This window comes from Kiloniellales bacterium (genome assembly GCA_030064845.1).
In the GTDB taxonomy this organism is placed as follows: Bacteria; Pseudomonadota; Alphaproteobacteria; order Kiloniellales; family JAKSDN01; genus JASJEC01.
Genome location: JASJEC010000002.1, coordinates 1 through 56,231, shown reverse-complemented (window position 1 = coordinate 56,231; position 56,231 = coordinate 1). Strand labels below are relative to the sequence as shown.

The following is a 56,231-nucleotide window of genomic DNA, read 5'->3' as shown; positions in this document are numbered from 1 at the left end:
CACGGGACTCCGACGTGGTCAAGCGGCTCAAGGCGGCAGGCGCCGTGATCTTCGGCAAGACCAACGTGCCCTTGATGCTCTCGGACTGGGAGACCTTCAACGAGATCCACGGCACCACCAACAACCCCTGGGACCTGGCGCGCGGTCCCGGGGGATCCTCCGGCGGCGCCGCGGCGGCGCTGGCGGCGGGCTTGACCGGCCTGGAGGTCGGCAGCGACATCGGCGCCTCGATCCGCAATCCGGCGCACTACTGCGGCCTGTTCGGCCACAAGGCCACCTACGGCATCATCTCGTCGCGCGGCCAAGCGCTGCCGGGGATCGTCTCGGAAACCGACATCGCGGTCTGCGGACCTTTGGCCCGCAGCGCCGCCGACCTCGCCTTGGCGCTCGACGTGCTCGCCGGGGCCGAAGGCCCCCGGGCCCGGGCCTGGCGCCTCGAGCTGCCGCCCCCGGGCAAGACCCGACTCGCCGAATTCAAGGTCGCCGTCATGCTGAGTGATCCCGTGGCCGAGGTCGATCAGCCGGTCCAGGACCTGATCGCCAAGCTAGCCGACTTCCTCGCCGCCGCCGGCGCCCGGGTCGACCACCGGGCGCGGCCCGACTTCGACAGCGACCGGGCGCACCGGGTCTACGTCGAACTGCTGCGGGCGGCCACCAGCCGCCGGCAGAGCGACGTCGAGTTCGAGGGCAACCGGGCAAGGGTCGAGGCGCTCGCGCCGGACGACCAGAGCTATGCCGCGCGCATGCTGCGCGGCTACACGATCAGCCACCGGGATTGGCTGAAAGTGAACGAGGAACGACACCACCTCATGCTGGCCTGGGAGGCCTTCTTCGAGGACTACGACCTGCTGCTCTGCCCGGCCGCAGCCTCGGCCGCCTTCCCCCACGACCAGACCGGCGAGCGCCACGAGCGGATGATCAGCATCAACGGCAAGGCGGTGCCGGTTACCGATCAGCTGTTCTGGGCCGGCTATTCCTGCGGCTACTACCTGCCGGCCAGCGTCGCCCCGATCGGCTTTACCGACGAGAGCTTGCCGGTCGGCGTGCAGATCGTCGGTCCGCGCTACGCCGACCGCAGCTGCATCGCCTTCGCGGAGCTGCTGGAGCGCGAGTACCAGGCCTTCGTCCCGCCGCCCGCCTTTGCGGAGCGCCAGAGCGGATCATGATCCGACGGCAAACCTGCCCCGGATCTTCAGGCGCCGTCGCCGGGTAGGAGGGCCGGCCGCACCGGCTTGCTCTGCCACTTCTCCCAGTACTCCGCCTGCTTGGAGAGAATGCTCGGACGGTTGTCCACAGCCCATTGGTAGGCCTGTTCAGTATTCTCGACCCAGCGGCACTCGTCGAACCACTCGGTGAATTGCTCGGTGTTCAACTCAGCCGCGGTCACCGGCTTCAGCGAGAACCGGGCCTTCCAAACGCCCATCCTGGGCGTGACCAGCGCGTAGTAATGCTTGCCCGGCTCGAGCGTGGCGCGCATGAAGTCGGCCGACTCGCCGACGACCATGAAGTGGTACTCGCCGGGCTCCATTTCCAACGCGAACTTGGTCTTGGCCGAAACGATGGCGATGAAGGCCGTCTTGCCGTCGGTGACATCGAAGACGGTGGACTGCACCGCGAACCCCAAGCCGGAAGGCCGCATGAAGGTGACCATGGCCTTGTCCGCCGAAGGCGCGTAGCTGGCTCTTTCGGGCGGTACGTCCTGCATGTAGGCGCTGCTGCCGGCGCAACCGCCGAGCAGCAGCAGCGCCACAAAGGCCAGGAGCGGTCGCGAGACCTTGAAACCGATGCTCATTGCCCTGTCCCTCCCCTGATCGTTCTTCCGCTGGTCCCATTCTAGCCGATTCTTGGCTCACGATCGTCACCAACAGCCGACATCCTGAGCGCCGGGGTCGGAGTCAGGCGTCGCGTTCCTCGCCGCGGGACTGTTCCATGGCGCGGTGGTAGGAGAGCATGACCTCGTGCTCGTGGGCGACGCCGACCAGGCGCCGCTCCTCGGGGTCCTCGACCACCGGCAGGTGTACTTCGCCCGAGGCGCCGAAGACCTCGACGGCCGTCGAGAGATCGTCGCCGGCCTGCAGCACGGCGGGGTGCTTCCGGGCCACGTTCTTCGCGGTCCACTCCGCGTCGTGGCAGGTGTCGAAGGCGGCCTCGTGCAGGTCGGAGAAGATGATCGTCCCGGTGAGCCGGCCCTCCTGGTCGATCACGAAGAGTTCGCCCCAGGGCGCGTCGAGCAGTCGCTGACGCACCTCGGCGATCGGCGTGTCCGGGTGGACCGTCCCGAAGGTGCGGTCCATCAGCGAAGCCACCGTGGTCTGGCGCAACAGGCCGATGTCCTGGCCGCCCTTGACCGAGACGCCGCGGCGGTGCAGCTGCCAGGTGAAGAAGGAAAAGCCATGGACCTGCTGGGTAATGACGCTGGCGATCACGGTGGCGATCATGACCGCGACGGTCAGCGCGTAGTCGTTGGTCAGCTCGAAGATCATCAGAATGGTCGAGATCGGGGCGCCGAGCACCGCGCCTGCCATGGCGCCCATGCCGATCATGGTGTAGGCGCCGTGGCCGGATGAGAGATCGGGGAAGCTCAGAGTCGCGATCACGCCGAAGGCCCCGCCGACCATCGCGCCGATGAAGATCGAGGGCGAGAATACGCCACCGCCGAAGCCGCCGCCGAGGCAGATGGCGGTCGCCGCCGTCTTGGCCACGATCAGGCCCAGCAGCAGGGTGAGGTCGTAGTTCTCGCGCAGCGCTTCGTCGGTCGCCTGATAGCCGACGCCCAGCACCTCCGGATAGAAGATCGCGATCGCCCCGAGCGCGAGACCGGCCAGGGCCGGCCGCGACCAGGCCGGCACCGGGAGCCCCTGGGCGACCCGCTCGGCGAACATGGTCGAGCGCATCAGCACGATGGCGGCGACCGCGCTGACGATGCCAAGCAGGGCGAAGGCGGGAAACTCCAGCACCGACGCGATAACGTTCTCCTCCGGCAGGATGAAGGCGGGAAAGTCGCCGTAGTAGGCGCGGCTGACCAGGGTGCCGGTGACGCCGCTGATCACGATCGGCGCGAAGGCCGAGAGGGCGTAGTGGCCGACCACCACCTCGAGGGCGAAGAAGACGCCGGCGATCGGTGCGTTGAACGAGGCGGCGACCGCGGCGGCGACGCCGCAGCCTAGCAGGGTGCGCGACAGGCGCCGACCCAGGTGCAGGCGGCGGGCCAGCCAGGAACCGAGACAGGCCCCAAGGTGCACCATCGGCCCCTCGCGGCCGGTCGAGGCCCCGACCCCGAGCGATGTGGCGCTGACCAGGGCGGCCTTGAATCCGGTTCGGAGACTCATGCGGCCGCCGAACAGGGCGTTCGATTCGATCACGTCGGCGACGCCCTGGGGCCGCCGATCCGGCATGATCCAACGCACCATCAGGCCGACCAGAAGGCCGCCGAGCGCCGGCGTCAGCAGCACCACCCACCAGTCGAGACCAGCCGCGATGGTGGTCAACTCCTGGCCCGGCTCACCGTAAAAGGCCCATTGAACGAGGCTAATCGCCTCGCGGAACAGGATCGCGGCCCCGCCGGCGGCACTCCCAATGACGACAGCCAGACCGGAAAGCACGAGCTGGTCGTTGCGGCCGAACCGCTTCGTGCGGTCGAGTAACCGCCGGAGTACTGTGCTGTCGCCCTTCATGCCGCGACTGAATACGCCCATGGACGCCGGTCTAGATACGCCGACCGGTCAAGCAGTGGAAGTCTTTCCTCTCGCCCGCCCCTTTATCCAGCGTTTCATTGGACACCGGCGCTGGTGAAGACTTCGCAAACCCGCCGCCGTGGATCAGCGAGGCCGCGGTGGATTGATCACCTTGCCGACGACCTCGGGCACCGACAGGCTTCGATGGCTCTCCCAGACCGCCGCCACCCGCTCACCGATCTCCGGCGGCATGGGCGCGACCCGGCGCCGATCGAGATCGACGTGCAGGCTGAGCCATTCCACCGTGGCGGCCAGAAAGCCCTCGTCGGCGTGGAACATGTGGTGCAGGAAGTGCAGGCGCTTCTCGTCGTAGCCCAGGAGCTGGGTGGTGAAGCGCAGCGAATCGCCCTCCATCACTTCGCGCTGGTAGGTAACATGGCCCTCGACCGCGAAGGTGGAGTGTCCGCTCCCCTCCCGATAGTCACGGTCGAGGCCGAGGAAATCGAAGAAGGCGTCGGTCGCGTGGTCGAAGGCCAGGATGTAGTAGGCCACGTTCATGTGGCCGTTGTAGTCGATCCACTCGGGCAACACCGTGCCACGGTGAAGTTCGAGCGGCGCGGCGATCGTCATGGCACCTCCGGATCGTCGGTCACGCGTGCCCGACCTCTGGACAGGGCGCCGACGCCCAGGTCGAGACGACCGTTGCGCGGCCGCGCTGCCGCATCCGTCCCAAGGGGCAGCATCACGCTCGCGTGAAGGTGGGCGGTTCGACACCGGAAGTCTAGCCATGCGGTCGATGCCGTGATACGAAATTTTTGTTTCAGGGGTTGGGGGATGTATCGCTTAGAATGATCCGCGGCACGCGCGCAGCGGCATTCGCCATCGGGGGCACCCCATACCGCAGACAGATTGGGGTGACAGCTGTGATTCCTTTCGCCCGGCAGATCGCTGCCGCTCTCCTCGCCTTGCTTCTCACCGTTGGCTGCGCGAGCGACCCTGAAGGCGTCGGACAGTCCCGCGGCACAGGCGAAGTCGCCGCCACCAGCCTGGCCGACGCCGTGCAGCTCGCCCAGGCCGACGACGACTTGGACGACGAAGACTTCGAGGACGAGGGCTTCGAAGACCTCTTCCCCGGCGAGGACCCCCTGGCGCTGGAGGAAGACTACGATCCCTTCGAAACGGTCAACCGCTTCGTCTTCGCCTTCAACGAGGCGCTGGACTTCTTCATCATTCGCCCGCTCGCCGAGCTCTACGGCTTCCTGCTGCCCGAGGTGGTCCGGGATTCGGTGCGCAACGTGGTGCGCAACCTCCTGGAGCCGGTCAACTTCCTCAACCATCTCTGGCAGGGTAAGGACGATGACGCGGCCGACATCGCCGCGCGCTTCCTGATCAACTCGACCATCGGCCTCGGCGGCCTGATCGACGTGGCCGGCTACTGGGGCATTCCCTACAGAACGGAGGATTTCGGCCAGACCCTCGGGTTCTACGGCGCCGAGCCGGGACCCTACATCGTGCTGCCCCTGCTCGGCCCCTCGTCACTGCGGGACACGATCGGCCGGGGCGTCGACGCGGTGATCGATCCCTGGGGCTACGTCGTGCCCTTCGCCGGGATCGACCCCCTGCACTTCTCCGCCGCGCGGCTCACCGCCTACGGGATCGACCTGCGGCAGCGCAATCTCGAGACGATAGATGAATTGCGGCGCGACTCCGTAGACTTCTATGCCCGCGTGCGGTCGCTCTATCTCCAGAGGCGCCGCGCCGAGATCGCGGACGAGGACAAGGAACAGGCGGCCCGGGAGGAGCTCCGGCGTGACCAAACGGCGACAAAGGTACACATCGATTTCGAAGAGCGCGGCCTGGACGAACGCTAGCCCGGTGCGCCTGGTTCCCGCCTTCGCCGTATTGGTCCTGGTCGGTCTTTGGACGGCGACCGCCGCCGCCAGCCGGGAAGACGCCGGCGCCTTTCTGAGCGACCTGAACACGGAGGCCGTCGCCCTGCTCAACAACGACGCGCTCAGCGGCGAGCAGAAGGTCGAGACCTTCGTAGTCATGATCGAGCGCAGCTTCGATGTGATCAAGATCGGCAAGTTCGTGCTGGGCCGCAACTGGAAGCGGGCCAGCCCGGAGCAGCGCGACGCCTTCATCGACGTCTTCACCAAGGTGAACATCCAGCGCTTCCTGCCGTTCTTCACCAGGTACGCCGATCATAGGTTCGAGGTCACCAAGGTCCGCCGGGACGACAGCAACCCACGGCTCTTCTTCGTCACCTCCGAGGTCGGGCGGGGCGACTCGCCGCCTGCCGTGATCGAGTGGCGGACCGTCCAGGACGACACGCGCTTCCGGATCCTCGACGTCAAGGCCGAGGGCGTCTCCATGGCGCTCACGCTGCGCAACGAGTACAGTTCGGTCGTCAAGTCCCAGGGCGTCGACGGGCTGATCGAGCAGCTGCGGTCCAAGGTGGTCGACAACAGCACGCTGCTGCCCGATTAGCAGGCCGCCGCGGACGGCTCTCGCACGGCATCGAGCGCCACCCTATTCGTGCTTCATGGTGGCGACGGGGATGTCCTCGAAGGCGGTGCCGCCCGGCGGGCTCCAGAGCACCTGCAGGGTCGCCGAGCCACGCTTCTCGAAGTACCAGATCTCGATCGCGTACCAGCCCGTTTGTCTCACTTCGATCGGAATCGGCGGTGACGTCCGGGCCGGGCCGGTCTTGGGATCGTCGAAGATGCGCGCGCCGCCGAGATGAACCCGGACCCCGTCGTTGTTGGTGACTTGAAAGCGGTAGGTCCCGGAGGCCTCGAGGCGCAGGTAGCCGGTGATGTGCGCGCCGACCAGGTCCGTGGAGCCGCTGGTCAGCACCGCCCCCTTGCCCATGTCATAGTTCAGCGTCTCGAGGGCCGGTCCCTGCTTGCCGTCCTTGTAGCGCATCCACCCCTCGAGATCGCGGACGGTATCGAAACTTGCCGCGTAATAGCGCACGGCCAAGCCGTCCTGGAGGCTCGCGCCAGCCGGCTGGGGCTCGGCCGGGAGCGGGGTCGGCGCCAGCTCCGGAGTGTCGGTGGCGCAGGCCGCCAGAAGGAGCGATGACCAGACCAGCGCGATCCTCAGCATCATTTCGATTGTCACTCCGCGGAAGGCTCCCAATGAGCGCGCAGGGTTAGCATGTTCGGCCGTCGAACGCGATTCAGGCCTGCGTGATTGACGCAGAAAAGGCCTCTGCGGTTGCCTTGGACGATCAATAGGGGAACAACAGCGGCACGATCACGAGAACGACGGCCATCACCAAGACGGCCATGAGCACGCCCACCTTCGCGAAGTCGGAAAAGCTGTAGCCGCCGGAAGCCGTGACCAGGGTGTTGGCCGAGCTCGAAACCGGCGTCATGAATCCGGCCGACGCCGCGATGGCGATCGTCATGGCGAAGGCGTAAGGCGAGACACCCAGGTCCTTCGCCAGCCCGATCGCGATGGGAGCCAGGAGCAAGGCCGTCGCCGTGCTGGAGATGAAGGTGGTGAGAAGCACGCTAAGGACGAACAAGGCCGCCAACAGGGCGGTTACGTTGAGGTCCCCAAAACCGACTGTCAGTGCCGCGACAATGACCTCGGTGCCGCCGGTTTTCTGCAGCGCGGTCGCCAGCGGCAGCATGCCGGCGACAAGGACCAGGCTGGACCAGCGAACGACGCCATAGGCCGCTTCCATGGTCAGGCAGCCTGCGGCGATGAGGGCCAGCGCCGCAATGAGCACGCAGACGGCGTTGGGGGCCAGGTCCAGCACCATGGCGGCGACCATGGCGGCGACAATTCCGATCGCCCAAGAGAACTTCTCCCGCTCCGGAGAGAAATCGGCCATCTCGAGCGGAAGCGTCAGAACGATCATGTCGTTCTTATGCTCTCGCAACAGCGCGATATCCTTCCAGGCGCCGCTGACCAGCAGTCGGTCGCCTGCCTTCAGCGAAGTATCGGACAGGCCGGCCTTGATCGCCTCGCTGCGCCGTCGAATAGCGAGCACGCTGACGTGATAGCGCGTGCGGAAGTCGATCTCGCCGAGGGTTTTCTGCACGAGGTCGGAGTCCGGTAGCAGCAGGACCTCCGCCATGCCGAGCTCTTCGTACATCGTCTTTCGTGGCGCCGCCTCCAGATCGAGCGCCTCCAGGTCCATGACTTCAATGAAGCGGGCTGCCGCCTCTTCGCTCCCGATCGCGTAGAAGACGTCCCCCGCCGAAAAGACGGTTCCAGCGAGGGCCGGCCGCACGAGGGTGCGCCGGCCGCGCCGACGCTCAACACCGATCGAGGCGATGCCGAATCTGCTGCGCAGCTGAAGAAAGGCGATCGACTTGCCGACCAGCTCCGAGTTGGCGGGAACGCGCAGGCGGTGGAACTGGTTCTCGAGGCCATAGCGCTCGACGAGCTGGTCCAGGGTCAGCGGCTTTTCGCGCACGGCCCCGTCCCCCTCGCGTGCCGTCAAGAATCGGCGGCCGACCAGCAGCATGAACCCGATGGCTGTGACGAGGACAGCGGCGCCGACCGGCGTGAAGTCGAAGAAGTTGAAGGTATCCAACCCTTGGTTTCGCAGCTCGGCGTTGATCACCAGGTTCGCCGGAGCGCCGATGAGCGTGAGCATGCCACCGATCAGGCCCGCAAAGGCCAAGGGCATGAGCAGGCGCCTCGGCGCGAAGTCGGTCTTGTTGGCGATGCTGAGAACGATCGGCAGGAACAGGGCAGCGGCGCCCGTCGAGCCGATGAAAGCGGCCGCCGCGGCGACCACGAGCATCAAGAACACGAGCAAGCGCGTCTCGCTGCCGCGCCCCATACGCATCAGCCAGGCGCCGACGACGGGCGCCACTCCCGTGGTGACCAGAGCTTCGCCGACGACGAAGAGCCCGGCCATCATGATGATCACCGGGTCGCCAAAGCCGGCAAGGCCCTCCCGCAGCGTCAGCACCTCGCCCAGGACCAAGGACAACACCACGAGGAGCGCAACGACGTCGCTGCGCATTCGGCCGCTGGCGAAGAGGAGCACGGCGACCACGAGGACGCAGAACACGAAGACCGTTTCGCTTGCCACCCCTACGTTCCCCTCCGCCGTGGCGATCCGGCCACGCTCTGCACCGGGCCAAGAACCTTGACGCCGGTCGTAAGAGTAATCCGAACGAATGAGACTGGGGCGATAGTTTTGCAACCCCCGGCTATGGACCAGCGAGAATCGGTGCGATCTGCGGCAGCCGTGCTGCTCAACCGCGATTGCGACCGGAGACGACGATCGCCGGCATCGGGATCTGCAATGTGCCGTCCACCTTGAACCGAGCCAGGCCGGCCGTGATCTCCTCTTCGATCGTCTGGAGAACGGGCTCGTCCTGTCGGTCGAGGACCATCGTCGTCCTTACGGCCAACTTCCTGAAGAAATCCATGAAGGTCGCGGCGGGCGCGGGCAGGACGGCGGTCCGGGCGCCAGGTGCCGAGCGCCGTTGAACCCGCGCTGCGCTAGACTGTCGGCTTGATGTTGGCGTTGAGCCGGAAAAGGTTGCTCGGGTCGTAGGTATTCTTCAACTGCAGCAGCCGGGGGTAAGCCGGCCCGAAGTTCGCGACCGTCCGGCTCTCCGACTCTTCGCGCAGGTTGTTGTAGTAACCCTTGGTGAGAGGCTCGAAGGCCGACCACCAGTCGCCGAGCGTAGCGATCCTGGCCTCGTCCTCCGCGGCATCGCTCCAGCTCGCCGTGATCCCGATCATGGTCTCGGCGCGCCGATGCGGCCAAGCCGTCGCATCCTCGGCGACCCGGGACACGGCGCCGCCGCAGGTGTTGAAGTACAGGTCGTAACCGGGCAGCGGACGGAAGCTCTCGACCAGCGCGTCGACGAGGTCCTGTGTAAAGGTCGCCACCATGCCGGTCCTGACGTCGTAGCGATTTCCGTGCGCGGAGGCTGCGTCGATCGCTGTCTGGGTGGCGATGTAGTCGACCATGCCGACACTGTCCTCGGCCGGCTTTCCGAACTGGCGGAGCGGCGCCAGTTCCTTCTCGCCGGCCCCTGGATCGCCGACGTAGAGAACGTCCATGCCGACGATACCCTTCTCGTCATCCCCACCGGGACCCATGAAGGGCGCCGCGTAGAGCTCGTCCGACAGCCCGGCCGAATACTCGGCCCAGAACTCCAGCACGTCGCGTGCCTGAGAGATCGGCCAGATGACGCCGCCGGCGAGCAACGACGGACCAACGGGATGCAGCATGAACTCGAAAGCGGTGACTGCGCCGAAGTTACCGCCTCCGCCGCGGATACCCCAGAAAAGGTCGGGGTTCTCCTCCGCGCTCACCCGGCGTACCTTTCCATCCGCCGTCACAATGTCGGCGGCAAGCAGATTGTCGATGGTCATGCCGAACTTGCGGTTCAGCCGGCCGAATCCGCCGTTCAACGTCAGGCCGCCGACGCCGATGTGGGACACCACGCCGGTCGTCGTGGCCAGCCCCTGCGCTTGGCTCGCCACGTCCAGGTCATGGACCAGGGCGCCGCCGCCCACGCGCGCGCGGCGCCTCTGAGGGTCGACTTCGACGCCGCTGATCGCCGACAGGTCTATGATCAGACCGCCTTCACAGGTTGATCTGCCGAAGTAGCTGTGGCCCCCGCCCCGAACCGCCGACAGCAAGCTGCGCTCGCGCGCGAAATCGACGGCCTTGCTGACGTCTTCGGTGTCCGCGCAACGGGCGATCAGCGCCGGGGTGCGGTCGTGCCTGCCGTTCCAGACTTTTCGTGCGTCCTCGTAGCCCGGCGCCCCCTTGACCAGCAGTTCACCCTTTAAGGCCTCGGCGAATTCCTCGACCGCCGCCTTCTCGAGCACGGTCTCCTCGCCGGAAAGGCTAGCCGCTGGAACGTCGGCGGTAGGACGGGTCCCGGCCGAGATCGCGCTGAAGGGAAAGCCTACCAGGCCGGTCGCAACGGCGGACCCGCAGAAAGATCGTCTTCTCATGGAGCTCCTTCCAGCGCCTTCACTATGATCGACAGACGACTCTAGGGTTCTCCCGCTTCAACAAGGTGCTGGTAATAGTAGGCGACGGCGTCGATTTCCTCGGCAGACAAGCCGGCGGCGACCGGCTGCATGATCTCGGCCTGCGCCGATTGCCGTGATTGATCGGCATAGGCCTTGAACTGCTGTTGAACATAGATGCTGTTCTGGCCTGCCAGGCGGGGCCCCAGGTCGGCATCGCCTTCGCCCGAAGCGCCGTGGCAGCCCATGCAGGCGGGAACCTCTTTTTCGAGCACGCCCTCCTGCGCGATGGACTGCCCCCTCCGAAACCGGAGGTCCTCTTTCGCCAGCTTTGCGAGCGCGTCGGGGGTCTTCAAAGGCGGGGCCGGATAGGCGGCGAAGGTGCGCGCCATGAAGTCGATGGTTTCCTCATCCAGCATGGCTGCGATCACCTGCATTTCTTCGTGCGGCCGGCTCCCGGTCTTGTAGTCGATCAGCGACTGCTTGAGATATTCCTGCTCCATGCCCCGCAAGGCCGGCGTGCCGAAGTGGACGTCGGGGCCGAAATCGATGTCGCCGCCCGCATGCTCGCCGTGGCACGCCAGACACTTGGCCACTCTCGCCTGCGGGTCTTGCTGAGACGAGAAATCCTGAGGGTCGATCTCTATGTCTCCCACCTTGACGGTCTCGGCCTGCCCGTTCGGCGGGAAGAGGAACAAGGCGACGAGACACGTCGTCCAAATGAGAACCCCGAGACCCCCTCGTTCGAGCTTCATGATCTTTCCCTTCCGCGTCCGGGATCATCCTCCAGACCCCGCGCCTACCGGCCTTAGGATGCAATGACCGGAATGCCCTCTGCAAGGCAGGGCGGCTCTTGGCCGACGCCGCGCCGCGCAGCCTCCATTAGCGGCTGGGAGAGTGTCCTCGTCGACGGCGCGGCCCGATAATGCCGCCCCGCAGCCCGTCAGGAAGCGACGGTCAGGCCGAGGCCGCCGGTGCGCTCGATGAAGAGGCTGACCTCGGCAACGCCCCGGCCGGCCTTGAGATTGGTGAAGAGAAAGGGCCGCTCGCCACGCATCTTGCGCGCGTCGCGCTCCATCACCTCAAGGCTGGCGCCGACCAGGGGCGCCAGATCGATCTTGTTGATCACCAGGAGATCCGAGCGGGTGATGCCCGGGCCGCCCTTGCGCGGGATCTTGTCGCCAGCCGAGACGTCGATCACGTAGATCGTCAGGTCGGCCAGCTCCGGGCTGAAGGTGGCCGCGAGGTTGTCACCACCGCTCTCGATCAGGACCAGATCGAGGCCCGGGAAGCGCTCGGTCAGGTCGCTGACCGCGGCCAGGTTGATCGAGGCGTCCTCGCGGATCGCCGTATGGGGACAGCCGCCGGTCTCGACGCCGAGGATCCGCTCTGGCGGCAGGGCGCCCGAGCGGGTCAGGAAGGCGGCGTCTTCGCGGGTGTAGATGTCGTTGGTGATGGCGGCAACGGAGTAGCGGTCTCTGAGCGCCTTGCAGAGCGCGTCGGTCAGCGCCGTCTTGCCGGACCCGACGGGCCCGCCGATGCCGACCCGGAGCGGGCCGTGACCCTTGGTCATCATGATCTGAACAACCTCGTGTACTGGGTTTCGTGTTTCATCGACGCGTAGTCGACCATGAAGCTCGCCGTGCCAACCTCCTCGAGCGTGGCCGCGCTGAGCTCGCCAGCCCCTGCCACCACCAGAGGCTCCAGCGCCGCGATGAGGCGCTGGCCGTCGCTCTGGCCGAGCGGGACCAGGCGCACCGCAGCGGACACGAGGTTGGCGGCGAAGGCGCCGAGATAGGCGGTCAAGGCGGGCACGGCGGCGACTCCGTGGCCAGCCGCCGCCACGCCGACCGCGACCGGATAGGCATAGGGCCCCGGCCAGCTCTCGGCGAGCCAGTCCAGGGCCGCGCAGGGCCAGGCCCGGCGTGTGGTCTGCAGGAAGGCGGCGCCCTGGGCACCGGTTTCCAGAGCCAGCTCGGCGCTGGGCGCGAAGGCCGCCGCCAGCTCGGCAACGGCGATCAGCGCCGCGCGGTCCTTCCGGCCGGCCGCCCGGTGGGCGGAGGCCAGGAAGACGCCGTCGTTGCGCGCGCCGCCCAGGCGCAGGACGTCCTCGATCCAAAGCAGCGCCGTCTCGGCGTCGCGCACCTGGCCGGACTCGACCGCGAACTCGAGCCCGTGGCTGTAGCTGAAGGCGCCGACCGGGTAGGCCGGCGACAGCCAGGCGACCAGCCTGTAGAATGCCGCAGGGTCGAGGTCGTCAGTGGCCATGGGTCCTGCCGGGGCCATAGGCCCCGCCCTCGGGATTGAAGGGCGCCACGAGCGCCCTCACCTCGGCGCCCTGCTTCATCAGCATGTCGGCGATCACGTGATCGTCCCGCACCAGCAGGCGATCGCCATGGATCTCGGTCGGCAGATGCCGGTTGCCGAGGTGCCAGGCGAGCCGCAAGAGATGCCGCGGGCTGGCGCCGCGCACCTCGAGCAGGGCCTCCGGTTTGGCCCTGACCGCGATCAGCGCGCCCGCCTCGGAGACCAGGGCGTCGCCGTCGTTGAGCAGCTGGGCGTCTGCCAGGTCCAGCAGGACCCGCGTGCCACCGTCGCAGGTGAGGACGATCCGGCGCCGGAATCGCTCTTCGTAGTCCAGCGTCGCACTGTCGAGCGGCGCGCCGCTCCACTGACCGGCCGGCCTGACCGCGCGCGCCACGTGATTGACGGGATTGGACATGGCCTCGCCTCAGAACAGGAAGTAGCGCTGGGCGAGCGGCAGCACCTCGGCCGGCTCGCAGGTCAGGAGTTCGCCATCCGCCCGCACCTCGTAGGTCTCGGGATCGACCTCGATCGCCGGGGTCGCGTCGTTCAGAAGCATGTCCTGCTTGCCGATGCCGCCGCGGGTGTTCTCGACCGTCATCACGGGCTTCGCCAGGCCAAGCCGCTCGGGCACCGCGGCCTCGATCGCCGCCTTGGACAGGAAGGTCACGCTGCTGCTCTGCAGCGCCCGACCGAAGGTGCCGAACATCGGCCGATAGTGCATCGGCTGGGGCGTCGGGATCGAGGCGTTGGGGTCGCCCATGGGCGCGGCCACTATGGTCCCCATCTTGAGCACGAGGTCGGGCTTGACGCCGAAGAACGCGGTCGACCAGAGCACGAGATCGGCCAGCTTGCCGGGCTCGACCGAGCCGATCTGCCCAGCCATGCCGTGAGCGATGGCGGGATTGATCGTGTACTTCGCGACGTAGCGGCGGACCCGCAGGTTGTCGTTGTCGCCACTCTCGCCGGCCAGGGCCCCGCGCTGGCGCTTCATCTTGTCGGCGGTCTGCCAGGTGCGGATGATCACCTCGCCGACCCGCCCCATGGCCTGGCTGTCCGAGGCGATAATCGAGAAGGCGCCCAGGTCGTGCAGGATGTCCTCGGCGGCGATGGTCTCCTTGCGGATCCGGCTCTCGGCGAAGGCGATGTCCTCGGGAATGCTCGGGTCCAGGTGATGGCACACCATGAGCATGTCGAGATGCTCTTCCAGGGTGTTCACCGTGTAGGGCCGGGTCGGGTTGGTCGAGCTAGGGATGACGTTGGCCTCGCCGCAGACCTTGATGATGTCCGGCGCGTGGCCGCCGCCCGCGCCCTCGGTGTGGAAGGCGTGGATCGTGCGGCCCTTGAGCGCGGCGATGGTGTTCTCGACGAAGCCGGACTCGTTCAGCGTGTCGGTATGAATCATCACCTGGACGTCCATGTCGTCGGCGACCGAGAGGCAGCAGTCGATCGCCGCCGGCGTCGTGCCCCAGTCCTCGTGCAGCTTCAGCGCGGCGGCCCCGGCCTCGATCTGCTCGACCAGCCCGGTGGGCTGGCTTGCGTTGCCCTTGCCGGAGAGGGCCAGGTTGACCGGCAGGCCCTCGGCCGCCTGGAGCATGCGCCCGATGTGCCAGGCGCCCGGCGTGCAGGTGGTCGCGTTGGTGCCGGTCGCCGGACCGGTGCCGCCGCCGAGCATGGTGGTCACGCCCGACATCAGCGCCTCGTCGACCTGCTGGGGGCAGATGAAGTGGATGTGGGCGTCGAAGGCGCCGGCGGTCAGAATCTTGCCCTCGCCGGCGATCGCCTCGGTCGCGGGGCCGACAACGATGTCGACGCCGGGCTGGGTATCGGGGTTGCCGGCCTTGCCGACCGCCAAGATCCGGCCGTCCTTGATCCCGACGTCGGCCTTGACGATGCCGCTATGGTCGACGATCAGCGCGTTGGTGATCACGGTATCGGCGGCGCCCTCCGCGCGCGACGCCTGGCTCTGACCCATGCCGTCGCGGATCACCTTGCCGCCGCCGAACTTGACCTCCTCGCCGTAGGTCGTGAGATCGCGCTCCACCTCGATGAAGAGCTCGGTGTCGGCCAGCCGCACCCGGTCGCCCACGGTCGGGCCGTACATCGCCGCATAGGCGTGGCGGGAGAGTCTCGCCGCCATCAGTCCAGGCCTCCCATGACCTTGCCGTTGAAGCCGAAGACCCGGCGCTGGCCGGCGTAGGCGACCAGGGTGACCTCGCGCGACTGGCCGGGCTCGAAGCGCACCGCGGTTCCGGCCGGAATGTCGAGCCGCATGCCGCGGGCCTTGTCCCGGTCGAAGGTCAGGGCCTCGTTGGTCTCGAAGAAATGGTAGTGGGAGCCGACCTGGATCGGCCGGTCGCCGCTGTTGGCGACCTGAAGGGTCACGCTCGGCCGGCCGGCGTTGATCTCGATCTCGCCATCGGCCACCAGAACTTCGCCCGGGATCATCGCTCTCTCCTCATCTCCCGGGCCCTCACCGGATCGGCTCGTGCACGGTGACCAGCTTGGTCCCGTCGGGAAAGGTCGCCTCGACCTGGACATCGTGGATCATCTCGGCCACGCCCTCCATGACCTGTTCACGGGTCAGGACCTTGCCGCCCGCGGCCATGAGGTCGGCCACCGATCGGCCGTCGCGGGCGCCTTCGACCACGAAGTCCGAGATCAAGGCGATCGCCTCCGGGTGGTTCAGCTTCACGCCGCGCTCGAGCCGCCGGCGCGCCACCATCGCCGCCATACTGATCAGCAGCTTGTCCTTTTCTCTCGGGGTCAAGTTCACGCTTTCCTCCCTCCCCTCTCGTTCAACAGGACCAGACCCGCGGCATGTCCGAGGTGCCCCTGAGGGCGGCCAGCGCGGCCGTAACCGCGCGCCTCAGCGCCGCCCCGCTGTCGGCCAGGACGCGGGTCACCACAACGGGGCCGAGGGCGCTCGAGGCCGCGCGCAGAGCCCCCTCCTCCGGCAAGTCTCGAAGCCGCGCGAGTCGGCCGGGCGCGTCCGGCCCGACATAGAGCAGAGTCGCCAGGGCTTTCGCCCCGTCGGCGACCGCCGGCCGCGCCAGACTTCCGGCGATCGGACCCTCGAGGCGAAAGGTGTCGGCGAAGAGCAGCCGGCCGGCGGAGCTGATCCGCCAGCTCTCGGTGATGGCGCCCTGGTTCACCTCCTCGCCCATGGCGTGGCGCCCGAAGACGAGACCCTCGCAGGCGATCAACTCGGCCGAGCCGTCGATCTCCACTTCGGTCGCGCGCCGCAGCTTCGCGCCGTCGAACAGGATCGTCTCCTGGGGCAGCCAGAGAGCTCGGGCCCGCGGGCCCACGGTCAGGGCCGTGTCGATCGCCGCCCAGTCCTGACGCGAGCGGTAGATCCGCTCGGCTGCCTGGGACGTCACCAACGCCTCGCTGTCCGCTTCCCAGGCGACCCGCTGGCGCAGCAGGTCGCCGTCGGTCAGGCCGCCCGCCGTGTTGATCAGAACCGCCTCCCGCGGGCGGCCCGGCTCCGGGGCGGGCAGCCGAAGCTTGGCGCAGCCGGCCTGATAGAGGTCGGCGACGGCCGTGCCCCGCGCGCCGCCGGCGAAGGCGACGGCGGCCTCGCCGCGCGCCCGTTCGAGACGGGGCGGCTTTGGAAACGGAATGACCCGGGCGCCGCTGTCCCGATCCGGCAATCCAGGCACCGCGCTGCTTCCCCTACTTTCCGGTCCGGCGCCTCAGCCACTCCAGGCAGGCCAGGATGAGCGTCGCCGAGGCTCCGAAGACGACAAGATGATAGGGGTCGGTGAGCAGATGCGACAGCCCGGACTGGTCCAGGCCGGCGACGTGCCCGCCGGGATGGGCGAACGCCCGCGGCGCCGCAAAGAGCAGGGCGCCGGTCAGTGCTGCGAGAAACGGCCGAATCGGCATGGCTTTTCTCCTTCTCCTTCAGTCTTCTTGGTTCATGGCTAGACCGTCAGCAGACCCTTGATCCGCGACTCGTCGGCCGCGGCCATGTCTCCCGACAGCACGATCGAGCCCCGGTCCATGACCGAGAAGCCGTCGGCCAGGTCGCGGGCGAAATCGAAGTACTGCTCGACCAGCAGGATCGCCAGCTCCCCCTTGGCGCGCAGATGGGCGATGACCGCCGCGATGTCCTTGATAATCGAGGGCTGAATGCCTTCCGTGGGCTCGTCGAGAATCAGCAGGCGGGGGCGGGTGACCAGGGCCCTGGCGATCGCCAGCTGCTGCTGCTGCCCGCCGGAGAGATCGCCGCCGCGGCGCGCCAGCATGGACTTCAGGACCGGAAAGAGCTCGAAGATCTCGTCCGGGATGGTCCGGCGCTCGCGGGGCAAGGGAGCGAAGCCGGTCTCGAGGTTCTCCCGGACGCTCAGCAGGGGAAAGATCTCGCGCCCCTGGGGCACGAAGGCGAGCCCGCGCCGCGCCCGCTCGGGCGGGCCGAGGCGGGAGATCTCCTCGCCTTCCCACTCGACCGCGCCCGCGGCGATGGGCAGGTGGCCGACGATGGCACGCAGCAGGCTGGTCTTGCCGACCCCGTTGCGGCCCAGGAGGCAGGTGACCCGGCCCGGCGGCACCTCGAGCGACACCCGGCGGAGCGCCTGGGCGGCGCCGTAGTAGAGGTCGAGGTCCCTGACCGCCAGCAATTCTCAGCGCCCCAGGTATACTTCGACGACCCGCGGGTCGGCGCTGACCGTCTCGAGCGGCCCCTCGGCCAGGACCGAACCCTCGTGGAGCACGGTGACCCTGACGCCGAGGTCGCGGACAAAGGCCATGTCGTGCTCGACCACGACCACCGAGTGGTCGACGGCGATATCCTTCAGCAGCGCCGCGGTCTCGGCGGTCTCGGCGTCGGTCATGCCGGCGGCCGGCTCGTCGACCAGCAGCAGCTTGGGGTTCTGCGCCAGCAGCATGCCGATCTCGAGCCACTGCTTCTGGCCGTGGGACAGGGTCGCGGCCAGGCTGTCGCGCTGCGCGGTCAGCTTGATCCGCTCGAGGATCGCCTCGCATCGTGCGCCGATCGCCGCGTCCCGGCGCCAGAACAGGCTGGCGCCGACCCGCCGGTCGCCGGCCAGGGCCAGCTCGATGTTGTCGGCCACCGTGTGGCCGTCGAACACCGTCGGCTTCTGGAACTTACGGCCGATGCCGAGCTCGGCGATCGCCGCCTCGTCGAGCCCGGTCAGGTCGACGGCCCCGTCGAACAGCACCGCGCCCTCGTCGGGCCGGGTCTTGCCGGTGATTACGTCCATCATGGTGGTCTTGCCGGCGCCGTTGGGGCCGATGATCGCCCGCATCTCGCCCGGCTCGATCACCAGCGAGAGCCCGTTCAGCGCCTTGAAGCCGTCGAAGCTGGCGGTGACGCCGTCGAGGTAGAGGATCGAATCGCTGACCGCGAGCGTCATGGCCCCTACTCCGCCGCCTCGGGTTCCGGCGCGAGCCTCCCGGCGGCGCGCCGGCGTTCGGCGAGGCGCCTGCTGATCTGGCTGAACAGGCCGACCACGCCCTTGGGCAGGAAAAGGGTGACGCCGATGAAGATCGCGCCGAGCGCGAAGAGCCAGACTTCCGGCAGCGCCCCGGTGAACCAGGTCTTGGCGAAGTTGACCAGCAGGGCGCCGATCACCGGCCCGACCAGGGTGCCGCGGCCGCCGACCGCGACCCAGACGACGACCTCGATCGAGTTGGCCGGCGCGAACTCGCTGGGATTGATGATCCCGACCTGGGGCACGTAGAGCGCCCCGGCGACACCGGCCAGGCAGGCCGAGAGCGTGAAGGCGAAGAGCTTGTAGGATTCGACCCGGTAGCCCAGGAAGCGCACCCGGCTTTCGGCGTCGCGGACCGCGACCAGGACTTTGCCAAAGCGCGAGGTCGTCAAGAGGCGGCAGAGGACGTAGCCCAGGGCGAGCGCCAGCGCCGAGGCGACGAAGAGCGCGGCGCGCGTGCCGTCCGCCTGCAGGTCGAAGCCGAGGATGTCCTTGAAGTCTGTCAGCCCGTTGTTGCCGCCGAAACCCATGTCGTTGCGGAAGAAGGCGAGCATGAGCGCGAAGGTCATCGCCTGGGTGATGATCGAGAGGTAGACGCCGGTGACCCGGCTCCGGAACGCGAACCAGCCGAACGCGAAGGCCAGCGCGCCGGGTACCAGCACGACCATGAGCAGGGCGAAAAGGAAGGAGTCGAAGCCGTACCAGTACCAGGGTAGCTCAGGCCAGTTGAGGAAGACCATGAAGTCGGGCAGCTCGGGATGGCTGTAGACCCCGCGGGTGCCGATCTGGCGCATGAGGTACATGCCCATGGCGTAGCCGCCGAGCGCGAAGAACGCGCCGTGGCCGAGCGAGAGGATGCCGCAGTAGCCCCAGATCAGGTCGACCGAGAGGGCGAGCAGCGCGTAGCAGAGATACTTGCCGAGCAGGGTGACGGTGAAGGCCGAGAGGTGCAGCGGGTGGTCGGCCGGCAGGGCCAGGTTGCCGAGCGGCACCAGGACCGCGGTGGCGAGCAGCAGTCCGAGAAAGATCGACGAGCGGCGGTCCCTGAGCGCGCCGAGGCGGTCGCCGGGCGCGGTCACGTCTCCACCGCCCGGCCCTTGAGCGCGAAGAGTCCGCGCGGCCGCTTCTGGATGAACAGGATGATGAAGACCAGCACCAGGATCTTGCCCAGCACGGCGCCGGCGTAGGGCTCGAGGAACTTGTTGGCGACGCCCAGGCTGAGCGCGCCGAGGAGCGTGCCCCAGAGATTGCCGACGCCGCCGAACACCACGACCATGAAGCTGTCGATGATGTAGCCCTGGCCGAGGTTGGGGCTGACGTTGTCGATTTGGCTGATCGCCACGCCGGCCAGCCCCGCGATGCCGGAGCCGAGGCCGAAGGTGAGCGCGTCGATGCGCCCGGTGCGGATTCCCATGGCGCCGGCCATCTCGCGGTTCTGGGTGACCGCGCGCATGTGCAGCCCGAAGGCGGTGCGGCGCAGCAGCACCAGCAGGAGCGCGAAGACCACCAGCGCGAAGACGATGATCGCCAGGCGGTTGTAGGTCAGCGCAAGGGGACCCAGCTCCACGGCGCCGGTCATCCACTCGGGCGTGCCGACCTCGCGGTTGGTCGGCCCGAAGATCGAGCGCACGGCCTGCTGCAGCACCAGCGACAGGCCCCAGGTGGCCAGCAGGGTTTCCAGCGGGCGGCCATAGAGGTAGCGGATGATGCCCCGCTCGATCCCGACGCCGATGGCGCCGGCGGTGAGGAAGGCGAGCGGCATGGCGATGAACAGCGAGGCGCCGAACAGCTCGGGCGCGGCCGTGCGGATCGTCTCCTGCACGACGAAGGTCACGTAGGCGCCAATCATGACCATCTCGCCGTGGGCCATGTTGATCACCCCCATGACCCCGAAGGTGATCGCCAGCCCGATCGCCGCCAGCAGCAGCACCGAGCCGAGGCTGAGGCCGTAGATCAGGTTCTGCACGGCGCCCCAGAGCTCGCGCTCGCGCTCGATCAGCGCGGCCGCCGCCGCGGCCGCCTCGGCGACCGGCCCCTTGGCGCCGCCAACGGCGGCCAGGAGCGAGAGCGCCGCGCGGTCGCCGCGCCGCTGCACCGTCTCGACGGCGGCCAGCTTCTCCGGCTCGGCGAAATCGCCGTTCAGCACGATGGCGGCGCGCGCCTCGGCCAGGCGTTGCTTCAGCTTGGGCAGAGATTCGCGGGCGATCGCCTCGTTCAGCGAGTCCAGCGCCCCGGGGTCCGCGCTCTTGAACACCGCGTCGGCGGCGGAGAGGCGCACCGCGGGGTCCGGACTAAGCAGCGTAAGCGCGCCGAGCGCGGCGCGGATCGCCCGACGCACCTTGTTGTTGACCTTGACCTTCTTGAGCGCGCCGGCGGCCGCCTCGCCCAGGGGATCGCCGGTCACCGCGTCTTCCAGGGCGTAGCTGCCGGCCGCCTCGCGACCGATCACCAGGCGCTTGTCCGCCTTGCGGCGGAACAGGAGACCATCGCCCAGTGCCTCGAGTACCGGCGCGGCGCGCGGCGCGCCGCTCGCCGCCAGGGCCTCCACCGCCTTGGCCTTCTTGTTGTAGCTCTTGGCGTCGAGCGCGCCGATCAGCTTCGCGTCGTCGGCCGCGGCGGGCGCGACGCAGCAGAACAGCAGCGCGAGCGAGAGCAGCAGGGGTCGCAGCATGGCATCTCCAAGCGGGGCTGGAGTAAGCGGTTGAAGCCCCGGCGGCCGGAGAACCAACCGCCGGGGCCTCTCAGGGGCCTAGCCAGCTACCCCGATTCGCCACCGCACTTGCCTGTCGCGACATTGAAGTTGCCGCAGGACATGGGCTTGCGCCAATCGGAGATCAGGTCCTTCGACCCGGGCAGGTAGTCCGACCACGCGTCGCCGACCGCAGTTCCGGTCGTCTCCCAGACCACGTCGAACTGGCCGTCCTTCTGGATCTCACCGATCAGTACCGGCTTGGTGATGTGATGGTTCGGCATCATGGTGGCGTAGCCGCCGGTCAGGTTCGGCACCGCGACGCCGATGATCGCCTCGCCGACCGCGTCGGGATCGGTCGTACCGGCCTTCTCGACCGCCTTCACCCACATGTTGAAGCCGAGATAGTGGGCCTCCATGGGGTCGTTGGTGACGCGCTTGTCGTCCTTGATGAAGGCCTTCCACTTGGCGACAAAGTCCTCGTTGATCGGCGCGTCGACGCTCTGGAAATAGTTCCAGGCGGCCAAGTGCCCGACCAGCGGCAGAGTGTCGATGCCGGCCAGCTCCTCCTCGCCGACCGAGAAGGCGACAACCGGGATGTCCTCGGCCTTGATGCCCTGGTTGGCCAGCTCCTTGTAGAACGGCACGTTGGCGTCGCCGTTGATGGTCGAGACCACGGCGGTCTTCTTGCCCGCCGAGCCGAAGTCCTTGATCTCCGAAACGATGGTCTGCCAGTCGGCGTGGCCGAAGGGCGTGTAGTTGATCAGGATGTCTTCCTCGGCCACCCCCTTGGCCTTGAGGTAGGCCTCGAGGATCTTGTTGGTCGTGCGCGGGTAGACGTAGTCGGTGCCGGCCAGGACCCAGCGCTCGACCTCTTCCTCCTCCATCAGGTAGTCGACCGCGGGGATCGCCTGCTGATTGGGCGCGGCGCCGGTGTAGAAGACGTTCTTGGAGCTCTCCTCGCCCTCGTACTGCACCGGATAGAACAAGAGGCCGTTCAGCTCCTCGAAGACCGGCAGGACCGACTTGCGCGACACGCTGGTCCAGCAGCCGAATACGGCGGCGACCTTCTCCTGAGAGATCAGCTCGCGCGCCTTCTCGGCGAAGAGCGGCCAGTTCGACGCCGGATCGACGACCACCGGCTCCAGCTTCTTGCCGAGCAGACCGCCCTTGGCGTTCTGCTCCTCGATCAGCATCAGCATCACGTCTTTCAGCGTGGTCTCGGAGATCGCCATGGTCCCGGAGAGGGAATGCAAGATCCCGACTTTGATCGTCTCCTCGGCTTTAGCGGGAAGCGAGAAGGCGGAGAACGCCAATGCGGCGCCGAGCGCGAGCGATCGCGCACCGCGGGCAGAAGTTCCAAGAAGCTGCATCTAAGGCCTCCAAAGCGCGTAATTGTCGTTGCCATGTTGCATCGCAAAACGCATGCCAAGCGCGCTCCCGGCCGGCTCGGAACCGGCAAGCCGCTGTCACGCGGGGAAAATTCCCTGAGAGCCGTGGTTTTCACGGTGCGCGGCGCGCAACCGCACCTGCTCAATAATTGTGCGGCGCACACTGTCCTGACGTGCAATTAGGCATCGAAACCCGGCCGAGGGCTCGCACCGGCGGCACGGGGCCGCTGCCGCACGCGTTACGGCGCCGGTGCACGGCGCGCCTTGGAAGACGCCGAAAGCGGAGGCAAGATAGCCGCCGCTGGGCCAGAGGCCGGGTCGCCGGGACCGGCCGGATACGGGAGGAACAAATGAAGTCTCAATACCGCGTGGTCGTAATCGGCGGCGGCGTCGTCGGCGCCTCCGTGCTCTATCATCTGGCCAAGTTCGGCTGGCAGGACGTCGCACTGATCGAGCGCTCGGTGCTGACGGCCGGCTCGTCCTGGCATGCGGCCGGCGGCGTCCACGCGCTCAACGCCGATCCCAACATGGCGGCCCTGCAGGCCTACACGATCGATCTCCTGGCCGAGATCGAGAAGGAGTCGGGTCAGGATATCGGCCTCCACATGACCGGCGGCATCACGGTCGCCTCGGCGCCGGCGCGCTGGGAGTGGCTGCAGTCGGCCTACCGGATCTTCCAGACCATCGGCATCGAGGACTGCCACCTGATGACGCCCGATGAGATCAAGGAACGCTGCCCGATCATGAACACCGAGGGCGTGATCGGCGGCCTCTGGGCGGACCGCGAGGGCTACGTCGACACCACCGGCACGGTCCAGGCCTACGCCCGCGCGGCCAAGATGCGCGGCGCCGAGGTGATCGAGCACAACAAGGTCGAGGAACTGAACCAGCGGCCTGACGGCACCTGGGACGTGGTCACCGAGAAGGGCACGGTCCACGCCGAGCACGTGGTCAACGCCGGCGGACTCTGGGCCAAGCAGGTCGGCCGCATGGCCGGGCTGGAGCTGCCGGTATCGCCGCTGGCGCACCACTACTTCGTCACCGAGCAGATCCCGGAGGTCGCCGCGCTCGATTTCGAGGTGCCGATGACGGTGGACCTGGAAGGCTTCACCTACATGCGCCAGGACCAGAACGGCGTCTTGATCGGCATCTACGAGATCAACCACCAGCACTGGCAGATCGACGGCGCCCCCTGGGACTACGGCATCGAGCTGCTGCAGGAGGATATCGACCGCATCGAGAACGAGCTGACCATGGCCTTCGAGCGCTATCCGGTGCTCGAGCAGGTCGGCGTGCGCAACTGGGTCAACGGCGCCTTCACCTTCTCGCCCGACGGCAACCCCCTGGTCGGCCCGGTGCGCGGCGTCAGGAACTACTGGCTGGCCTGCGGCGTCATGGCGGGCTTCCTGCAAGGCGGCGGCGTCGGCAAGACCCTGGCCGAATGGATGATCCACGGCGAGACCGAGGCCGACGCTTGGCCCATGGACATCGCCCGCTACGGCGACTTCGCCTCGAACCGCGAGTACATCAAGCAGACCACCGGCCAGTTCTATTCGCGCCGCTTCGTCATGACCTATCCGAACGAGCAGCTGCCGGCCGGCAGGCCGCTGAGGAAAACGCCGGCCTTCGAGGGAATGGACCGCAGCGGCGCCCTGTGGGGCGTCAGCTGGGGACTCGAGGTGCCGCTGGTCTTCGCGCCCGAGGGCTTCTGCGAGACGCCGACGCTAAAGCGGTCCAACGCCTTCCCGCTGGTCGCCGAGGAATGCGCGGCGGTGCGCGAGGGGGTCGGCATGGTCGATATCTCCGGCTTCTCGCGCTACGAGGTGACCGGCCCCAACGCGGAGGCCTGGCTCGAGCGGCTCATGGCGACACGCCTGCCCAAGGCCGGGCGGGCACGCCTGGCGGTGATGCTGGCGCCGAGCGGCCGGCTCAAGGGCGACCTGACCCTGTTCAACTGGGGCGACGGTACCTGGTGGATCATGGGCAGCTATTACCTGCGCGAGTGGCACATGCGCTGGTTCCACGACCACCTCGAGGACGGCGTCCAGGTGCGCGACATCTCCGACGGCGTGGTCGGCTTCGGCCTGACCGGGCCCAAGGCGCGCGACGTCCTGCAGCCGCTGACCCATCAGGACATCGGCCCCGAGGCCATGCCCTTCCTGGCCTGCCGCCAGATCGACATCGGCCTGATCCGGGCCCGGGTCGGTCGGCTCTCGGTCTGCGGCGAGCTTGGCTACGAGATCAACTGCTCGCCGGTGGAGCACATCACCCTGCGCAACATCCTGCTGGAGGCCGGCAAGGACCACGGCCTGCGCGAGTTCGGCTTCTACGCCATGAACTCCCTGCGCCTGGAGAAGAGCTTCGGCATCTGGAACGCCGAGTTCATGCAGGCCTACACCCCCGGCATGACCCGCATGGACCGCTGGATCGACTTCGCCAAGTCGGACTTCGTCGGCAAGGCGGCGGCCCAGAAGGAGAAGGAGCAGAACACCGCGCCGCAGAAGCTGGTCACGCTCGAAGTCGACGCCAAGGACGCCGACGCCTCGGGCTACGAGCCGGTCTGGCGCGGCGGCAAGCGGGTCGGCTACATCACCTCTGGCGGCTACGGCCACCACCTGGGCAAGAGCCTCGCCATGGCGCTGGTCGACGTGGAGCACTCCGAGGCCGACTCGGGGCTGACGGCGCACATCGTCGGCGTCGAGCGCGGCGTCCAGATCATCCCAGACAGCCCCTACGACCCGAAGGGCGAAAGGATGCGCCTGTAAGCGCGGATCCGGCTGGGCGGGCGGCTACCGCGTCAGCGGCTTGTACTTGATGCGGTGCGGCCGGTCGGCCTCGGCGCCGAGGCGGCGCTTCTTGTCGGCCTCGTAGTCGTCGTAGTTGCCCTCGAACCAGACCACCTGGCTGTCGCCCTCGAAGGCCAGGATGTGGGTTGCCAGGCGGTCGAGGAACCAGCGGTCGTGGCTGGTGATCAGGACACAGCCGCCGAAATTGAGCAGGGCGTCCTCCAGTGACCGCAAGGTGTCGACGTCGAGGTCGTTGGTCGGCTCGTCGAGCAGCAGCACGTTGGCGCCGGACTTGAGCATCTTGGCCAGGTGCACCCGGTTGCGCTCGCCGCCCGAGAGCTGGCCGACCTTCTTCTGCTGGTCCGGGCCGCGGAAGTTGAAGGCCGCGACGTAGGCGCGCGACTGCACAGTCTTCTTGCCCAGCTCGATGGTGTCGTTGCCACCGGAGATGTCCTCCCACACGGTCTTGTCGGCGGCCAGTTCATCGCGCGACTGGTCGACGTAGCCAAGGACCACGGAGTCGCCGATCTTGAGCGCGCCGTCGTCGGGCTGCTCCTGATCCACGATCATGCGGAACAGCGTGGTCTTGCCGGCGCCGTTCGGCCCGATGATGCCGACGATGGCGCCGCGCGGCACTTTGAAGTTCAGGTCCTCGACCAGCAGGCGGTCGCCGAAGGCCTTCTTCAGGTGGTCGGCCTCGATGACCAGGTCGCCCAGGCGCGGTCCCGCCGGGATGACGATGCGCCCGGCCTCGGGGGCGCGGTCCTTGTCCTCGGCCAACAGGTTCTCGTAGGCCGTGATGCGCGCCTTGGACTTGGCCTGGCGCGCCCGGGGCGACTGGCGGATCCACTCCAGCTCGCGGGACAGCACCCGCTGGCGGGCGGATTCCTGCTTCTCCTCCTGGGCCAGGCGCTTGCCCTTCTGCTCCAGCCAGGAGGAGTAGTTGCCCTCGAAGGGGATGCCCTGGCCGCGGTCCAGCTCGAGGATCCAGCCGGCCACGTTATCGAGGAAGTAGCGGTCGTGGGTCACCGCCACGACGGTGCCGGCGTAGTCCTCCAGGTGCCGCTCCAGCCAGGCCACCGACTCCGCGTCGAGGTGGTTCGTCGGCTCGTCGAGCAGCAGCAGGTCGGGCTTCTGCAGCAACAGGCGGCAGAGCGCGACGCGGCGGCGCTCGCCGCCCGAGAGCTTGGTCACATCGGCGTCGCCCGGCGGGCAGCGCAGGGCGTCCATGGCGATCTCGACGTGGCGGTCCAGGTCCCAGGCGTCGGCCGCGTCGATCTTCTCCTGCAGTTCGGCCTGCTCGGCGATCAGCGCGTCCATCTCGTCAGGATCGACCTCGGCGAACTTGGCGCTGACCTCCTCGAAGCGGTCGAGCAGGGCCTTGGTCTCGGCCAGGCCCTCCATGACGTTGCCGGCGACATCCTTGTCGGGGTTGAGCTCCGGTTCCTGGGGCAGGTAGCCGACCGTGGCCCCCTCCGCCGACCAGGCCTCGCCGGTGAACTCGGTCTCCAGGCCGGCCATGATCTTGAGCAGCGTCGACTTGCCGGCGCCGTTCAGGCCGAGCACGCCGATCTTGGCCCCGGGAAAGAAGGACAGCCAGATGTCCTTGAGGACCTGGCGGCCGCCCGGGTAGGTCTTGCCCAGACCCTTCATGACATAGATGTACTGGTAGGAGGCCATGCCTCGCTCCTTCGATGTCGCGCTCGCCGGAAAGTGCAGCAGCGTCTAGTGGGTCGCGCGGCGCGGGTCAAGTAAGAGCGACCGCGCCCAGCAGATCAAAGGTTCCGCGCAAGAAGCGGATAGGCGCTGCGGTCGCGCCAACCTATCGTGCGTCCAGAACTTCGGGGACCGGCATGAACACCAAGGAATGGCTGCTGTTGATCACCCTGGCCCTGATCTGGGGCGGGTCGTTCTTTTTCGCCGAGGTGGCGCTGCGCGACCTGGGGCCGCTGACCGTGGTGCTGGGGCGGGTCGGCCTCGCCGCGCTCGCCCTGATCGGCTTCGTCTATGCCACGGGCAAGCGCATGCCGGGATCGTGGAGGATCTGGGCGGCCTTCCTAGCCATGGGCGCTCTGAACAACGTCATCCCCTTCTCGCTGATTGTCTGGGGCCAGGTTCACATCACCGGCGGCCTGGCCTCGATCCTCAACGCCACCACGCCGCTCTTCACCGTGCTGCTTGCGCATTTCCTGACCCGGGACGAGCGGATCACGGCCGGCAAGCTGACCGGGGTCGGCCTGGGCGTGGTCGGGGTCGCGGTCTTGATCGGGCCCGAGGCCCTGGCTGGGCTCGGCGCCGGCGGCTGGGCCCAGCTCGCCATCCTCGGCGCCGCCGTCTCCTATTCCTTCGCCGCGATCTTCGGCCGGCGCTTCCGCTCCCTGCCGCCGGCGGTCACCGCCGCCGGACAGGTCACCGCCTCGACGCTCTTCATGCTGCCGCTGGCGCTGACCATCGAGCGGCCCTGGGAGGCCACGCCCGATGCCTGGACCTGGAGCGCCGTACTGGCCATCGCCCTGCTCTCGACGGCGCTGGCCTACATCATCTACTTCCGGATCCTCTCGACCGCCAGGGCGACCAACCTGATGCTGGTGACCCTGCTGGTGCCGGTCAGCGCCATCCTGCTCGGCACGCTGATCCTCGGCGAGGCCTTCGGCTGGCAGAGCGCCCTGGGCATGGGCCTGATCGGCCTGGGACTGGTCGCGGTCGACGGCCGGCTGCCGGCGCGGCTCTGGCGGCTTACCAGCCGGCCTCAGCCTGGGCCTGGATGATCCGCTTGGCCGTCCGGGCGAAGGCCAGCGCCTCGCCGAGGGTGGTGACGCCCCGGTCGGCGAGGCGCGGCAGCAGGCGGGTAAAGACCTCGGCCGTGACCAGCGCGTCGCCCAGCGCCGTGTGGCGGCCCTGGATCTCGACACCGAGCATCTCGGCAAGCCCCTCGAGCGAGGCCTTCGGGATATTCGAATAGAGCGCTTCGGCCAGCATGAGGGTGCAGATCGAGAAGGGCTCGGGCCATTCCAGGCCGCTGCGCGCGCACTCCTGCTGCAGGACGGCGAGGTCGAAGTCGATGTGGTGGCCGACCACGACCGTGCCGGCCAGGAGCCCGCCGAAATCCCGGTAAACCTCCGGGAACAGCGGCGCTTCGGCCACCATCTCGTCGGTGATGCCGTGGATCGCCGTCGACTTCGGCGGAATGGCAGTCCCCGGATTGACCAGGCGGTCGAACGAGGCCGCGCGATAGATGCGCGCCCCGGCGAGACGCACGGCCCCGATCGAGATCACCCGGTCGTTCTCCACGTCCAGGCCGGTGGTCTCCGTGTCCAGGACGAGGAAGGGCATCGAGGCCAGCGGCGTGTCCTTGTCGAACGCGGCGAGCGGCGGCGGCGCGTCGTGCAGCGCCAGATCGGCGTCCAGTTCCGCCCGGAACTCGACTTCCTCGTGGGGGATGGTGATCACCGCCCCGCCGTGGTCCGCCAGCACGGCGACCTTGGCGGTCAGCTGGTGATCCTCGAGCGTACCGATCATGGCATCGACCGGACGCCCCGCCCCCTCGGCCCGCTTGATGGCCTGGCGCAGGCTGGTGCGGCTGAGCACCGCATAGGCCGAGGTGCCGACCGCCACACGGTCGGCACCGAGCAGGGTCTTGGCGGCGTGGTTGACCAGGCTGACCTGTCCGGCCTCGGTGATCACCAGCATGGCCTCGGGCACCGAGGCGAGCACCGCCTGGATGCGCTGGTCGGGCAGCGCCTGCTCCGCCGCCTGGCGGCCTGCCCAGGCCTGGAGCGCGGCGTGCAGATCCGCGACCTCGGGATCGGTCTCCTCGCTCGGCACGGGTAACCGCGCCGAAGGATCGTGGGCCAGCGCCAGAACCGACCCGCGCAGACGCTCCAGGGCGTTGAAATGCCGGCCCAGCGAGAGGCCGGCATAGGCCAGGAGGCCGATCACCAGGAGCACGGCGAGCGCAGCCGAGAGCAGGCGCCATTGATCCGCCATGAGGTCGCCGGCCAGCACCAGGCCGGACAGCACCAGTATGGCGACGGCCTCGACGACCAGAACCAGAGCCAGCCGCGACTTCGAGGTCACTCTCAAGCGCATGACGTCCACGGTATTCGTCCGTCCACCCGAGCCTCCAGACCCCAAGGTAGAGCGATCCCTCCCCGATTCGTTGATTTGACGCAAAGCCACCCAGGAAGCCCTCGGTTGGCTGTACAGGCGCATCGGAGCGGGACCGCCGCCTTAGGGGTAATGAACTCTAAAGCATTTCTCGCTTATTTCTTAATGCCGAATAACAAAGGCCCAACACTTTGGCAGCCTTGGGTCGAACAGGCCCGGCCAGGTTCCCGCCGTGTCCGGACCTCCCGCGCTGCCGTCAAGGGCCCTGGAGAGTCGAGCGGAGTCTTGTCCATGTCCTACCTGGATCAGATCGAAGACGTCCGGCAGGGCTATCTGCAGCGCTTCGATACGGCCAACGCCGAGAAGCGGGACGAGTACGACAAGTCCAGTCCCGAGTTCCTGATTCAGGTCCCCGGCAAGTCCAAGCTCCTGGGCGGCCTGTACCGCTTCGACATCGCCGGCCTGCTAGACGGCAACGTCAAGATCAGCGACACCCACGGGAATGCGGCCGACCTCAGCTTCACCATGGAGGGGCTGAGCGGGACGCCGATCATCTTCCGGGCCTTCGCCTGGAACTGCGCCATCTTCAGGACCCCGGGCCTGATGATGCCGCAGTTCGAGATCGAGTCCTGGTTCGAGCGCTGGATCGGCGCCGAAGAGGTGACGGCCCAGACACCGAAGTCGATCCAGGACATGAGCGCCTGGTTCGACCGCCGCGACGACACCGGCGCCGAGCACCGCGGGTTCATTCACGGTGTCAGCCGCACGTCGGACGACCAGATCGTCGTCGACTTCGGGACGGCCTCGCTCTCCGCCTTCGACGAGCTGCTGCTGATCCTGGAGAGCGCCGGCGCCCCCGAGATGGAGATCGACGCCGGTATCGACGTGCCCCTCTTCGACGAGGTCGTCGCCATCCTGCAGCGGGACAGCCTCGGCGGAGCGGTCGCCGAGAGCCAGGAGCCGCCGGCGCCCGAGCCCGCCCCCAGCCCCGAACCGGCGCCGAGTGCCGAACCGGCGGCGGACCGACCCAGGATCGAGGGCGCCGAGGCCTTCTTCACCTGGTTCGCCGAGAACGGCGTGCGTCTGGCGGCGCTGGCCGATCGCCAACCCGGCGAGAGCGCCGAGACCGACGAGACGGAGGAGACGGAGCCGAGCGGCGGCGGCCTGCCTGAGGTCGCACGCGAGATCTCTGCCGAGCTTGCCAAGGTCGACGACGGCCTTGACTGCGAGGTCCGGCCCGGCGAGCAGAGGCGCTTCGCCCTGGTGTTCAGCCCGAAGCGGCAGGCGGCCCTGGTGCCCGTCGCGCTCGGGCTGGCGGAGCAGGCGCCGGACCTGACCGACTGGGAGTTCCACGCCTTCCGCGCTCCCCGGCCGCTCAACGAGCCGCTCGAGGTCTGGATCCCGGCCGAAGGATCGATCGGCGACAGGATGGAGAGCCTCCGGGTCGATCCCCAGGCGATCCAGCTGTCGCTCCAGCCCAAGGTCTGCCGGCTGGACTTCGCGCTCTATCTTGGCGACTTGGCGTTGGGTGCCGAGTCCCGGATCGGCCACGTGGCGCCCCAGCTGCTCGAGGCGGCGCTCGGCGAGCGCGGGTTCATCGAAGGCGTCGCGGGGGTCACGGTCGGCATCTATCCCGACGACGCCGTCGAGGCCTTTACCCTGGACCAGGCCTCGAGCCAGTTCGCCAAGCATTCCGCGAGCCTGCGCATGGCATTCCGCAAGCTCATCGAGGGAACCGCGGAGACCGCCGTGGCCACCTGCCTCGAACGGCTCGACGACGACCTCGAGGCGCTGGAGAGGACCCTTACCGAGTTCGGACCCTACGAGCCGATAAAGCTCTCGCTGTCGTTCTGGGGCAGCAGCCGCGACCAGAAGTCCAGCATGGAGAACGCCTTCCCCGATTTCGAGGTCTGGGCCGCGCCGGCGGTCTCCCTGGTCGGCCAGGGCTTCGAGTTCGAAGCCGAGGGTGTCTGCCCGGTGAGCGGGGGCGACTTGAGCAAGTGGCTGGCTGAGCGCGCTCTGGCGCTGTTCGACGAGGGTCTGGTCCTGATGCGGCTGGCCGAGCAGGAGATCGCGCCGCTCGGCATGGAGCAGCTGATCGACTCGCGCGCCACGTCGCTGATGAGCGAGGGTCAGTGGGCCGACGCCGCCACCATGCTGCGGCCTCTGCTGGCGCGCATCGGCGAGGCCGAAGAGGGACGCATCCACGCCAAGGCGGGCCTCTGCTACCTGCGGGCCGGTCACGCGCAGCCGGCGATACCGCTGCTCCAGGCGGCGCTGGAGATGATCACGGACACGGACCTGATGGGCCAGGTGCACAACTACCTGGGCATCGCCCTGCAGGAGGTCGGCGACATCGAAGACGCCTACCTGCAGTTCCAGAAGTCCGTCGCGCTCGACCCGACGATCGGCGCCCGCCACTACAACCTGGGTCAGTACTACGCCCTGCTCGGCGATCCGGAGCAGGCGAGCAAGCACCTGCGCGAGGCGATCGAGCGCGATCCCGGCATGCTGACCCTGCTGCTCGAGGACGAAGACCTCGAGCCGTTCCGCAAGACTTCCTGGTTCCGAAAGCTGAAGAAGATAAAGGTCGCCAAAGCGCGAAACCGCGGCGGCAAGAGCCGCGACAAGGAACGCTCGGGGCGCGGCCTCGGGCGGATCTTCGGCCGCCTGAAGAAGAGCGCCTGAGGTTCACGGCGGAGGGCCGGAAGCCTTGCGCCCGCAGGGCATCCCTGTTCCCCTTCTTCCATGCGCAAGCCGAAATCGATGCGCGGCCTGGAGGAATTGGGCCGCGCGCGCCTGAGCCGAAACTTCTTCCTGCGTGATTTTCTCTATTCCGAGATCGCCAACTTCTACGGTGTTCCCAACATACCCGAAGACCCGGACGCGGCGGTCGCCGCCGGCCGGCGACTCTGCGAGGAGCTGCTGGAACCCCTGCAAGCGACCTTCGGCCGTCTCGCCATCCGCTCCGGCTACCGTTCAGCCCGGGTCACCGCCTTCGGCAACGACCGCGGCCACGGTGCCCGGGTCGCGCTCAATGCCGGCTACCACATCTGGGACCTGCCGGACCGCAAGGGGCGGGCCGGCGCCGCCGCCTGCATCGTGATCCCCTGGTTCGCCGACCGCTACGCGGCGGGCGCGGACTGGCGCGCGCTGGCCTGGTGGATCCACGACCACCTGCCCTATGCGCACATGCAGTTCTTTCCCAAGCTCGCCGCCTTCAACCTGCTGTGGCGCGAAGAGCCATCGCGGCGTATCGACAGCTTTATCGAGCCGAAGGGCTGCCTGACCCGCCGCGGCATGGCCAACAACGAGGGCAGCCACGCCGCGTGGTACGAGGGTTTCCCCGAGCTGGCGAAGGTCTAGAGAAAGTAGGTCGGACCGACCGGTCCTCTGGCGCTAAGCCGCGCTGTTGATCTCGCCGCCGGCGCCAATCGAGACCCAGGCGCCGGTCTCCAGGGAGCGCAGCTCTTCCGGCTGGATTTCCAGGATCGGTACCTGGCGGCCGTAGAGATGCTGGACCACCAGCGCGGCGGCGACCGGCGCAGTGTCGGCCTCGCCCAGGACCAGGGCGGCCGGGCCGTGGCCGTTCTTGAAGGCCTCGGCTAGGGAGCCGGCCGAGCCCGAAGAGCCGCGCAGCGCGGGCATGGCCAAGACCTTGTCCGCGACGGACTCGCCCGCCTGGGGGTGACGCTTGTCGATGATCAGCCCGGTCGCCGGGTCGAGCCCGCCCCAGAAGCTGAGCGCCTCGCTGAGCACGAGCACGGGGCCCTGCGCCGCGCCGTCGAACAATACCTTCGCCTTGAGCTTCATCGCTTACCTGCGTCCAGCCCGCGCCAGGTCTCGTCCCGGCGCACAACGCGGCCCTCGACGGCCGAGGCGACACATTCGGGCAAAGATCCGAATACTACCTTAACGCCGAGATTCCCCGGCGCGTAGTAGGCCCACTTGGCGGAGGGGGTCATCACCAGCTCGCCGCAGCCCTCGATCAGGGGCAGGAAGTAGGTGCAGGTGTCGACCACCAGGGTGGCGCCGGCGGCCTCGAGGCTTGCCTGCCAGCCCCGCGCGGCGACCTGCTCCAGGACGTGGCGGCTGGTCGCGACGTAGAGCCGGATTTCCGGATGGACCCGGCGGCCGGCCAGCAGGCCGACCAGACGCTCGAACTCGGTGAGCGAGAAGTGCGGCGTGCCGAGGCAGACCGCACTCGGCCGCCCCTCGGCGGCGGTCGACAGCGCGTCGCGCGCCGCCAGCAGCATCTCGCCGGTGACCGCGATGCGCGTTTCCGGCTCACCACCCCGGCAGGCGGCCTCGAGATCCGGCGCCTCGGGCGTGACGCCAAGGACGTGAAACAGCTTGACCGCGCCGGAAGCGGCCGCGGCCGCGCCCAGTGCCTTGAGCTGATCCTCGCTCGCGTCCGGCGGCAACCCCTGAATGATCGGCACCTTGCGGCCCGTCATGCGCCCGACCAGGTAGCCGAGCACGTGATAAAGCACGTCGGACTCGAGCAGCGAGTCGGGCAGAGCGGGCAGCGTGAACAAGACCTGCCCCTGGCGGTTCTCCACGAGGTGCAGGCCGGCGAGAGGCACGCGGCCGGTGACCGCGGCGCAGATGTCGAGGAAATCGCCGTACTTCTCCGCCCGGGCGCCGAGCACCGAGTTGGTGAAGGCGACCGAGTTGGACTCCGATTCCACGACCTGATCGCCCGGGCCCGGCCGGCCGTCGAGCTGATAGGGCGCGCAGGTCCAGGTCAGCCGGCAGCCCAGCTGCTCGTAACAGGCCATCAGGCGCCTGGCGTCAGCGACCGCTTCCGGGTCGCGCGCCTCGGGCCGTAGCTCCGGGTGCAGCAGGTCGATCGAGCCGACGTTCAGCGTCGTCGGCACCGCGACCCGGGCGCCCGCCGAGACCAGGAACTCCGCGAAGTCGAGGTTGACCGACCCGGAATAGAAGCAGCTGGCGACGTGGGCGGAACGGATGTCGATCAGCCGCGCCGCACCGACCACCTGCCCGGCCCGCACCACCATATCGAGGGCGAAGCGCCTCGCCGGCCCCTGGTCGCCAGCCAGCATCGCGCGGTCTTCGGCGGTCAGCTCCATCGGCTCAGTCCGGCTCGGTGACCACCACGATGTTGCCGACATGGGCCTTGGAAATGAAGGCTTCCTGGGCCGCGCGCAGCTCCGCCAGGGGGAAGGACTTGGCCAGCAACGGCTGGATCTGCCCCGACTGGATATAGCCCACCAGATTGGGGAAGACCGCGCGGTCGTTGACCGTCGAGCCGTAGAGCGTCAGATCCTGAAGGTAGAGCGTGCGCAGGTCGAGCTCCGCGATCGGGCCACCGATCGCCCCGGCCGTGACATAGCGGCCGCCCGGCTTCAGCGCGTGGATCAGGGCCTTGAAGCCCTCGCCGCCGACCACGTCGGCCGCCAGGTCGAGCGGACGGCCGTCCAGCGCCTCGGCGATGGCCGCACCCAGGTCTTCCCGCTCGCGCGGAATGAAGCCGGCGGCGCCCAGCTGGCGGACCTGGGCTTCCTTGGCCGCCCCGGCGACGGCGATGATATGGGCCTTGCGGATCCTGCAGAGCTGGATCAGCGCCGATCCGACCCCGCCGGAGGCCCCGGTGACCAGCACGGTCTCGCCCTCGCGCATCCCGGCGCGCACCAGCATGTTCTCCGCGGTCGAGTAGGAGCAGGGAAAGGTCGCCAGCTCGGCGTCGCTCAGACCGCTCGAGACCGGGAAGGCGTTGATCGCCGGCGCCACGGTGTAGTCGGCATAGCCGCCCCAGCACTCGCTGCCGAAAAAGCGCGCCTTGGCGATGGATTCCGGATCGGCGGGATCGCGCAGCCAGCCGTCGACCATGATCCGCTCGCCGATCCGGGAGTCGGGGACGCCGGGCCCGACGTCGGCGATCCTGCCGACCGCGTCGGCCCCCTGGACGTGGGGGAAGGTGATCCCGCCGGCGGACCAGGTCGCCGACTCGGCGGTGATCTCGGCGAAGCCCTCGCGCCCCCCCTCGGCCGTCGTGCCCTCGGTCACCAGCTTGCTGTACCAGCCGGTGCGGGTGTTGATGTCGGTGTTGTTGAGGCCGCAGGCGCCGACCCGGATCAAGACTTCGCCGGGTCCGGGCTTGGGCGTCTTCACGTCGGTCCTATACGCCAGCTTGTCGAGCCCGCCGTAGCCGGTCAGCACCACGGCCCGCATGGTGGCGGGAATCTTTTCAGCCATCAGAGCATCCCCCTCGCCCGCGCCGGCCCTAGGGCCTGTTGACACTCACGGCGCGCTCCTGGCGGGAGCGGATTTGCGCCGGGGCCAGGAGCGGGAGGCGCCGTGGGGTTGGGCCCCACGAGGCCTTCCGCGACGCCGCCCCGGCGCAAATGCGCCCCGTCCCGAAGGGATCCGGCGAAATCGGCCTCCTGCCGCGTTGCTTGTCGTCGAATATGCTCGGCATGTCCTTCCTCCTCGCGCCTAACAGCAGGCCGATTTCACTCGGACCAGGAGCGCGCCGTGAGTGTCAACAGGCCCTAGAGCGGATCATGTTTAGATGGAACCACTTCGTGGTTTCCAACTAAACATGTGAATCCGCTCTACATCCAATGTTTAGAGCAGATTCACCGGGTTTGATGCATCGCCTCCTGCGATTCAGTCAAACCCGGATCTGCTCTAGGGCGGCCGACCCTTACTTTCCGGTCATGCCACAGATCTCTTGAAATTGGAATCGTTCCCGGGTTCAGATCAAAATCTTCGATACCTGGATCGCCGGTGCGGCCGTGAACATCGATCACATCAGAACATTCCTCGAGGTCGCGGCCACGGGAAACTTCAACCGCGCCGCCGAGAGCCTCAACGTCACCCAGTCGACGGTCAGCGCCCGCATCCGGGTGCTCGAAGAGCAGCTCGACCGGCGGCTGTTCGCGCGCAACCGCTACGGCGTGACCCTGACACCGGCCGGGCAGCACTTCCGCCACCACGCCGAGATCTCGGTGCGCGCCTGGCTGCGCGCCAAGCAGGAGGTCGCCCTGCCCGACGACGTGACCGGCGTGCTGGGCATCGGCGCCTCGGTCACGGTCTACGACCGCCTTTTCCCCGACTGGCTGTCCAAGGTGCGCGCGAAGGCGCCGACCGTGGCGCTGCGCATAGAGATCGACTTCTCCCAGGGCCTCAACCGGCGCCTGGCCGACGGCGCGATCGACGTCGCCGTGATGTATCAGCCGCGCACCGCGCCGGGCATCCGCATCGAGAAGCTGTTCGAGGACGACCTGGTCCTGATCGCTTCCGAGGATCGGGAAACGGCGCCCGAAGGCCGCAGCGACTACGTCCACGTCGACTGGGGCTTCGACTTCAACAGTGCCTACAGCGAAGCGTTCCCGGACACCGACGGGCCGGCGGTTTCTGTCGGCATGGAGGACATCGCCCTCAACCACATCCTCCGGCACGGCGGGGCGGCCTATCTCTCGCTGCGCAGCACCGAGCCCTTCCTGGAGCAGCGCCGCCTCTTCAAAGTGCGCGGCGCGCCGGCCTTCAAGCGGCCGACCTATGTCGCCTATACCGAGGACTCCACCGACGGCGCGCTTCTGGATCTGGCCATGGCGGAGCTGCGCGCGATCGTCGCCGCCGGGCCGCAGGCGACCTAGCGGCTGGCGCGGACTAGCGTCCGGCCGCTTCCGGCGTAGACAAGCTCTCCGGCAGGCCCTCTGACCAGCGCCGGAGCGCGTCGAGGAACTCGAGCGCGGTCCGACCGAAGGGCGTGATCCGGTACTCCACGGCCACGGGCGAGGTGTCGAGCACCTGCCGTTCGACCAGGCCCTGCCCTTCAAGCTGGCGCAGGCGTTCCGTGATCATCTTCTTGCTGGCCCCGCCGACCATGCGCGCGAGGTCGTTGAAGCGCACCGGCTCGTCCTTCAGGTGCCAGAGGATCGAGCCGGTCCACTTGCCGCCGAGAATGCGCATGCCGCGCTCTATGGCGCAGGGTTCGGCGCAGGCCTCGTGGACGGTCTTTCGCCCCTTGGGATCGCTCTCGATCCGAGCTTCCATGACAAATCTCCAGGTTACCAAAAGTAAACTAGTTGATTTCCTTTCCCAGGTCCATCACCTCCTGGCCAGCGGCCGACCATCGCGGCCACTTCCGCAACCGAACAGACACGAGAGGGCGCCCGACATGAGAAAGGTCCACATCTTTGAGGGCCACCAGACCTATCCCTTCGCCGAGGGCAGGCTGTACGCCGCTGCCCATCTCGACGCCCATTTCCCGCCGGTTGACAAGGAGACCGACGATGTCGCGGCCTGACATCCACCTCTACACCGCCTCCACCATGAACGGCTGGAAGCCGACGATCTTCCTGGAGGAGGCCGGGGTCGACTACGAGCTGACCTTCATCGACTTCGCCAAGCAGGAGCAGAAGTCGGACTGGTACATGAAGCTCAACCCGAACGGCCGAATCCCGACCATCGTGGACCGCGGCAACGACGACTTCGTCGTCTTCGAGTCCGGCGCCATCCTCTGGTACCTGGCGGAGAGGTACGGCCGCTTCCTGTCCGACGATCCCAAGCTGCGCTCCGAGACCCTGCAGTGGCTCATGTTCCAGATGGGAGGCATCGGCCCGATGATGGGCCAGGCGATGTACTTCCAGCGTATCGCCGCGCCCAACGGGCACGAGGAGCCCTTCTCCATCAAGCGCTACGTGGACGAGTCCCGGCGCCTCCTCGAGGTGCTGAACAGCCGTCTTGCCGGCCGCGCCTACCTGGTCGGCGACGCCTACTCGATCGCGGACATCGCGACCTATCCCTGGGCGCGCGCCTATCCCTGGGCCCGGGTCTCGGTCGACGGCCTCGACCACCTGAAGGCCTGGTTCGACCGCATCAACGCCCGTCCGGCCGTGCAACGGGCCTTGCAGAAACCCAAGGCCGTCCCGGCCTTCTGGGGCAAGGCGGACGAGGCCGAATTCCTCGCGGAGAACGCCGCGCGCTTCGCTAGCGACGTGAAAGCAAATTGAACGGAAAGGAGAGGGAAATGAGCGGGAACGTCTACACCATCGCGGTCCTCAAGGCTAAACCGGGGAAGGCGGATGCGCTGATCTCGGTGCTCGAGAAGCTGGCCGCCGAGACCCGCAAGGAGGCGGGCGCCCAGGAGTACGGCTTCATCCGAGATCAGAAGAGCCCCGAGGTCGTCCTGTCCTACGAGAAGTGGCAGGACGCCGAGGCCGAATCCGCGCACTGGCAAACGCCGCACCTCGCCGCCGCCATCGAGCGGTTCAAGGACCTGCTGGACGGCGAGCCCGTGGTCCACAAGGGCAGCAAGATCATCTGACACACCAAGGTCGGGAGACGCAAACCATGAGCAAGACCATCCTCATCACCGGCGCGGGCTCCGGCCTGGGCAAGGGCACCGCCCTGGGCCTGGCCCGGAATCGCCACACGGTGATCGCCACCGTCGAGATCTGGCCCCAGGCCAGCGAGCTGATGGCGGCCGCCAAGGAAGAGGGCCTTCGACTGGAGGTCACCAAGCTGGACCTGCTGAACAAGGGCGACCACGAAGCGGCGTTCCGCCGCTACGCGGACCGGCTGGACATTCTGGTCAACAACGCGGCCACCGGCGAAACCGGCCCCATCGCCGAGGTTCCAGTCGACCGCATACGCCGCGAGTTCGACGTGAACGTCTTCGGCACTCTTGAGTTCGCGCAACCCTTCGCCCGGCTTTTCGCGGAGAAGGGCATGGGCAAGATCATCTTCACTTCCTCGATCGCCGGCTTCACGACCTTTCCCTTCCTCGGCCCCTACGTCGCCTCGAAGCACGCCCTCGAAGCCGTCGTCCAGATGATGCAGCAGGAGATGGAGGGCACCGGCGTCCAGATCGCGACCATCAACCCGGGACCCTTCCGGACCGGCTTCAACGACCGCATGTACGACACGCTGGACCAGTGGTACGACCCGGCCAGCAACTTCACGGCCGAACAGCCGATCCGCGACGCCCAGGCGCTGTTCGACGGCGACCAGCTGCAGCTCGATCCGCAGGACATGATAGACTTCATGGTCGATCTGATCCCGCAGGAGCATCACAAGTTCCGCAACGTGTTTCCGGAGCGCTTCGTCGAGGACGTGAAGCGGTACCAGACCGGCCTGTGGAAGAAGGAAGTCTAGAACCGAAGCGGACAGCGGCCCGATCAAGGAAAGAACGAACAGGGAGGCGACCTTGCCCGAGACGACCACAGCCCGGCTCCGCATCGACATCGTGTCCGATGTCGTCTGCCCCTGGTGCATCATCGGCTACAAGCAGCTCGAGCGGGCCCTCGACCGGACCGGCACCGCGGCCGAGGTGCACTGGCATCCCTTCGAGCTGAATCCGGGGATGGCGCCCGACGGGGAGAACCTGCGCGAACACCTCGCCGCCAAGTACGGCACGACCCCGGAAGGCAGCCGCGCCGCCCGCACCCGCCTGACCGCGCTCGGCGCCGAGTTGGGCTTCACCTTCAACTACGCCGACGACATGCGGATGTACAACACCTTCCGGGCCCACCAGCTGCTGCACTGGGCCGGGGCGCAGGGCCATCAGCACCGGCTCAAGATGGCGCTGTTTGGCAGTTTCTTCACCGAGCGGCGCGACCTCAACGACCCGCAGGTGCTGGCCGATGCCGCCGCCCGGGTCGGCCTCGACCGGGACGAGGCCCTGGCGGTCCTGGCCGACGGCCGCTTCGCGGACGCCGTGCGCGAAGAGGAGCGCTTCTGGACGGCGCGCGGCGTCACCGGCGTGCCGGCCGTGGTCTTTGACCGGCGCCATCTCCTGGTCGGCGCCCAGGGCGTGGAGAACTACACGCGGGTTCTGGAGGCGCTCGCGGCGGAACGGGCGGCCTGAACCGCGGGCACCAGAGAGGAACCATGCCGAAAGCCCAGGTAATCCACGAGCTCGGCCCGCCCGAGGTCATGCGGTGGGAGGAGTGGCCGGTGCCCGACCCGGGCGCCGGCGAGGTCCGGCTGCGCCACACCGCCGTCGGCGTCAACTTCGCCGACACCTACCACCGGGGCGGCATCTCCCACCCCTGGCCCGTGCCGCCCTGCCCCGTGGTGATCGGCTTCGAGGGTGTTGGCGTCGTCGAGGGCGTCGGCGACGGCGTTGACGGCTTCACCGCGGGCGACCGGGTCGCCTACGGCATCCCGCCGCTCGGCAGCTACGCAGAGATGCGGAACTATCCGGCGGAGAACCTGCTGCACCTGCCTGCGGGCCTGGACGACCGCGCGGTCGCGGCGCTGCTGATGAAGGGGATGACGGCCCACTACCTGCTGCACCGGACCTACAAGGTGCAGCCGGGGGACACGATCCTGGTCCACGCGGCCGCCGGCGGCATGGGCCTGATCCTCTGCCAGTGGGCCCGGGCGCTGGGCGCCACGATCGTCGGCACCGTCAGCACCGAGGAGAAGGCCGAGGCCGCGCGCGCCGCCGGATGCCACCATCCGGTGGTCCGGAGCAAGGAGAGCTTCGTCAACAAGGTGCGCGAGGTGACCGACGGCGAGGGTGCGGCGGTGGTCTACGAGGCGATCGGCAAGGACACGCTGCAGGACTCGCTCGATTGCCTGCGGCTCCTGGGCGTCTGCGCCGCCTACGGCCACGTCTCGGGCCCGCCCGATCCGGTGGACATCATCCAGGATCTCGGCCGTCGCGGCTCGCTCTTCATCACACGCCCGGCGATCATGCACTACGTCGCCAAGCGGGCCGACCTGGAGTGGACCGCGCGGGACCTCTTCAAGGCGATCGGCGACGGCATCCTCGACGCCAACATCAACTACGAGTATCCGCTCAGCGACGCGGTTCAGGCCCACGCGGCCATCGAGAGCGGCAAGACCCTCGGTGCGACGGTCCTGATCCCCTGAACGTCTTGTTGTCATGCCCGGACTTGATCCGGGCATCCAGGTGTTGTTCGAGGGCGTTGGAGCAACGCCAAACCTGCTCGAATGCATTCAGGACGCTTCAGCGCCAAACCAACTCCTGGATCCCCGGCTCAAGGCCGGGAATGACAAGTTGGGTCAACTTCAACAGACCGGCCCTAGAAGATGCGGCCGGTCAGGGCCTCCTTGGCCTTGAGGCTTAGCTCCTCGATCGCCTTGAAACCGTCGATCAGCATGTCGCGCTCGCGGCGCGAGAGGCGGTCGGGATGAACGTAGTTGCCGACCGGCTCGCCGGCTTGGAAGTCGGCCAGCTGCTGGCGAAGCAGGAGGCCGGTGATGTGATGGAAGGCGCCGGTCAGGTAGTCCGCCTGGTTGCGGTTCAGCACATCCAGCTGGCAGAGCGCCTCGATACGGCGCAGCGTCGAGGTCGCCGCGACGCCGTGCTTCAGAGAGAGCATGCGCAGCCCCGTAACCAGCGGCAGGGTGCCGCGGTGCTTGAGGTTGATCTTTCCGCCCTTGTCCCTGTCGCCGAGCAGGCGGCCGAACCAGCCGAGGGCGACGCTGGTCCGTTCCGATTCCTCGTAGAGCGCCCGAAGAAAGTGCGGCGAGCTCTTCGCGGTCTCGGTGACGATCTCGCGCAGCTCCTCGGCGAAGCCGGTGTCGCGGTAGGCGCCGCGGAAGTCGAAGAAAATGTCCCCGAGCTGAGCGGCGATGGCGCTGCCCCGCCGGCCCCAGATGCCGATCTGCGCGCGCCACTGGCTGCGGGTCTTGCGCCACAGGGGGTTGGTCGCCATGACGTAGCCAAGGCAGTAGGGGAAGCCGATGGCGTCGAGCGATTCGGTCAAGCGCTCGGCCAGCGCGATGAAGAAGGGGTCGATCCGGCCGTGCTCGTCGTCGGGATAGTCGTCGAGGATGAAGCCGTTGTCCTGGTCCGGGTAGAGGTAGTTCTCGCCGCGCCCGCCCGATCCCATGATAAGCAGCTCGAAACGCACGGGCGGCGAGCCCATGCCCTCCTCGGCCATCTCGGCGAGCGCCCGGTCGATCACCCGGCAGTGGATATCGCGGTTGATCCGGGTAATGACCGCCTGGATCTCGGGCGCCGGGACCCGGTCGGCGAACAGGCTCTCGGCTAGCTCGACCTGCGCGGCCTTGACCTGGCGCAGCCCCTCGCGGCTGTCGTCCTGGCTGATCGACTCGATCTCGCGCAGCGTCGACTCGGCGGCGACCGCGAGGGCCGCGTGGAGGTCGATCAGCCCGACCGGCCGGCCGTCGCCGTCGACCACCGGCATATGGCGCCAACCGAAGGTGCGCATGCGGGCGATCGCGTGGTAGAGGTAGTCGCCCGCCGCGATCGCCTTGACCGGGGCGGACATGAAGCCCGAGACCGGCTCGTCGCCGCTGCAGCGGAGCACGATGCGCCGAGTCACGTCCTGTTCGGTGATGATGCCGGCGAGCCGGCCTTCGGGGTCGACCACCAGCGCGGAGGTGCGGTGCCCGGCAGAGAGCCGCTCGATGAGGTCGGACACCGACGTCTCCGGAGCGACCACGACCGGGTCGCTCCGCATGTAGTCGCGGACCAGGTGCGCGAAGATCTTGGTGCGGGGCTGCACGGTGTGGCGGCCCTAGCCGGGACGGCCGACGATGGCCGGCGACGTCGAGGTCCTGCCCGCGCAGTCGTCGAGGACGCTTTCCGACACCAGGCGCTTTCGAAACTGCTCCCGGATGTCGCGCCAGGCGAATTTGATCGAATTCCGCACGATTTCCGAATCCTCCCTCTTTAGCCGGTCGGCGATCGGCGCCCAGCGAATCAGGGCGGCCGGACTCTCGCTGAAATTGTCGCGGTGCAGGGCGCGGCCCGCCCAGTCGGTCCGGTTCAACCGGGCAAGGAAGTCCTGCCGGCCAAGTTCAGCGGAGTATTCGGGTGGCGCCTCCGCCAGATTGTCCTCGATCCCGCGATGGTAGCAGCGCAGCGCGAGCGCGCGGCGGTCCTCGTCGGGAATCGACGGCCCCTCGAGCGCGGTGGCGGCGGCGTAGACGGCGAGATCGGAAAGGCAGGCGTCGAAGACGTGGAACTTGGCGATGTTCATCGAGCGGACATAGACGGGATCGTCGAAGACCCGCGGGTAGCGCGTTCCGATTCTGGTCTTGAGGTAGCCGTAAAGGGACTTCTGGGCGATGAAGGCGGCGCGGGTGGCGACGAAACGCTCGATATCCGCACTGCTGGCCAGCGGGCTGGTGTCGCGCCGAAAGGTCAGGGCCTTGACCACGGCACGAAAGGTTTGGATCAGACTGTCGAGGTTGAATGACATTGGAGTTTGGCTACCCAGTATTGGATTTCGCGCTTGCCGGCCCGTTCGGAGCCGCCGCGGTGCATGCTGCGATTGAGAGGCGATCTCCTTGGATTTCCTAAAGCTTACCTCGGTACCATTTGCCAATTCTCTTGACACGTGGCAGAAGTCTAACCGAAAAACTTGACCAGTCTATGTGAACAGGGGAGCAAGGACCCATGTCTGAACAAGAGTCCGCCAGACGGGAACGTCATTGGAAAAAGACCAGAAATCTGACGTATTTCGTGCTGGCAGTCTGGGCGATATTCGCCTTTGTCTTACCGTGGAACGCGCAAGCGCTCGATAGCTTTTCGTTCCTCGGCTTTCCGCTAGGCTATTACATCGTGGTGCAGGGATCGCTGTTCGTTTTCGTCGTCTTGATCTGGTTCCAGAACCTCAGGCAGGACGCGATCGACGACGAATACGAAGGCTCTGGCCAATAGTACGGAGGGGGGATCATGTCAGTTCAAACAAGCGGAGGCGGTTCAAGCTTTACGCAAAACCTGGGTAAGATCTACAGCCTCTATACCCTGGGTTTTCTCGCCTTCTTCGGCCTGATGGCCGTGCTCGAGCAGTTCGGTTTCGGCGCTCGGACCATCGGCATCCTGTTTCTGCTGTTCACCATCACGATCTACGCGGTGATCGGCTTCCTGTCGCGCACCATGCAGGTCGACGCCTACTATGTTGCGGGCCGCGAGGTGCCGGCACTCTACAACGGTATGGCGACGGCGGCGGACTGGATGTCCGGCGCGTCCTTCGTGGCGCTGGCCGGCGGCATCTACTTCGGCGGCTATCCCTACCTGGGCTTCGTTGTCGGCTGGACCGGCGGCTACGTGCTGGTCAACTCGCTGATGGCGCCCTACCTCAGGAAGTTCGGCTGCTACACGGTGCCCGACTTCATCGGCACCCGCTACGGCGGGAACACGGCCCGCTTCCTGGCCGTGGTCGTCCTCGTGGTGGCGTCCTTCACCTACGTTACGGCGCAGATCAACGCCACCGGCACGATCGCCGCCCGCGCGCTCGACATCCCCTTCGGTGTCGGCGTCTGGTTCGGCCTGCTGGGCATCCTGCTCTGCTCCATGCTGGGCGGCATGCGCGGTGTGACCTGGACCCAGGTGGCCCAGTACATCGTGCTGATCATCGCCTATCTGGTGCCGGTCATCTGGATGTCCAACGTCCAGGGCTTCGGCATCATACCGCACTTCGGCTACGGCGAGGCCGCGCAGCGCATCGCCGAACTCGAAGGGCAGTTCGGCTTGGCACCCGCGGCCGAGGCGGTCGGCAAGCTGAAGGTGTTGACCACGCCGCACTTCGATCCGCAGGGCGGCTTCCAGTCCTGGCAGTTCGTCACCCTGGCCTTCTGCATGATGGCGGGCACGGCCTCGCTGCCGCACATCCTGATGCGCTATTTCACCACGCCTTCGGTGCGGGCGGCGCGGAAGTCGGTCGGCTGGTCGCTGTTCTTCATCTTCCTGCTCTACTTCACGGCGCCGGCGCTGGCGACCCTGACCAAGCTGCAGCTGCTCGATCCCAATCTGGCGACGGCAGTGGTCGGCAAGGCGGTCTCCGACGTGATGGCCCTGGAGTGGGTGCAGAACTGGGCATCCGTGGGCATGCTCGCGGTGGCGGACCAGAACGGCGACGGGATCGTTCAGTTGAACGAGTTCTTCATGAGGCCCGATATCGTCGTGCTGGCCACGCCGGAAATCGCCGGCCTGCCCTACGTGATCTCCGGCCTGGTCGCGGCCGGCGGCATGGCGGCCGCCATGTCGACCGCCGACGGCCTGCTGCTGGCGATCGCCAACGCGCTCAGCCATGATCTCTACTACAAGATCATCGACCCGAAGGCCGAGACCAAGACCCGCCTCGTCGTTGCGCGGATCCTCCTGGTCGTGATCGGCGTGGCAGCGGCCCTGATCGCCTCGCTACAGTTGACCGGCATCCTCGGCGCTGTGGCCTGGGCCTTCTGCTTCGCCTGCTCAGGTCTCTTCTTCCCCTTGGTGCTCGGCATCTGGTGGAAGCGAGCCAATAGGCAAGGCGCGATCGCCGGCATGGTGTTCGGATTTCTCGCCGGTACCGCCTACCTCTACTATGTCCATTTCGCGGGCGGCGATCCGATTCTCGGTCTCGACCACCTGCGCTTCGGCATTGTCGGAATGCCGGTCAGCCTGATTGCGATGATCGTGGTCAGCCTGGCCACCGAGGCGCCCGACGCCGAGACTCAGGCCATGGTGGACGAGGTTCGGATCCCGAGCGGCGAGACGATCATCGGGCAACACTAAGACTGACTGTTTCGTGACCGAGGGGGGTAGAGCCCAGGCTCTGCCCCCCTCACCTTTCCTGGAGTTTCCCGATGGAAAGCAGCGACCTGGAAACCAGCATCCAGTTCCTTTCCGCCTTTCCGCTCTGGGTGATCGTGCTGGACTACGTGCTCGGCATCGTCATGTGGACGCTGATCGGGCGCTTCGCCATGAACATCTTCCTGCCCGAAGATTCCGACTTCTTCTTCATGCGCTTCTTCGTGAAGTCGACCGACCCGCTGCTCAGGGTTTTCAAGCCGGTCACGCCGGGCTTCCTGATCCCGCAGTTCGTTCCGCTCTTCGTCGCCTGGTTCTTCTTTATGATCCGCTTCTACCTGATGCCCTGGCTGCTCGGCTACTCGGTCATGGGCATGCTGTCCTTCCCGCTGGAAGGCGAGGTCGCGCGGATGCTCTACGACGTCTTCCTGCGTACGGACCCCTGAGCCAGGCGAACGCTGCGGGCGTTCAGGCGTAGGCCGGCACCGACCCGAGCGGCACAGCGTCGAGGGCGCGCAGGTAGTGCCCGACTGCGGCCGGGAAGCCGAAACGCAGCGCATCGGCGGTGATCGCGTGGCCGATCGAGACCTCGGCGATCCAGGGAATGCCGGCGATCAGGTCCGGCAGGTTCTCCAGGTTCAGGTCGTGGCCCGCGTTGACCGCGATGCCCCGCTCCCGGGCGACCTCCGAGGTCGCGCGGTAGTCGGCCAGCACCCGCGCCTGGTCCGGGCCGCCGTGGGCAATGGCGTAGGGCTCGGTGTAAAGCTCGATTCGGTCAGCGCCGCTGCGCGCCACGGCGGCGATCGCGCCCGGCTCCGGGTCGAGGAACAGCGAGACCCGGCAGCCCAGTGCCTGGATGCCCGCCACCACCTCGGTCAGGAAGCCCTCGTCCCGGGCCATGTCCCAGCCGTGGTCCGAGGTCCGCTGGTGCGGGTCGTCGGGCACCAGGGTCACCTGGGTCGGCCGCAGTTCCTCGATCAGGTCGAGGAAATCCGGCGTCGGGTTGCCCTCGATGTTGTATTCGACCCGCCGGCCGTAGTCGCGCGCCAGCATAGCCGAGAGTTCGCGGGCGTCGCTGCGGCGGATATGCCGCTCGTCCGGGCGGGGGTGTACCGTGATGCCGTGCGCCCCGGCGCCGATCACCAGGTGAGCGGCCTCGACCACCGAGGGATAGCCGATATCCCGCTGGTTGCGCAACAGGGCGACCTTGTTCAGATTGACGCTAAGCTTGGTCATGGCGGTCAATTGTTACCAAAACAATTCTTGCGTGTTTAGCTCTGATATCATAACGTTTCTCCAGCTATCGCCGTCAACAGCTTTATTGTTATGGATACAATCTGGCGTCCCGGCCTCGAACAGAGCGAGGGCCCGATCTATCGGGCGATCGCCGAGCGTCTCGCCGAGGACATCCGCAGCGCAAAACTGGCGCCCGGCACCCGCCTGCCGACCATGCGGGCCCTGGCCGACGAGCTCTCGATCACCGTCGGTACGGTCTACCGGGCCTATGAGCTGGCCGAGAAGAAGGGCCTGATCGTCCGCGAGCTGGGGCGCGGCACCTATGTCCGCGACCAGCGGGCGCCCGCCGCCGAAAACGCCCCGGAGCGCGACGGGGCGGTCGATCTCAGCCGGAACGAGCCGGTCGACATCCCGCTCGGCAGCACGCTGCGGCGATCGCTCCAGGAGTTGGCCCGCGACGGCGACCTCGACGGCCTGCTCGACTACGGCTTCTCCCAGGGCCAGCCGCGCCACCGCGAGGCCCTGGCCCAATGGATCAAGGCGCGCGGCTACGACGCCGACCCCGAGCACCTGATCGTGACCAGCGGCGCCCAGCAGGCGCTGACCATCGCGCTCGGCGCGCTCGCCCGGGCCGGCGACACCCTGATGGTCGAGGCCCTGACCTATCCCGGGATCAAGAACCTGGCGCGGCTCTTCGGGCTCGCGCTGCGCCCGGTCGCGGTCGACGACGACGGCTTGTTGCCGGACGACTTCGCCGCCGCCTGCGCCGAGGGCGCGCGGGTGCTGTTCTGCATGCCCAACGTGCACAACCCGACGACCGCGACGCTGAGCCTCGAGCGCCGGCGGGCCATCGCCGAGACCGCGGCCCGACACGGCGTCCGGATCATCGAGGACGACGTCTACCCACGCGCCACGGCAGCCCCCCTGCCCGCCTTCGCGGAACTCTACCCCGAGGCCACGGTCTACATCTCCAGCCTTTCCAAGACCGTCGCGCCGGGGCTCCGGGTCGGCTCGATCGCCTGCCCCCGGGGGCTTTATCCGGACCTGGTCGCGGTCACCCAGACCACGTCGTGGATGGCGCCGCCGCTGATGGCGGAGCTCGCCTGCCGCTGGATCGAGGACGGCACGGCCGCCGCCCTGGCCGCGCAGCGCGACCAGGTGACCCGGGACCTGGGCGACATCGCCGCGCGTGGCCTGGCCGGCCTGCCCTACCGCGCCGAGCCCCACAACGGCCACCTCTGGATCCCGCTGGCGCGGCCCTGGACCGGCACGGAGTTCGCCGGCGAGGCCGCCGAACGCAACGTCCTGGTCGCCCCGGCCGAGGACTTCGCCATCGATCCCAGCCGCGCGCCGGCCGCGGTGCGCGTCTGCCTGCCCAAGATCCCCGAAGAGATCCTGCTCGACGCCCTCGGCAAGCTGGTGACCCTGGCCCAGGCCGGCCCGGGACCAGCGGGCTTTAGGATGTAGGGCAGGCGGAGCGCATCGAGCGCATTCAGGCCGCGCCCGCCTCGGCCACAATCCAGTCGCGGAAGGCCTTGAGTCCGGGGATGTTGAGCGCGCCCTTGGGGTAGGCCAGGAAATAGCCGTAGTTCGAGAGCTCGACCGGTGAGATTCGGTAGAGGCGGCCGGCCGCCATTTCCTCCTGCACCAGGGCGTCGTTCAGCGCCACGCCCTGGCCGTCGATCACCGCTTGAACCCGCACGTTGGGGTCGGGGATCACCAGCTCGTCGCGCCCCGGGCGGTAGGAGAGGCCGGCGACCTCGTGCCAGTCGCGCCAGGCCTCGCTGCCGTCGCGGTCCTGCAGCAGGGGCACGCCAGTTAGCAGGGCCTCGAGCCCACCCTCCCCGGCCCGGCGGTGGATCGCGGCGCCCGCCGTGGGAAAGGCCGGGCAGGCGAAAAGCGGCTCGATCTCCATGTCGGTCCAGTCGCCGCGCCCCCAGCGGATCGCCAGGTCGATGTGGTGGCTGCGCAGGTCGAAGAGGTCGACCAGCGGCTGGAGCCGCAGGCCGACGCCCGGGTGGTCGGCGAGGAAGGTCATGAGCCGCGGCGAGAGCCAGCGCGAGGCGAAGTAGGTCGAGGTGCCGATGGTGATCCGCTCGGGCGCCGCCTCGCGCAGGGCGGCGATCTCCCGGTCGAGGTCGCGGAAGGCGATCCGCGACGCATGCCACAGGCGCTGGCCCTTCTCGGTCAGCGCGATGCCCCGGTTGCCGCGGGTGAAGAGCGGGAAGCCGAGCTCGTCCTCGAGGCGGGCGATCTGGTAGCTGACCGCCCCCTTGGTCAGGTTCAGCTCCGAGGCGGCCGCGGTGAAGCTGAGATGGCCGGCGACCACGTCGAAGAGGCGCAGGCTGTCGAAGGACCGGAAGCGCATACTCCCGTGTTTAGGTTTCTTGAACGTAGCGTGCAAATCATTTGGTTTGCGCGGCGGCAACGTTCGGTGATTTCCTAAGTGTGTCAGGGGAACGCGCGGTCTGGAGTAAAGAAGTCTTGGTCACAGAAGTTTCCGGGATCGAGCAGACGGCGACACCCTCGGCCCCGCCCGGCCGCCGCGCCGGTGGACGCGCCGCCCGCGTTGCCCGCCGCGGCGACCGCAACAGCTTTCCGCCGCCCGCGCGCTTCCGCCGCCGGGTGCCGACCTTCGAGCTGCTCGACGAGGAGGGCCTCGCGCGCCTGGAGGCCCAGGCCGACTGGATCCTCAAGGAGATCGGCGTCGAGTTCCGCGGCGACGCCGAGGCTTTAGGCCTCTTCAAGGCGGCCGGCGCCACGGTCAAGGGCGAGCGGGTGCGCTTCGAGAGCGGGCAGGCCCGCGCCCTCTGCGCCACCGCGCCGCGGAGCTTCCGCATGGAGGGCCGCGATCCCGCCTCGGCGATCACCCTGGGCGGCGACCACATCGTGCTCATGCCGGCCTACGGCCCGCCCTTCGTCACCGACCTGGAGGGCGGCCGCCGCTACGCCACCCTCCAGGACTTCCGCAACTTCGTGAAGCTGGCCTACGCCACGCCCTGGCTGAACCATTCGGGCGGCACGGTCTGCGAGCCGGTCGACATCCCGGTCAACAAGCGCCACCTCGACATGGTCTACGCCCACCTGCGCTACTCGACCAAGCCCTTCATGGGCGCCGTGACCGCGCCGGCGCGGGCCGAGGACTCCATCGCCATGGCGCGCCTGGTCTTCGGCGAGGACTACCTGGAAGACCACTGCGTCATCCAGGGCAACATCAACGTCAACTCGCCCCTGGTCTTCGACGAGACCATGTCGGGCGCGCTCCGCGCCTACGCCGCGGCTAACCAGAGCGTGGTGGTCTCGCCCTTCATTCTGGGCGGCGCCATGGGCCCGGTGACCCAACCGGCGTTGCTGGCGCAATCCCACGCCGAGGCCATGGCGGGGATCGCCCTCAGCCAGCTGGTGCGCCGGGGCGCGCCGGTGGTCTACGGCAGCTTCCTCACCACCATGAACCTGAAGACCGGGGCGCCCACATTCGGCACGCCCGAGGCCAGCCTCTCGACCTTCGCCATCGCCCAGCTCTGCCGCCGGCTCGGCCTGCCGCTCAGGTGCGGCGGCCACCTGACCGCCTCCAAGGTCGCCGACGGACAGGCCATGCAGGAATCGGTGGCGAGCATGATGGCCGGCGTCCTGGCCGGGTCCAACTTCCTGTTCCACGCCGCGGGCTGGCTCGAGGGTGGGCTTACCATGGGCTACGAGAAGTTCGTCATGGACCTGGACCACTGCGGGATGATGCTGCGCATGCTGGAGGGTCTGACCCTCGACGACAACGCGCTGGCCGCCGAGGCCTATCGGGAGGCCGGTCCCGGCGGCAACTATCTCGGCAGCGCGCACACCCTGGCCAACTTCGAGGCCGCCAACTTCGACTCCGCGCTGGCCGACACGGCCTCCTACGAGCAGTGGGACGAGGCCGGCCGGCAGGACCTGGAGCGGCGCGCCCACCGGCGCTGGCGGGAAATGCTGGCGGCCTACGAGGCGCCGCCGCTCGATCCGGCAATCGACGAGGCGCTTCTGGATTTCATGGCGCGAGAGAAAGCCGCCACGCCTGACCAGTGGCACTAACCGCAGAGATCTTGAGCGAAGGGAGAGAGACATGAGCCAAGCCAAGTGCATCCGCCTGCCGACCGGCGCCCCCGTCCCCGGCCTGGAGCCAACCGACTACATCCCGCCCGAGACGTTGCAGTCCGGCGACCCCAAGGAGCGGGGCCTCAGCTACTACGCCGATCAGACCGGCCAGCTCGACGCCGGGGTCTGGGAGTGCGAGCCCAACTGCCACGTAATCGAGGCCGCGCCCTACGACGAGTTCGTCTACCTGCTCCAGGGGCATATCGACGTGATCGACGACGAGGGCGGCGTGGAGACCTACAAGGCCGGCGACAGCTTCATGATGCCGCGCGGCTGCAAATGCACCTGGGACGTCAAGGAGCCGGTGCGCAAGCTCTACGTCGTTCTGACCCACGAGGCCTACCAGGGCTGACGCCCGGAACAACTGTCGCTCCGCCCTGTGGCAATTCACACAGCCCGGCGGGGCCGCCTCCGCTATCCCTCCTTATGTGGCTTCTTGGGGAGGGTGAGATGCACAACGAAAGGCGAGGCGGAGGGCTCTTCCGCAGCCTGCTGCTGCTTGCGCTGCTGGCCGGCGTCGGCGTGCCGGCGCTGGGACAGTGGCTAAGCCACGAACGGCCGCACCCGGCGAGCCGCCTGGTCACGGGCGAGGACTTCATCACCGAGAGCGGCATGACAACGGACTTCATGGCCGTGGCCGAGAGCCCGGCGGGCTACGTCGCCCCTGCGCCCTGACCGCGAGCCCGAGGCCCGCATCAGTCCGATCGCTTGAGCCGGACCGATCGCCCGTGCCAAGCTTTGGCCCGCCATGCCGGAGCTGCCGGACATCACGGTCTACATCGAGGCGCTGGAGGCGCGGATCCTGAACCGGCGCCTGGAGAGCGTCCGCCTCGCCAGCCCCTTCCTGCTGCGCTCGGTCGACCCGCCGATCAAGAGCGCGGAAGGCCGCCAGGTTACGGCTCTGCGCCGTCTCGGCAAGCGGATCGCCGTCGGTCTCGAGGGCGAGCTCTGGCTGGTCCTGCACCTGATGATCGCCGGGCGGCTGCACTGGCAGAAGCCAGGCGCCGCCCTGCCCGGCAAGCAGGGGCTCGCCGCCTTCGATTTCGATCACGGCAGCCTGACCCTGACCGAGGCGGGCACCAAGCGCCGCGCCTCGCTGCACCTGGTCAAGGGCGAGGCGGCCCTGGCGGAGCACGACTCCGGCGGCCTGGAGGTCTTCGAGACCGATCTCGCGGGCTTCGCGGCGGCGCTCACCCGCGAGAACCACACCGTCAAGCGGGCGCTGACCGATCCGCGCGCCTTCAGCGGCATCGGCAACGCTTATTCCGACGAGATCCTCCACCGCGCCGGGCTCTCGCCGGTCGCCGTGACCGGAAAGCTGACGCCCGAGGAGACCCGGCGCCTGTTCGACGCGACCCGCGACACGCTGGCGGACTGGTGCCGGCGTCTCAGCGAGCACTACGGCGAGGCCTTCCCCGAGAAGGTCACGGCCTTCCGCGAGGGCATGGCGGCCCACGGCCGCTACGGCAAGCCCTGCCCCGCCTGCGGCACGGCGATCCAGCGCATCCGCTATGCCGAAAACGAGACCAATTACTGCCCGCGCTGCCAGACCGGCGGCCAGGTGCTGGCCGACCGCGGCCTCTCCCGCCTGCTCAAGAAAGACTGGCCGCGCCGGATCGAGGACCTGGAACGGCTGAAGGACGGAGACTAGGGCGGAGGCCCCGCGCGCCTCCTCGAGCGATCCTCACTCAGGCGCGATCCGCAACCGCCAAAATCAACGTTGAATACGCAGATTCCGGCCAAAATAGCCCGAATCCGCGTCAAAAAGCGCGCAAACGGCCTCTAAAACACATTCTTAACCCTATCGTCCTAGACCAAGCCTGGGCTCGGTAAAGGCTTTCTGGAGGCTGCAGAAGGCATCCATCCAAGGGGGCGAAGGAGACGACCATGGGCAAGAAGATACTCTTGGGACTGCTGATCCCGATCGTCCTGGCCGCCGGCGGGTTCTACCTCTGGCAGGGCGGCAACTTCGGCAAGAAACGCGTTCTCTTCATCGATTCTTACCACAAGGGCTACGCCTGGAGCGACGGCATCACGACCGGTATCGTCCGCGTGCTCGCCAGCCACGACGTCGAGCTCCACGTCCACCGGATGGACACCAAGAACAACAAGGGCGAGGACTTCAAGAAGCGGGCCGGCCTGCGCGCGAAGCAGGTGATCGATCGGATGAAGCCCGACGTGGTCATCGCCGCGGACGACAACGCCCAGAAGTACCTGATCGTGCCCTACTTCCGCGGCAGCGACCTGCCGGTCGTCTTCGCCGGGGTCAACTGGGATGCCTCGGGCTACGGCTATCCGGCGTCCAACGTGACCGGCATGGTCGAGGTCGAGGCGCCGGACCACCTCTTCGATATCCTGCGCCGGTTCTCGAACGGCACCCGGCTCGGCTCGCTGGGCACCAACAGCGAGACCAACCGAAAGGTGGTCCAGAAGTACGGCCAGCTGCTGAATATCTACTTCCAGGAGGACGTCTACGTGGACACCTTCGAGGAGTGGAAGCAGGCCTATCTCGACCTGCAGAACAAGGTCGACATCCTCTTCATGTACAACAACGCCGGCATCGAAGGCTGGAACGACGCCGAGGCCGTGGCCTTCGTGCAGGAGAACAGCCGCATCCCGAGCGGCTCGGTCCAGCCCTGGATGGCGCCCTTCGTCATGGTTTCCTACAGCAAGGACGCCACGGAGCAGGGCGAATGGGCGGCGGAAGCGGCCCTGCGCATCCTCGACGGGGACTCGCCGAACCGCATCCCCATCGCGCGCAACCAGCGCGGCGAGATGATGGTCAACTCGGCGATCGCCAACCGCCTTGGCGTGGAAGTCCCGCCGGAAATGCTGTCGCGCGCGAGCCGCGTCATCAACTGACGCCCCGCGTCGCAGGAATGCCGGAGGACCGCGCCCCGGGCGAACGCCCGGGGCGCGGTTTCTCTTTGGCCGCCATGCCAAAATGCGGCAGGCTGTCCGGAACCCGACACGAAGGGGGCCCGACCGGCATGGCGACCATCTCCTACCTGACCCGCATCGAGTTCGACTTCGGCGCAGTCGGGCGGCTCGGCGACGAGCTCGCGGCGCTGGGTGTCAAGCGCCCGCTCATGGTGACCGACCCGGGGCTGGTCGCCTGCGGGCTCGCCGAGCAAGTTCGGGGCGTGCTGCCCAAGAGGCTGCCCCTGACGCTGTTCGACGGCACGCCGGAGAACCCGACCGAGGCCGCGGCGCGCGCGGCGCTGGCGCTCTACCGCGCCGGCGACTGCGACGGCGTGATCGGTCTGGGCGGCGGCTCGCCGCTCGACCTCGCCAAGGCGGTCCGCCTGCTCTCGAGCCACGAGGGGCCGCTGGCGCGCTACGCCATGATTGAGGGCGGGGTGGCGCGGATCACACCCGCCATGCCGCCGCTGATCGCGATCCCGACCACGGCCGGCACCGGCAGCGAGGTCGGGCGCGGCGCGGTCATGATCATGGACGACGGGCGCAAGCTGGGCGTGGTCAGCCCGCACATGATCCCGAGCCTCGCGCTCTGCGACCCCGAGCTGACCCTTAACCTGCCGCCGGGCCTGACCGCGGCGACCGGCCTAGACGCGATCGCCCACTGCACCGAGACCTTCCTGTCGCCAGTGGTGAACCCGCCGGCCGGGGCGATCGCGCTGGACGGCCTAAGGCGCGCCTCGGCCCACATCGGGCGCGCCGTCGAGCGGGGCGACGACCGGGAAGCCCGCTGGCAAATGATGATGGCCTCGATGGAAGGGGCCATGGCCTTCCAGAAGGGCCTCGGCGCGATCCACGCCATGTCCCATCCGCTGGGCGCCCTGCCCGGCCTGACCCTGCACCACGGCACGCTGAACGCCGTGGTCACGCCGGCGGTGCTGAACTTCAACAAGGACCACGTCGGCGACAAGTACGAGACTCTGGCGGCGGCCATGGGCCTCGGGGCCGGCGCGGATCTGATCGCGGCGGTCCGGGCGCAGAACGCGCGCCTCGGCATCCCCGAGGGGCTGCGCGAGATGGGCGTCGAGGAAGACATGATCCCCGGCCTGGCAACCCAGGCGGTGAACGACCACTGCAACGCCACGAACCCGCGCGAGGCCGGCGTGGAGGACTACGTCGGGCTGTTCCATGCGGCGATGGGCTGAGGCGGCGGTCTTCGCCGCGCTGACCGCGGCGGCGGCCCTGCCCGCCCGGGCCGAGGAGGGGCCCTGTGGCTGCCGGGCGGACTTCGATCCCTGCCTGGTCGGCGACTGGCTGCTGCCCGCCGACACGGTCCATCCCCATTGGCGCGAGACCGCGGCCACTTTCCTCGGTCTGACGGTCCAGTCGACCGACGGGCAGGTCGAACTGGTGGTTCGGCAGGACCGGCTGTTTCACCTGCGCATCGCGCTCGACAGCCAGGCGACGGCGAAGGCCGGCCTGCGCCTGGAAAGCAGGATCACCGGCTCGCCCGTCGGCCGGGTCTGCGTCGCGCGGGACGGCGAGCTCTGCACCTACGGCGTGCGCGGCAAGATCAGGCTGAGCAATCAGATCGAGCTGTCGGGCCGGCGCGTCCCCATGCCGACCGTGGTGGTCCCGGCGGCCGGCGACGAGCGCGGCAAGGAGCAGAACTACCTCTACAGCTGCACCGCGCGCACGCTTGAACTGAGCTTCATCAATCTGGGCGAGCGCCAGAAGGTCACGGCAACGCGGCGCTGAATGCCTAGAGCAGATCCGGGTTTGATGGAATCGCCACGGGCGATCCATCAACCCGGTGAATCTGCTCTAAACCTTAAGTGTAGAGGGGATTCTCATGTTTAGTTGGAAACCACGTAGTGGTTCCATCTAAACATGATCCGCTCTAGGCCTGTTGACATTCAGGGCGCGCTCCTGGTCCGAGTGAAATCGGCCTGCTGTTAGGCGCGAGGAGGAAGGACATGCCGAGCATATTCGACGACAAGCAACGCGGCAGCGGGCCGATTTCGCCGGATCCCTTCGGGACGGGGCGCATTTGCGCCGGGGCGGCGTCGCGGAAGGC

At 67.9% G+C, this 56,231-nt stretch carries 56 protein-coding genes (1 of these 56 running past the window's edge); 25 read left to right on the top strand and 31 right to left on the bottom strand.

What is annotated here, in order from left to right; genetic code table 11:
• Window positions 1-1,166 carry the 3' portion of an amidase gene (locus QNJ67_01180; GenBank protein ID MDJ0607563.1) on the top strand. The gene continues 316 nt to the left of window position 1, outside the view, so the window shows 1,166 of its 1,482 coding nt (coding positions 317-1,482); the start codon falls outside the window, past its left edge; the stop codon is at window positions 1,164-1,166.
• Window positions 1,167-1,192: 26 nt separating this feature from the next.
• Here QNJ67_01180 and QNJ67_01175 read toward each other — a convergent pair whose 3' ends face one another.
• From QNJ67_01175 to QNJ67_01165, 3 genes are all read right to left on the bottom strand, one after another.
• Entirely contained in the window at window positions 1,193-1,792 is a 600-nt protein-coding gene (locus tag QNJ67_01175) for a hypothetical protein (GenBank protein MDJ0607562.1), read from the bottom strand.
• Window positions 1,793-1,895: 103 nt separating this feature from the next.
• A complete protein-coding gene (locus QNJ67_01170) occupies window positions 1,896-3,695 on the bottom strand; it encodes a chloride channel protein (protein MDJ0607561.1) in 1,800 nt (599 codons plus the stop codon).
• Window positions 3,696-3,818: 123 nt separating this feature from the next.
• On the bottom strand, window positions 3,819-4,304 hold the full coding sequence (locus QNJ67_01165; GenBank protein ID MDJ0607560.1) for a thioesterase family protein: 486 nt from the start codon (window positions 4,302-4,304) through the stop codon (window positions 3,819-3,821).
• Window positions 4,305-4,588: 284 nt separating this feature from the next.
• Between QNJ67_01165 and QNJ67_01160 the strand changes: the two genes are divergently transcribed.
• A complete protein-coding gene (locus tag QNJ67_01160; GenBank protein MDJ0607559.1) occupies window positions 4,589-5,545 on the top strand; it encodes a VacJ family lipoprotein in 957 nt (318 codons plus the stop codon).
• A gap of 4 nt (window positions 5,546-5,549) precedes the next feature.
• The gene (locus QNJ67_01155) at window positions 5,550-6,164 is read left to right on the top strand and encodes an ABC transporter substrate-binding protein (GenBank protein ID MDJ0607558.1); all 615 of its coding nucleotides are present in this window, start codon (window positions 5,550-5,552) and stop codon (window positions 6,162-6,164) included.
• A gap of 42 nt (window positions 6,165-6,206) precedes the next feature.
• On the opposite strand, the gene QNJ67_01150 is transcribed toward QNJ67_01155, so the two are convergent.
• From QNJ67_01150 to urtA, 18 genes are all read right to left on the bottom strand, one after another.
• On the bottom strand, window positions 6,207-6,800 hold the full coding sequence (locus tag QNJ67_01150; GenBank protein ID MDJ0607557.1) for a PA14 domain-containing protein: 594 nt from the start codon (window positions 6,798-6,800) through the stop codon (window positions 6,207-6,209).
• 109 nt (window positions 6,801-6,909) lie between these two features.
• Window positions 6,910-8,736, bottom strand: coding sequence for an SLC13 family permease (locus tag QNJ67_01145; GenBank protein MDJ0607556.1), 1,827 nt, complete (start codon window positions 8,734-8,736; stop codon window positions 6,910-6,912).
• A gap of 166 nt (window positions 8,737-8,902) precedes the next feature.
• Entirely contained in the window at window positions 8,903-9,043 is a 141-nt protein-coding gene (locus QNJ67_01140) for a hypothetical protein (GenBank protein MDJ0607555.1), read from the bottom strand.
• A 109-nt stretch (window positions 9,044-9,152) separates the two neighbouring features.
• The gene (locus tag QNJ67_01135) at window positions 9,153-10,628 is read right to left on the bottom strand and encodes an FAD-binding oxidoreductase (protein MDJ0607554.1); all 1,476 of its coding nucleotides are present in this window, start codon (window positions 10,626-10,628) and stop codon (window positions 9,153-9,155) included.
• 41 nt (window positions 10,629-10,669) lie between these two features.
• A complete protein-coding gene (locus tag QNJ67_01130) occupies window positions 10,670-11,401 on the bottom strand; it encodes a c-type cytochrome (protein MDJ0607553.1) in 732 nt (243 codons plus the stop codon).
• A 188-nt stretch (window positions 11,402-11,589) separates the two neighbouring features.
• Window positions 11,590-12,222 carry an urease accessory protein UreG gene (gene ureG / locus QNJ67_01125; GenBank protein ID MDJ0607552.1) on the bottom strand — a complete coding sequence of 211 codons (633 nt, stop codon included), beginning with the start codon at window positions 12,220-12,222 and terminating at the stop codon, window positions 11,590-11,592.
• Window positions 12,219-12,914, bottom strand: coding sequence for an urease accessory UreF family protein (locus QNJ67_01120; GenBank protein ID MDJ0607551.1), 696 nt, complete (start codon window positions 12,912-12,914; stop codon window positions 12,219-12,221). Before QNJ67_01120 ends, ureG begins: the two co-directional genes overlap by 4 nt.
• A complete protein-coding gene (locus QNJ67_01115) occupies window positions 12,904-13,368 on the bottom strand; it encodes an urease accessory protein UreE (GenBank protein ID MDJ0607550.1) in 465 nt (154 codons plus the stop codon). Before QNJ67_01115 ends, QNJ67_01120 begins: the two co-directional genes overlap by 11 nt.
• A 9-nt stretch (window positions 13,369-13,377) precedes the next feature.
• Window positions 13,378-15,090, bottom strand: a complete 1,713-nt coding sequence (gene ureC, locus QNJ67_01110; GenBank protein MDJ0607549.1) for an urease subunit alpha — start codon at window positions 15,088-15,090, stop codon at window positions 13,378-13,380.
• Window positions 15,090-15,398: an urease subunit beta gene (locus tag QNJ67_01105; protein ID MDJ0607548.1), complete on the bottom strand. Its 309-nt coding sequence runs from the start codon at window positions 15,396-15,398 to the stop codon at window positions 15,090-15,092. Before QNJ67_01105 ends, ureC begins: the two co-directional genes overlap by 1 nt.
• Before the next feature lie 25 nt (window positions 15,399-15,423).
• Complete coding sequence (locus QNJ67_01100) at window positions 15,424-15,726, bottom strand: urease subunit gamma (GenBank protein ID MDJ0607547.1); 303 nt, start codon at window positions 15,724-15,726, stop codon at window positions 15,424-15,426.
• 22 nt (window positions 15,727-15,748) lie between these two features.
• On the bottom strand, window positions 15,749-16,615 hold the full coding sequence (locus QNJ67_01095) for an urease accessory protein UreD (GenBank protein ID MDJ0607546.1): 867 nt from the start codon (window positions 16,613-16,615) through the stop codon (window positions 15,749-15,751).
• A 13-nt stretch (window positions 16,616-16,628) separates the two neighbouring features.
• Window positions 16,629-16,841, bottom strand: a complete 213-nt coding sequence (locus QNJ67_01090; GenBank protein ID MDJ0607545.1) for a hypothetical protein — start codon at window positions 16,839-16,841, stop codon at window positions 16,629-16,631.
• A gap of 38 nt (window positions 16,842-16,879) precedes the next feature.
• Window positions 16,880-17,575, bottom strand: coding sequence for an urea ABC transporter ATP-binding subunit UrtE (gene urtE / locus QNJ67_01085; GenBank protein ID MDJ0607544.1), 696 nt, complete (start codon window positions 17,573-17,575; stop codon window positions 16,880-16,882).
• 3 nt (window positions 17,576-17,578) lie between these two features.
• Entirely contained in the window at window positions 17,579-18,331 is a 753-nt protein-coding gene (urtD, locus tag QNJ67_01080) for an urea ABC transporter ATP-binding protein UrtD (protein ID MDJ0607543.1), read from the bottom strand.
• A 5-nt stretch (window positions 18,332-18,336) separates the two neighbouring features.
• Window positions 18,337-19,488, bottom strand: a complete 1,152-nt coding sequence (urtC, locus tag QNJ67_01075; protein MDJ0607542.1) for an urea ABC transporter permease subunit UrtC — start codon at window positions 19,486-19,488, stop codon at window positions 18,337-18,339.
• On the bottom strand, window positions 19,485-21,080 hold the full coding sequence (urtB, locus tag QNJ67_01070; protein ID MDJ0607541.1) for an urea ABC transporter permease subunit UrtB: 1,596 nt from the start codon (window positions 21,078-21,080) through the stop codon (window positions 19,485-19,487). The genes urtC and urtB overlap by 4 nt, the downstream gene beginning before the upstream one ends.
• An 86-nt stretch (window positions 21,081-21,166) precedes the next feature.
• Complete coding sequence (gene urtA / locus QNJ67_01065) at window positions 21,167-22,471, bottom strand: urea ABC transporter substrate-binding protein (GenBank protein MDJ0607540.1); 1,305 nt, start codon at window positions 22,469-22,471, stop codon at window positions 21,167-21,169.
• A gap of 368 nt (window positions 22,472-22,839) precedes the next feature.
• Between urtA and QNJ67_01060 the strand changes: the two genes are divergently transcribed.
• Entirely contained in the window at window positions 22,840-25,254 is a 2,415-nt protein-coding gene (locus QNJ67_01060; protein ID MDJ0607539.1) for an FAD-dependent oxidoreductase, read from the top strand.
• Window positions 25,255-25,278: 24 nt separating this feature from the next.
• On the opposite strand, the gene ettA is transcribed toward QNJ67_01060, so the two are convergent.
• Window positions 25,279-26,955, bottom strand: coding sequence for an energy-dependent translational throttle protein EttA (ettA, locus tag QNJ67_01055; GenBank protein ID MDJ0607538.1), 1,677 nt, complete (start codon window positions 26,953-26,955; stop codon window positions 25,279-25,281).
• A gap of 173 nt (window positions 26,956-27,128) precedes the next feature.
• Here ettA and QNJ67_01050 point away from each other — a divergent pair, with 173 nt between their 5' ends.
• Window positions 27,129-28,043, top strand: a complete 915-nt coding sequence (locus QNJ67_01050) for a DMT family transporter (GenBank protein MDJ0607537.1) — start codon at window positions 27,129-27,131, stop codon at window positions 28,041-28,043.
• On the opposite strand, the gene QNJ67_01045 is transcribed toward QNJ67_01050, so the two are convergent.
• Window positions 28,012-29,364 carry an exonuclease domain-containing protein gene (locus QNJ67_01045; protein MDJ0607536.1) on the bottom strand — a complete coding sequence of 451 codons (1,353 nt, stop codon included), beginning with the start codon at window positions 29,362-29,364 and terminating at the stop codon, window positions 28,012-28,014. The genes QNJ67_01050 and QNJ67_01045 overlap by 32 nt on opposite strands.
• Window positions 29,365-29,673: 309 nt before the next feature.
• Here QNJ67_01045 and QNJ67_01040 point away from each other — a divergent pair, with 309 nt between their 5' ends.
• Both QNJ67_01040 and QNJ67_01035 read left to right on the top strand, forming a co-directional pair.
• Window positions 29,674-32,070 (top strand): tetratricopeptide repeat protein, encoded by a 2,397-nt coding sequence (locus QNJ67_01040; GenBank protein MDJ0607535.1) that lies wholly within the window; start codon window positions 29,674-29,676, stop codon window positions 32,068-32,070.
• A gap of 78 nt (window positions 32,071-32,148) precedes the next feature.
• A complete protein-coding gene (locus QNJ67_01035; protein MDJ0607534.1) occupies window positions 32,149-32,748 on the top strand; it encodes a hypothetical protein in 600 nt (199 codons plus the stop codon).
• 33 nt (window positions 32,749-32,781) lie between these two features.
• Here the strand turns inward: QNJ67_01035 and QNJ67_01030 are convergent, their stop codons facing one another.
• From QNJ67_01030 to QNJ67_01020, 3 genes are read right to left on the bottom strand one after another with little or no spacing between them, the layout of a single operon-like run.
• A complete protein-coding gene (locus tag QNJ67_01030) occupies window positions 32,782-33,195 on the bottom strand; it encodes a DUF126 domain-containing protein (protein ID MDJ0607533.1) in 414 nt (137 codons plus the stop codon).
• Entirely contained in the window at window positions 33,192-34,475 is a 1,284-nt protein-coding gene (locus QNJ67_01025) for an aconitase X catalytic domain-containing protein (protein ID MDJ0607532.1), read from the bottom strand. Before QNJ67_01025 ends, QNJ67_01030 begins: the two co-directional genes overlap by 4 nt.
• Window positions 34,476-34,479: 4 nt before the next feature.
• Complete coding sequence (locus tag QNJ67_01020) at window positions 34,480-35,601, bottom strand: alcohol dehydrogenase family protein (GenBank protein ID MDJ0607531.1); 1,122 nt, start codon at window positions 35,599-35,601, stop codon at window positions 34,480-34,482.
• Window positions 35,602-36,143: 542 nt separating this feature from the next.
• Between QNJ67_01020 and QNJ67_01015 the strand changes: the two genes are divergently transcribed.
• On the top strand, window positions 36,144-37,007 hold the full coding sequence (locus QNJ67_01015) for a LysR family transcriptional regulator (protein ID MDJ0607530.1): 864 nt from the start codon (window positions 36,144-36,146) through the stop codon (window positions 37,005-37,007).
• Window positions 37,008-37,020: 13 nt separating this feature from the next.
• On the opposite strand, the gene QNJ67_01010 is transcribed toward QNJ67_01015, so the two are convergent.
• Complete coding sequence (locus tag QNJ67_01010; protein ID MDJ0607529.1) at window positions 37,021-37,407, bottom strand: helix-turn-helix domain-containing protein; 387 nt, start codon at window positions 37,405-37,407, stop codon at window positions 37,021-37,023.
• A gap of 124 nt (window positions 37,408-37,531) precedes the next feature.
• Between QNJ67_01010 and QNJ67_01005 the strand changes: the two genes are divergently transcribed.
• From QNJ67_01005 to QNJ67_00980, 6 genes are read left to right on the top strand one after another with little or no spacing between them, the layout of a single operon-like run.
• On the top strand, window positions 37,532-37,660 hold the full coding sequence (locus QNJ67_01005; protein MDJ0607528.1) for a hypothetical protein: 129 nt from the start codon (window positions 37,532-37,534) through the stop codon (window positions 37,658-37,660).
• Window positions 37,647-38,366, top strand: a complete 720-nt coding sequence (locus QNJ67_01000; GenBank protein ID MDJ0607527.1) for a glutathione binding-like protein — start codon at window positions 37,647-37,649, stop codon at window positions 38,364-38,366. Before QNJ67_01005 ends, QNJ67_01000 begins: the two co-directional genes overlap by 14 nt.
• 17 nt (window positions 38,367-38,383) lie before the next feature.
• A complete protein-coding gene (locus QNJ67_00995) occupies window positions 38,384-38,680 on the top strand; it encodes a putative quinol monooxygenase (GenBank protein MDJ0607526.1) in 297 nt (98 codons plus the stop codon).
• A gap of 26 nt (window positions 38,681-38,706) precedes the next feature.
• Window positions 38,707-39,510, top strand: a complete 804-nt coding sequence (locus QNJ67_00990; protein ID MDJ0607525.1) for an SDR family oxidoreductase — start codon at window positions 38,707-38,709, stop codon at window positions 39,508-39,510.
• Between the two features lie 52 nt (window positions 39,511-39,562).
• Window positions 39,563-40,222, top strand: coding sequence for a DsbA family oxidoreductase (locus QNJ67_00985; GenBank protein ID MDJ0607524.1), 660 nt, complete (start codon window positions 39,563-39,565; stop codon window positions 40,220-40,222).
• A 23-nt stretch (window positions 40,223-40,245) separates the two neighbouring features.
• A complete protein-coding gene (locus QNJ67_00980) occupies window positions 40,246-41,235 on the top strand; it encodes a quinone oxidoreductase (GenBank protein MDJ0607523.1) in 990 nt (329 codons plus the stop codon).
• A 173-nt stretch (window positions 41,236-41,408) separates the two neighbouring features.
• Here the strand turns inward: QNJ67_00980 and QNJ67_00975 are convergent, their stop codons facing one another.
• Together QNJ67_00975 and QNJ67_00970 are read right to left on the bottom strand one after the other, a co-directional pair.
• Window positions 41,409-42,860: a putative nucleotidyltransferase substrate binding domain-containing protein gene (locus tag QNJ67_00975; protein MDJ0607522.1), complete on the bottom strand. Its 1,452-nt coding sequence runs from the start codon at window positions 42,858-42,860 to the stop codon at window positions 41,409-41,411.
• 12 nt (window positions 42,861-42,872) lie between these two features.
• Entirely contained in the window at window positions 42,873-43,559 is a 687-nt protein-coding gene (locus QNJ67_00970; GenBank protein MDJ0607521.1) for a hypothetical protein, read from the bottom strand.
• A gap of 197 nt (window positions 43,560-43,756) precedes the next feature.
• Here QNJ67_00970 and QNJ67_00965 point away from each other — a divergent pair, with 197 nt between their 5' ends.
• The 3 genes from QNJ67_00965 (at window position 43,757) to QNJ67_00955 (ending at window position 46,320) form a co-directional block, all read left to right on the top strand.
• Window positions 43,757-44,020: a DUF4212 domain-containing protein gene (locus QNJ67_00965; protein ID MDJ0607520.1), complete on the top strand. Its 264-nt coding sequence runs from the start codon at window positions 43,757-43,759 to the stop codon at window positions 44,018-44,020.
• A gap of 15 nt (window positions 44,021-44,035) precedes the next feature.
• Window positions 44,036-45,859, top strand: a complete 1,824-nt coding sequence (locus QNJ67_00960; GenBank protein MDJ0607519.1) for a cation acetate symporter — start codon at window positions 44,036-44,038, stop codon at window positions 45,857-45,859.
• A 71-nt stretch (window positions 45,860-45,930) separates the two neighbouring features.
• Complete coding sequence (locus QNJ67_00955; protein MDJ0607518.1) at window positions 45,931-46,320, top strand: YggT family protein; 390 nt, start codon at window positions 45,931-45,933, stop codon at window positions 46,318-46,320.
• Between the two features lie 22 nt (window positions 46,321-46,342).
• On the opposite strand, the gene QNJ67_00950 is transcribed toward QNJ67_00955, so the two are convergent.
• Entirely contained in the window at window positions 46,343-47,110 is a 768-nt protein-coding gene (locus QNJ67_00950) for a pyridoxine 5'-phosphate synthase (GenBank protein ID MDJ0607517.1), read from the bottom strand.
• Window positions 47,111-47,200: 90 nt separating this feature from the next.
• Here QNJ67_00950 and QNJ67_00945 point away from each other — a divergent pair, with 90 nt between their 5' ends.
• Window positions 47,201-48,577: a PLP-dependent aminotransferase family protein gene (locus tag QNJ67_00945; protein ID MDJ0607516.1), complete on the top strand. Its 1,377-nt coding sequence runs from the start codon at window positions 47,201-47,203 to the stop codon at window positions 48,575-48,577.
• 25 nt (window positions 48,578-48,602) lie between these two features.
• Here QNJ67_00945 and QNJ67_00940 read toward each other — a convergent pair whose 3' ends face one another.
• Entirely contained in the window at window positions 48,603-49,478 is an 876-nt protein-coding gene (locus QNJ67_00940; protein ID MDJ0607515.1) for a LysR substrate-binding domain-containing protein, read from the bottom strand.
• Window positions 49,479-49,594: 116 nt separating this feature from the next.
• Here QNJ67_00940 and QNJ67_00935 point away from each other — a divergent pair, with 116 nt between their 5' ends.
• The 7 genes from QNJ67_00935 to QNJ67_00905 all read left to right on the top strand — a co-directional run bounded on the left by QNJ67_00935 (window position 49,595) and on the right by QNJ67_00905 (window position 55,912).
• Window positions 49,595-51,172: a trimethylamine methyltransferase family protein gene (locus QNJ67_00935; GenBank protein ID MDJ0607514.1), complete on the top strand. Its 1,578-nt coding sequence runs from the start codon at window positions 49,595-49,597 to the stop codon at window positions 51,170-51,172.
• 31 nt (window positions 51,173-51,203) lie between these two features.
• Window positions 51,204-51,587, top strand: coding sequence for a cupin domain-containing protein (locus tag QNJ67_00930; GenBank protein ID MDJ0607513.1), 384 nt, complete (start codon window positions 51,204-51,206; stop codon window positions 51,585-51,587).
• A 98-nt stretch (window positions 51,588-51,685) separates the two neighbouring features.
• Window positions 51,686-51,910, top strand: a complete 225-nt coding sequence (locus tag QNJ67_00925; protein ID MDJ0607512.1) for a hypothetical protein — start codon at window positions 51,686-51,688, stop codon at window positions 51,908-51,910.
• A 73-nt stretch (window positions 51,911-51,983) separates the two neighbouring features.
• Entirely contained in the window at window positions 51,984-52,886 is a 903-nt protein-coding gene (locus QNJ67_00920; GenBank protein MDJ0607511.1) for a DNA-formamidopyrimidine glycosylase family protein, read from the top strand.
• A 236-nt stretch (window positions 52,887-53,122) separates the two neighbouring features.
• Complete coding sequence (locus QNJ67_00915) at window positions 53,123-54,097, top strand: ABC transporter substrate binding protein (GenBank protein ID MDJ0607510.1); 975 nt, start codon at window positions 53,123-53,125, stop codon at window positions 54,095-54,097.
• Window positions 54,098-54,225: 128 nt separating this feature from the next.
• A complete protein-coding gene (locus tag QNJ67_00910) occupies window positions 54,226-55,359 on the top strand; it encodes an iron-containing alcohol dehydrogenase (protein MDJ0607509.1) in 1,134 nt (377 codons plus the stop codon).
• Window positions 55,343-55,912, top strand: a complete 570-nt coding sequence (locus tag QNJ67_00905) for a hypothetical protein (GenBank protein ID MDJ0607508.1) — start codon at window positions 55,343-55,345, stop codon at window positions 55,910-55,912. Before QNJ67_00910 ends, QNJ67_00905 begins: the two co-directional genes overlap by 17 nt.
• Window positions 55,913-56,231 lie beyond the last annotated feature (319 nt).

Coding starts and splice junctions, on each gene's coding strand:
- QNJ67_01010 (MDJ0607529.1), bottom strand. CDS start 37,407: ATGGAAGCTCGGATCGAGAGCGATCCCAAGGGGCGAAAGACCGTCCAC.
- urtB (MDJ0607541.1), bottom strand. CDS start 21,080: ATGCTGCGACCCCTGCTGCTCTCGCTCGCGCTGCTGTTCTGCTGCGTC.
- QNJ67_01035 (MDJ0607534.1), top strand. CDS start 32,149: ATGCGCGGCCTGGAGGAATTGGGCCGCGCGCGCCTGAGCCGAAACTTC.
- ureG (MDJ0607552.1), bottom strand. CDS start 12,222: ATGATGACCAAGGGTCACGGCCCGCTCCGGGTCGGCATCGGCGGGCCC.
- ettA (MDJ0607538.1), bottom strand. CDS start 26,955: ATGGCCTCCTACCAGTACATCTATGTCATGAAGGGTCTGGGCAAGACC.
- QNJ67_01060 (MDJ0607539.1), top strand. CDS start 22,840: ATGAAGTCTCAATACCGCGTGGTCGTAATCGGCGGCGGCGTCGTCGGC.
- QNJ67_01105 (MDJ0607548.1), bottom strand. CDS start 15,398: ATGATCCCGGGCGAAGTTCTGGTGGCCGATGGCGAGATCGAGATCAAC.
- QNJ67_00940 (MDJ0607515.1), bottom strand. CDS start 49,478: ATGCGCTTCCGGTCCTTCGACAGCCTGCGCCTCTTCGACGTGGTCGCC.
- QNJ67_01090 (MDJ0607545.1), bottom strand. CDS start 16,841: ATGCCGATTCGGCCGTTTCTCGCAGCACTGACCGGCGCCCTGCTCTTT.
- QNJ67_01005 (MDJ0607528.1), top strand. CDS start 37,532: ATGAGAAAGGTCCACATCTTTGAGGGCCACCAGACCTATCCCTTCGCC.
- QNJ67_01030 (MDJ0607533.1), bottom strand. CDS start 33,195: ATGAAGCTCAAGGCGAAGGTATTGTTCGACGGCGCGGCGCAGGGCCCC.
- QNJ67_00955 (MDJ0607518.1), top strand. CDS start 45,931: ATGGAAAGCAGCGACCTGGAAACCAGCATCCAGTTCCTTTCCGCCTTT.
- QNJ67_01050 (MDJ0607537.1), top strand. CDS start 27,129: ATGAACACCAAGGAATGGCTGCTGTTGATCACCCTGGCCCTGATCTGG.
- QNJ67_01040 (MDJ0607535.1), top strand. CDS start 29,674: ATGTCCTACCTGGATCAGATCGAAGACGTCCGGCAGGGCTATCTGCAG.
- QNJ67_01165 (MDJ0607560.1), bottom strand. CDS start 4,304: ATGACGATCGCCGCGCCGCTCGAACTTCACCGTGGCACGGTGTTGCCC.
- QNJ67_00915 (MDJ0607510.1), top strand. CDS start 53,123: ATGGGCAAGAAGATACTCTTGGGACTGCTGATCCCGATCGTCCTGGCC.
- QNJ67_00930 (MDJ0607513.1), top strand. CDS start 51,204: ATGAGCCAAGCCAAGTGCATCCGCCTGCCGACCGGCGCCCCCGTCCCC.
- urtA (MDJ0607540.1), bottom strand. CDS start 22,471: ATGCAGCTTCTTGGAACTTCTGCCCGCGGTGCGCGATCGCTCGCGCTC.
- QNJ67_01020 (MDJ0607531.1), bottom strand. CDS start 35,601: ATGGCTGAAAAGATTCCCGCCACCATGCGGGCCGTGGTGCTGACCGGC.
- QNJ67_01000 (MDJ0607527.1), top strand. CDS start 37,647: ATGTCGCGGCCTGACATCCACCTCTACACCGCCTCCACCATGAACGGC.
- QNJ67_01140 (MDJ0607555.1), bottom strand. CDS start 9,043: ATGGTCCTCGACCGACAGGACGAGCCCGTTCTCCAGACGATCGAAGAG.
- QNJ67_00905 (MDJ0607508.1), top strand. CDS start 55,343: ATGCGGCGATGGGCTGAGGCGGCGGTCTTCGCCGCGCTGACCGCGGCG.
- QNJ67_00920 (MDJ0607511.1), top strand. CDS start 51,984: ATGCCGGAGCTGCCGGACATCACGGTCTACATCGAGGCGCTGGAGGCG.
- QNJ67_01130 (MDJ0607553.1), bottom strand. CDS start 11,401: ATGAAGCTCGAACGAGGGGGTCTCGGGGTTCTCATTTGGACGACGTGT.
- QNJ67_00980 (MDJ0607523.1), top strand. CDS start 40,246: ATGCCGAAAGCCCAGGTAATCCACGAGCTCGGCCCGCCCGAGGTCATG.
- QNJ67_00965 (MDJ0607520.1), top strand. CDS start 43,757: ATGTCTGAACAAGAGTCCGCCAGACGGGAACGTCATTGGAAAAAGACC.
- QNJ67_01045 (MDJ0607536.1), bottom strand. CDS start 29,364: ATGCGCTTGAGAGTGACCTCGAAGTCGCGGCTGGCTCTGGTTCTGGTC.
- QNJ67_01025 (MDJ0607532.1), bottom strand. CDS start 34,475: ATGGAGCTGACCGCCGAAGACCGCGCGATGCTGGCTGGCGACCAGGGG.
- ureC (MDJ0607549.1), bottom strand. CDS start 15,090: ATGGCGGCGAGACTCTCCCGCCACGCCTATGCGGCGATGTACGGCCCG.
- QNJ67_00960 (MDJ0607519.1), top strand. CDS start 44,036: ATGTCAGTTCAAACAAGCGGAGGCGGTTCAAGCTTTACGCAAAACCTG.
- urtD (MDJ0607543.1), bottom strand. CDS start 18,331: ATGACGCTCGCGGTCAGCGATTCGATCCTCTACCTCGACGGCGTCACC.
- QNJ67_00970 (MDJ0607521.1), bottom strand. CDS start 43,559: ATGTCATTCAACCTCGACAGTCTGATCCAAACCTTTCGTGCCGTGGTC.
- QNJ67_00950 (MDJ0607517.1), bottom strand. CDS start 47,110: ATGACCAAGCTTAGCGTCAATCTGAACAAGGTCGCCCTGTTGCGCAAC.
- QNJ67_00990 (MDJ0607525.1), top strand. CDS start 38,707: ATGAGCAAGACCATCCTCATCACCGGCGCGGGCTCCGGCCTGGGCAAG.
- QNJ67_01115 (MDJ0607550.1), bottom strand. CDS start 13,368: ATGTCCAATCCCGTCAATCACGTGGCGCGCGCGGTCAGGCCGGCCGGT.
- QNJ67_00910 (MDJ0607509.1), top strand. CDS start 54,226: ATGGCGACCATCTCCTACCTGACCCGCATCGAGTTCGACTTCGGCGCA.
- QNJ67_01170 (MDJ0607561.1), bottom strand. CDS start 3,695: ATGGGCGTATTCAGTCGCGGCATGAAGGGCGACAGCACAGTACTCCGG.
- QNJ67_00945 (MDJ0607516.1), top strand. CDS start 47,201: ATGGATACAATCTGGCGTCCCGGCCTCGAACAGAGCGAGGGCCCGATC.
- QNJ67_00995 (MDJ0607526.1), top strand. CDS start 38,384: ATGAGCGGGAACGTCTACACCATCGCGGTCCTCAAGGCTAAACCGGGG.
- QNJ67_01120 (MDJ0607551.1), bottom strand. CDS start 12,914: ATGGCCACTGACGACCTCGACCCTGCGGCATTCTACAGGCTGGTCGCC.
- QNJ67_00925 (MDJ0607512.1), top strand. CDS start 51,686: ATGCACAACGAAAGGCGAGGCGGAGGGCTCTTCCGCAGCCTGCTGCTG.
- QNJ67_01175 (MDJ0607562.1), bottom strand. CDS start 1,792: ATGAGCATCGGTTTCAAGGTCTCGCGACCGCTCCTGGCCTTTGTGGCG.
- QNJ67_01135 (MDJ0607554.1), bottom strand. CDS start 10,628: ATGAGAAGACGATCTTTCTGCGGGTCCGCCGTTGCGACCGGCCTGGTA.